General features: G+C 63.6%; 37 protein-coding genes (1 of these 37 running past the window's edge). 22 read left to right on the top strand and 15 right to left on the bottom strand.

Translation table 11 applies throughout. The features are described 5' to 3' along the window. The coding region (locus tag FFY45_RS13815) for a beta strand repeat-containing protein (RefSeq protein ID WP_369333973.1) at nt 1-2,686 on the top strand (2,686 nt) is incomplete at its 5' end. A gap of 337 nt (nt 2,687-3,023) precedes the next feature. On the opposite strand, the gene fis is transcribed toward FFY45_RS13815, so the two are convergent. The 3 genes from fis to FFY45_RS13800 all read right to left on the bottom strand — a co-directional run bounded on the left by fis (nt 3,024) and on the right by FFY45_RS13800 (nt 5,298). Beyond that, the gene (gene fis / locus FFY45_RS13810; protein ID WP_043908547.1) at nt 3,024-3,296 is read right to left on the bottom strand and encodes a DNA-binding transcriptional regulator Fis; all 273 of its coding nucleotides are present in this window, start codon (nt 3,294-3,296) and stop codon (nt 3,024-3,026) included. Nucleotides 3,297-3,413: 117 nt separating this feature from the next. After that, entirely contained in the window at nt 3,414-4,577 is a 1,164-nt protein-coding gene (locus FFY45_RS13805; RefSeq protein ID WP_176340860.1) for a DUF3426 domain-containing protein, read from the bottom strand. Between the two features lie 343 nt (nt 4,578-4,920). Continuing rightward, nucleotides 4,921-5,298, bottom strand: coding sequence for a helix-turn-helix domain-containing protein (locus FFY45_RS13800; protein WP_006451532.1), 378 nt, complete (start codon nt 5,296-5,298; stop codon nt 4,921-4,923). Nucleotides 5,299-5,441: 143 nt separating this feature from the next. Here FFY45_RS13800 and FFY45_RS13795 point away from each other — a divergent pair, with 143 nt between their 5' ends. Continuing rightward, the gene (locus FFY45_RS13795; protein WP_176340859.1) at nt 5,442-5,954 is read left to right on the top strand and encodes a hypothetical protein; all 513 of its coding nucleotides are present in this window, start codon (nt 5,442-5,444) and stop codon (nt 5,952-5,954) included. A 12-nt stretch (nt 5,955-5,966) separates the two neighbouring features. Here FFY45_RS13795 and prmA read toward each other — a convergent pair whose 3' ends face one another. Further along, nucleotides 5,967-6,887, bottom strand: coding sequence for a 50S ribosomal protein L11 methyltransferase (gene prmA / locus FFY45_RS13790; protein ID WP_176340858.1), 921 nt, complete (start codon nt 6,885-6,887; stop codon nt 5,967-5,969). A gap of 435 nt (nt 6,888-7,322) precedes the next feature. Here prmA and FFY45_RS13785 point away from each other — a divergent pair, with 435 nt between their 5' ends. Both FFY45_RS13785 and FFY45_RS13780 read left to right on the top strand, forming a co-directional pair. After that, nucleotides 7,323-8,249, top strand: a complete 927-nt coding sequence (locus FFY45_RS13785; protein WP_176340857.1) for a hypothetical protein — start codon at nt 7,323-7,325, stop codon at nt 8,247-8,249. Continuing rightward, nucleotides 8,246-8,614 (top strand): hypothetical protein, encoded by a 369-nt coding sequence (locus FFY45_RS13780; RefSeq protein WP_006451536.1) that lies wholly within the window; start codon nt 8,246-8,248, stop codon nt 8,612-8,614. The genes FFY45_RS13785 and FFY45_RS13780 overlap by 4 nt, the downstream gene beginning before the upstream one ends. 80 nt (nt 8,615-8,694) lie before the next feature. Here FFY45_RS13780 and accC read toward each other — a convergent pair whose 3' ends face one another. The 5 genes from accC to FFY45_RS13755 all read right to left on the bottom strand — a co-directional run bounded on the left by accC (nt 8,695) and on the right by FFY45_RS13755 (nt 12,754). Then, a complete protein-coding gene (gene accC / locus FFY45_RS13775) occupies nt 8,695-10,062 on the bottom strand; it encodes an acetyl-CoA carboxylase biotin carboxylase subunit (protein ID WP_006451537.1) in 1,368 nt (455 codons plus the stop codon). 42 nt (nt 10,063-10,104) lie between these two features. Continuing rightward, on the bottom strand, nt 10,105-10,434 hold the full coding sequence (locus FFY45_RS13770; protein WP_006451538.1) for a four helix bundle protein: 330 nt from the start codon (nt 10,432-10,434) through the stop codon (nt 10,105-10,107). A gap of 76 nt (nt 10,435-10,510) precedes the next feature. Beyond that, the gene (gene accB / locus FFY45_RS13765; protein ID WP_176340856.1) at nt 10,511-10,996 is read right to left on the bottom strand and encodes an acetyl-CoA carboxylase biotin carboxyl carrier protein; all 486 of its coding nucleotides are present in this window, start codon (nt 10,994-10,996) and stop codon (nt 10,511-10,513) included. A 91-nt stretch (nt 10,997-11,087) separates the two neighbouring features. Next, nucleotides 11,088-11,534: a type II 3-dehydroquinate dehydratase gene (aroQ, locus tag FFY45_RS13760; RefSeq protein WP_176340855.1), complete on the bottom strand. Its 447-nt coding sequence runs from the start codon at nt 11,532-11,534 to the stop codon at nt 11,088-11,090. 392 nt (nt 11,535-11,926) lie between these two features. Continuing rightward, the gene (locus FFY45_RS13755) at nt 11,927-12,754 is read right to left on the bottom strand and encodes a helix-turn-helix transcriptional regulator (protein WP_176340854.1); all 828 of its coding nucleotides are present in this window, start codon (nt 12,752-12,754) and stop codon (nt 11,927-11,929) included. A 101-nt stretch (nt 12,755-12,855) separates the two neighbouring features. On the opposite strand from FFY45_RS13755, the gene FFY45_RS13750 reads away from it, so the two are divergent. Continuing rightward, nucleotides 12,856-13,743, top strand: coding sequence for an SDR family oxidoreductase (locus FFY45_RS13750; protein ID WP_176340853.1), 888 nt, complete (start codon nt 12,856-12,858; stop codon nt 13,741-13,743). A 233-nt stretch (nt 13,744-13,976) separates the two neighbouring features. Here the strand turns inward: FFY45_RS13750 and FFY45_RS13745 are convergent, their stop codons facing one another. From FFY45_RS13745 to FFY45_RS13735, 3 genes are all read right to left on the bottom strand, one after another. Then, entirely contained in the window at nt 13,977-16,319 is a 2,343-nt protein-coding gene (locus FFY45_RS13745) for a protein-disulfide reductase DsbD family protein (RefSeq protein WP_176340852.1), read from the bottom strand. Between the two features lie 5 nt (nt 16,320-16,324). Continuing rightward, nucleotides 16,325-16,657, bottom strand: a complete 333-nt coding sequence (gene cutA / locus FFY45_RS13740; RefSeq protein ID WP_176340851.1) for a divalent cation tolerance protein CutA — start codon at nt 16,655-16,657, stop codon at nt 16,325-16,327. Between the two features lie 402 nt (nt 16,658-17,059). Beyond that, nucleotides 17,060-18,853, bottom strand: coding sequence for an endonuclease (locus FFY45_RS13735; RefSeq protein WP_176340850.1), 1,794 nt, complete (start codon nt 18,851-18,853; stop codon nt 17,060-17,062). Nucleotides 18,854-19,125: 272 nt separating this feature from the next. Between FFY45_RS13735 and FFY45_RS13730 the strand changes: the two genes are divergently transcribed. From FFY45_RS13730 to yghX, 8 genes are all read left to right on the top strand, one after another. Next, nucleotides 19,126-19,413, top strand: a complete 288-nt coding sequence (locus FFY45_RS13730; protein ID WP_003483210.1) for a co-chaperone GroES — start codon at nt 19,126-19,128, stop codon at nt 19,411-19,413. Between the two features lie 136 nt (nt 19,414-19,549). Then, nucleotides 19,550-21,193, top strand: a complete 1,644-nt coding sequence (gene groL / locus FFY45_RS13725; RefSeq protein ID WP_040940520.1) for a chaperonin GroEL — start codon at nt 19,550-19,552, stop codon at nt 21,191-21,193. Nucleotides 21,194-21,355: 162 nt separating this feature from the next. Further along, nucleotides 21,356-24,259: an SNF2-related protein gene (locus FFY45_RS13720; RefSeq protein ID WP_176340849.1), complete on the top strand. Its 2,904-nt coding sequence runs from the start codon at nt 21,356-21,358 to the stop codon at nt 24,257-24,259. Beyond that, the gene (locus FFY45_RS13715; RefSeq protein ID WP_255171972.1) at nt 24,256-25,569 is read left to right on the top strand and encodes an ATP-binding protein; all 1,314 of its coding nucleotides are present in this window, start codon (nt 24,256-24,258) and stop codon (nt 25,567-25,569) included. Before FFY45_RS13720 ends, FFY45_RS13715 begins: the two co-directional genes overlap by 4 nt. Before the next feature lie 5 nt (nt 25,570-25,574). Next, nucleotides 25,575-25,901, top strand: coding sequence for a DNA methyltransferase (locus FFY45_RS21970; RefSeq protein WP_217902567.1), 327 nt, complete (start codon nt 25,575-25,577; stop codon nt 25,899-25,901). Further along, nucleotides 25,902-27,353 (top strand): site-specific DNA-methyltransferase, encoded by a 1,452-nt coding sequence (locus FFY45_RS13710; RefSeq protein ID WP_217902566.1) that lies wholly within the window; start codon nt 25,902-25,904, stop codon nt 27,351-27,353. Next, the gene (locus tag FFY45_RS13705; RefSeq protein ID WP_176340848.1) at nt 27,350-30,112 is read left to right on the top strand and encodes a DEAD/DEAH box helicase; all 2,763 of its coding nucleotides are present in this window, start codon (nt 27,350-27,352) and stop codon (nt 30,110-30,112) included. Before FFY45_RS13710 ends, FFY45_RS13705 begins: the two co-directional genes overlap by 4 nt. 177 nt (nt 30,113-30,289) lie before the next feature. Beyond that, entirely contained in the window at nt 30,290-31,177 is an 888-nt protein-coding gene (gene yghX, locus FFY45_RS13700) for a YghX family hydrolase (protein WP_176340847.1), read from the top strand. A gap of 239 nt (nt 31,178-31,416) precedes the next feature. On the opposite strand, the gene xopX is transcribed toward yghX, so the two are convergent. Then, nucleotides 31,417-33,525: a XopX family type III secretion system effector gene (xopX, locus tag FFY45_RS13695; protein ID WP_176340877.1), complete on the bottom strand. Its 2,109-nt coding sequence runs from the start codon at nt 33,523-33,525 to the stop codon at nt 31,417-31,419. A gap of 432 nt (nt 33,526-33,957) precedes the next feature. Here xopX and FFY45_RS13690 point away from each other — a divergent pair, with 432 nt between their 5' ends. Then, a complete protein-coding gene (locus tag FFY45_RS13690; protein ID WP_255171971.1) occupies nt 33,958-36,846 on the top strand; it encodes a TonB-dependent receptor plug domain-containing protein in 2,889 nt (962 codons plus the stop codon). A gap of 637 nt (nt 36,847-37,483) precedes the next feature. Here the strand turns inward: FFY45_RS13690 and yjjJ are convergent. Continuing rightward, the gene (gene yjjJ / locus FFY45_RS13685) at nt 37,484-38,860 is read right to left on the bottom strand and encodes a type II toxin-antitoxin system HipA family toxin YjjJ (protein ID WP_439333535.1); all 1,377 of its coding nucleotides are present in this window, start codon (nt 38,858-38,860) and stop codon (nt 37,484-37,486) included. A gap of 448 nt (nt 38,861-39,308) precedes the next feature. Between yjjJ and FFY45_RS13680 the strand changes: the two genes are divergently transcribed. From FFY45_RS13680 to FFY45_RS13665, 4 genes are all read left to right on the top strand, one after another. Further along, nucleotides 39,309-39,518 (top strand): hypothetical protein, encoded by a 210-nt coding sequence (locus FFY45_RS13680; RefSeq protein WP_146094661.1) that lies wholly within the window; start codon nt 39,309-39,311, stop codon nt 39,516-39,518. Between the two features lie 27 nt (nt 39,519-39,545). Continuing rightward, nucleotides 39,546-40,619, top strand: coding sequence for a 3-deoxy-7-phosphoheptulonate synthase (locus tag FFY45_RS13675; protein ID WP_176340846.1), 1,074 nt, complete (start codon nt 39,546-39,548; stop codon nt 40,617-40,619). Nucleotides 40,620-41,099: 480 nt separating this feature from the next. After that, nucleotides 41,100-41,360: a type II toxin-antitoxin system Phd/YefM family antitoxin gene (locus FFY45_RS13670; protein WP_176340845.1), complete on the top strand. Its 261-nt coding sequence runs from the start codon at nt 41,100-41,102 to the stop codon at nt 41,358-41,360. Further along, nucleotides 41,360-41,785, top strand: a complete 426-nt coding sequence (locus FFY45_RS13665) for a type II toxin-antitoxin system VapC family toxin (RefSeq protein ID WP_176340844.1) — start codon at nt 41,360-41,362, stop codon at nt 41,783-41,785. Before FFY45_RS13670 ends, FFY45_RS13665 begins: the two co-directional genes overlap by 1 nt. An 862-nt stretch (nt 41,786-42,647) precedes the next feature. Here the strand turns inward: FFY45_RS13665 and scpC are convergent. Continuing rightward, nucleotides 42,648-44,162 carry a succinyl-CoA:acetate CoA-transferase ScpC gene (gene scpC / locus FFY45_RS13660; RefSeq protein WP_176340843.1) on the bottom strand — a complete coding sequence of 505 codons (1,515 nt, stop codon included), beginning with the start codon at nt 44,160-44,162 and terminating at the stop codon, nt 42,648-42,650. Between the two features lie 166 nt (nt 44,163-44,328). On the opposite strand from scpC, the gene FFY45_RS13655 reads away from it, so the two are divergent. From FFY45_RS13655 to FFY45_RS13640, 4 genes are all read left to right on the top strand, one after another. Then, nucleotides 44,329-46,506 carry a translocation/assembly module TamB domain-containing protein gene (locus FFY45_RS13655; RefSeq protein ID WP_176340842.1) on the top strand — a complete coding sequence of 726 codons (2,178 nt, stop codon included), beginning with the start codon at nt 44,329-44,331 and terminating at the stop codon, nt 46,504-46,506. Between the two features lie 205 nt (nt 46,507-46,711). Beyond that, the gene (locus tag FFY45_RS13650) at nt 46,712-49,120 is read left to right on the top strand and encodes a hypothetical protein (protein ID WP_176340841.1); all 2,409 of its coding nucleotides are present in this window, start codon (nt 46,712-46,714) and stop codon (nt 49,118-49,120) included. A 420-nt stretch (nt 49,121-49,540) separates the two neighbouring features. Then, a complete protein-coding gene (locus FFY45_RS13645; protein WP_043909174.1) occupies nt 49,541-50,050 on the top strand; it encodes a sigma-70 family RNA polymerase sigma factor in 510 nt (169 codons plus the stop codon). A gap of 9 nt (nt 50,051-50,059) precedes the next feature. Then, nucleotides 50,060-50,905: the 5' portion of a FecR domain-containing protein gene (locus FFY45_RS13640; protein ID WP_176340840.1), read on the top strand. Its footprint extends 204 nt past the window's final position; only the first 846 of its 1,050 coding nucleotides appear in the window; the start codon lies at nt 50,060-50,062; its stop codon lies off the right edge, out of view.

Genomic DNA, 50,905 nt, shown 5'->3' with positions numbered 1-50,905 from the left:
ACGCAGCGGCAGCGACCTGACAACCGGCTATGGCAGCACCTCCACGGCCGGCGCCGACAGCACCTTGGTTGCAGGCTACGGCAGCACGCAAACCGCTGGTGGCGACAGTTCGCTCACCGCCGGATATGGCAGCACGCAAACCGCACGCAAGGGCAGCGACCTCACCACTGGCTACGGCAGCACCTCCACAGCGGGTGCCGACAGCACCCTGATCGCCGGTTATGGCAGCACGCAGACCTCCGGCGGCGAAAGCTCGCTGACTGCCGGTTATGGAAGCACCCAGACGGCGCGCAGTGGTAGTGACCTGACCACCGGCTACGGCAGTACCTCCACGGCCGGCGCCGACAGTACCTTGATTGCCGGTTACGGCAGCACCCAGACATCGGGCGGCGACAGCTCGCTCACTGCGGGCTACGGCAGCACGCAAACCGCGCGCAAGGGCAGCGACCTCACCACCGGCTACGGCAGCACCTCCACGGCTGGCGCCGACAGCACCTTGATTGCAGGGTACGGAAGTACCCAGACCTCCGGCGGGGAAAGTTCGCTCACTGCAGGCTATGGCAGCACGCAAACGGCGCGCAAAGGCAGCGACCTCACCACCGGCTATGGCAGCACGTCGACCGCCGGTGCCGACAGCACGCTGATCGCCGGTTATGGCAGCACCCAGACCTCCGGGGGCGACAGCTCGCTCACTGCAGGCTACGGCAGCACGCAAACCGCACGTAAGGGCAGTGACCTCACCACCGGCTATGGCAGCACGTCGACTGCCGGTGCCGACAGCACGCTGATCGCCGGCTACGGCAGCACCCAGACCTCCGGGGGCGACAGCTCTCTCACTGCCGGCTATGGCAGTACGCAAACTGCACGTAAGGGCAGTGACCTCACCGCCGGTTACGGCAGCACCTCAACCGCGGGTTCTGACAGTTCGCTGATCGCCGGCTATGGCAGCACGCAGACGGCCGGCTTCAAAAGCATCCTGACCACCGGCTACGGCAGCACCCAGACCGCGCAAGAAGGCAGCATGCTCACTGCCGGCTATGGCAGTTCGTCCACTGCCGGCTCCGACAGCTCGCTGATCGCCGGCTACGGCAGCACCCAGACGGCGGGCTTCAAAAGCATCCTCACCGCCGGCTACGGCAGCACCCAGACCGCGCAGGAGCGCAGCACGCTCACCACCGGTTACGGCAGTACATCGACCGCCGGCCACGACAGTACGCTGATTGCCGGCTATGGCAGTACCCAGACCGCCGGTTACAAGAGCATTCTCACCACCGGCTATGGCAGCACGCAGACCGCGCAGGAAAGCAGTTCGCTAATCGCCGGCTACGGCAGTTCCTCCATGGCCGGCCCGGACAGCTCGCTGATCGCGGGTTATGGCAGCACCCAGACCGCCGGCTACGACAGCTTCCTGACGGCCGGTTACGGCAGTACCCAGACCGCGCAGAGCAGCAGCTGGCTGATCACCGGCTACGGCAGTACGTCCACCGCCAGCTTCCAGAGTTCGTTGATTGCCGGCTATGGCAGCACGCAGACGGCCGGCTACGAAAGTACCTTGACCGCTGGCTACGGCAGCACCCAGACGGCGCAGGAAATCAGTTGGCTCACCACCGGCTACGGCAGCACGCAAACGGCCGGCCATGGCAGCATCCTGACCGCCGGTTACGGCAGCAATTCCACCGCAGGTTACGAAAGCACCCTGATCGCGGGGTATGGCAGCACCCAGACCGCCGGTTACGAAAGCACCCTGACCGCCGGTTACGGCAGCACCCTGACCGCGCTGGAAAACAGCTCGCTGACCGCCGGCTACGGCAGTACCGAAATCGCCGGGTTTTCCAGCACGCTGATCGCCGGCTACGGCAGCAGCCAGACCGCCGGGGGCGACAGCACGCTGACCGCCGGCTACGGCAGCACCCTGATGGCGCTGGACAACAGCACGCTGACGGCAGGCTACGGCAGCACCGAGACCGCAGGACAGGACAGCTCGCTGATCGCCGGTTATGGCAGCACCTTGACCAGTGGCGTGCGCAGCTATCTGACCGCTGGCTATGGCAGCAACCAGATCGCAAGCTACGGAAGCTCGTTGATCGCAGGACACGAAAGTACCCAGATTGCCGGCCATCGCAGCATGTTGATCGCCGGCAAGCTGAGTTCGCAGACGGCGGGCTCGCGCAGCACGCTGATCGCCGGCAGAGGCAGCATCCAGACCGCAGGCGACCGCAGCAAGCTGATCGCCGGCGCCGACAGCACCCAGATCGCCGGCGATCGCAGCAAGTTGCTGGCCGGCAGCAACAGCTTCCTCACCGCCGGGGACCGCAGCAAACTCACCGCGGGCGACGATTGCACGCTGATGGCAGGCGACCGCAGCAAGTTGACCGCCGGCAAGAACAGCATCCTGACCGCGGGCGCCAACAGCCGATTGATCGGTAGCCTGGGCTCCACCCTCACCGGTGGCGAAGACTCGGTGCTGATCTTCCGATGCTGGGATGGCAAGCGCTATACCAACATCATTGCCAAGACCGGCGAGGAGGGCGTCGAGGCCGACACCGCCTATCAGGTCGACGACGACAAGAACGTGGTCGAAAAATTCGACGATCCGTTCGACACGATCGACACCATCGTGCTCGAGCATGGCGGCGGGCCGGCGTCTGCAGCCGATCACGCGCCTGACGCGCATGCACCCCACTGAGCAAGCAACGCACGCAGGCGATCGGTGGCGTTGATCAACGGCTGCGGCCAACTGCCCGATGAGCGGCAGTTGGCCTGATCTGCTCAAACACGCATTGCGGTGACCCAGATGACTGCCGCCCGCCCAGCGTTGCCAGTCCCTGAAGCGGGTCACCAAGAGTGAAACGCGCATGTCAGCGCTAGATCCGCATCGGCAGAGCGAGACATCCAGACGACGCTCCATGCATCAGCGGTCAGAGCGGCTTGGCTCCGCCAACCACGGCAGTGGAGCGCACTGAACAGCCAGCGACGCAGCACCGCGCTTACGATTCCCTAATCCCTAATCCCTAATCCCTACGTTAGGTCAGCCCGTACTCTTTCAGCTTCTTGCGCAACGTCGCCCGATGGATGCCCAGCATTGCCGCGGCGCGGCTCTGGTTGCCTTCGCAGTGGTTGAGCACTTCCACGAACAACGGGATCTCCATCTCGCGCAGCACGATTTCATACACATCATCGGCGTCGCTGCCGTCCAGGTCGCGCAGATAACGGCGGACGGACTGGGCCACGTGTTCGCGCAGCGGCGACTTCGGGGCGCCACGACTGGTGTCAGGACGAGCGGGGGCTGCGTTCAAAGGAGGTTTCCCAGTGTCACGAAGCCGGGATGCGTGGCCGGCGAGGGGGAGTGAGTCTAGCGCGTGACCTCATCGCTCGCCACGCCCGTGTGGCCATCGGTGGCCGGTCGCGTCCGTTCAACGGAAATCGAAACTGAAGGCGGCGGTGCTGGCGGCCGGTTCGCGCACGCGAAACGCCACCTGCACCGCCTGGCCGGGCGCGAGCGTGTCCTGCGCGCCCGGGCGTTGGCCCAGATACTCCTGCGGTGCCAGCACGCGCGTGCCGATCACCCGGCCGTCGGCATCCGACAGCGACAGCTGCAGCCACGGCCAGGCCTGCGCCCAACGCGCATCGTTGCGGAAGCTGGCCTGGATCTGCAGCACGCCGGGGTTGGCGGGCAGTGGCCGCACGTCGCGGTTGAGCAGGGTCAGCGCGGCCGGTTCGCGCCACGCCGGTAGCGTGCACCGCAGCACCTCGCAGGCCGCGCCGACCAGCGGCCGCCAGCGTGCGTCCGCGGCCAGGCGCGCGCGGTCGGCGATGACGATCTGCAGCGCTAACAAACCGACCAAGCCGATCAACAGCGCCCATTGCCGCCCGCTGGCGCGCAGACGCGGCCGGGTGAAGCCGCGGCGTGCGAAGGCGGGCGCGGGTTGGGCTGCGGCTGGGAGTGGCTGGAAGTGTGCGGCGGCGGTGCCGGCTTGGCCCGCGTCGCTGAGGGTTGCCTTGGTGGCTGGTTGCGGAGCGGTCTCGGATGCCGGGGCGGCGGCGGTGTCGGGTCTGGGATCGCGATCGACATCGAAATTGAGATGTTGCTCGGCATCGGCATCGAGATCGGTCTCCCGGCCTGCGTCCGCGATGCTGCCGACAACTGCGCCAGTCGAATGCGTGCCGGCGTAACTAGAGATCGCATCGCGGTTGTCATCAGCGCCGAGCGTTGTGTCTTCCTCGGTATCGCCGGGGACGTCGCGCGTGCTGGAGGTGTTCCACCCCAATCGATCCGGATTGGCGTTGCCTGCTGCAGTTTGGCGGTCATCGCTGCGTGGGGTGGTGGTGGCCGCGCGTGCCGTGTCGGCGCGCGGCGCTGTCACCAGCGGCGCCACCGGCGGTGGAACGACCGCGGCCTGCGGCGCGGCGGCCGGCTCTGCTAATGGCGCGGGCGGCAACTGGCGCGTCGGTACCGGCAGCGGCTGCTCGGGCGGCTCGGCAGGTGGCACGGCCGGCGTGGGAATCAGCGATGGGGCAGCCGGCGTCGCACGCAGGAACGTGGCCAGGGGGCGGCGCGGTGGCGGAGTCTCGGACATCGGCAGGCGTGCAGCGGGAAGACCCCTATTCAACCACGCGCACGTCAATGGGCGAACCCGGGTGCTTCAGCAGGTGTGCCTTGCATGAAGCGCCCGCGGCAGTGGCGTTGACTGCATTTTCGCAACACCTCTGGCTGCGGCGGACACGCGCCAAGGCGCGGCAGCAGCAGACCAGGCGGGCTCAGAGCGAGCTCCCAATGCGAATCTCGAATCGCAGCGTCAACACTCAGCGGTCCTTGTCGGCATGGCTTGCCTGGTCAAACGCAGACAAGCAAGCTCGTCCCGATTCCCGATTCCCGATTCCCGATTCCCGATTCCCAATTCCCAATTCCCAATTCCCGAATCACCGCCGCCGACGCGTCTTGGTCTCGGCCAGCAATAGATCGAGCAAGCCACTGCGCTGACGCGGTGCCAGCGTATCGAAGCGCGACAGCAGTACGCGCTGCTGGTCGTCCAGGCGACGGTATTGGGCGGGTTCTTCGGCGATCGCCGAGACCGGCGGGCCGAATGTCCGCTCGCCGCGCCCGGTGGCCAGGTATTCGAACGCCATGCCGCTGCGCTTGGCCAGGCCGATCAGATTCTCCACCGAAGGCGCGGTGCCTTCGGCCATTTCCCACTGTGCGACGGCGCTGCGGGTGACCCCCAGTTCGCCGGCCAGGGCTTCCTGGGTCAGCTTGGTGAAGCTGCGGGCTTCGCGTACTCGCTCGTACAGCTTGCTCACACGGCACCGATGAATGGCAGACAAGGCCAGGAGATATAGCTCTAGCAGCGCCGGGAGATAGTTCGTATAACTTTCATATCGCCATATGTTTGCGATACTGTCTACGTGTCGATGACGACGACATCACAGCGAACTCAAGGAAGGTGTTCATGGTCGAGCCAGCCGCTCCCAAATCCGATCCAGCGCGACGGGATTCAGCACCGTCGGCACCACCTGAGGTGGCGCCCTGGCCTGCGCATTCGCCATTGGATCCAGCTGTTGCGCACTTTCGCGGCGCGCCGTGTTACCGGATCTGGCAGCGCGGTGCGGACTGGGCGGCAGTGCGCGAAGGCGTGCATTGGTCGGCCGGACTGGCGCCGCGCGCGTGGGCGCTGCGCTACCGGCAATGGCGGTTGCTGGCGCTGGGCCTGTTACTCGTGAGCCTGGCTGGCGGCCTGGCCATGATCGGTGCACAGGCGTGGGTGTCGTCCATTGCCTGGGCGGTGGTGTTGCTGGCCGACGCATTGCTGCGCGTGCGCGTGGCCAGACACGCCGGGCGCTGGCGCAACGAAGCGCTGCAGCGCGATGGTTGGCAGACGGTGACCCGGTTGCGCGCGATCAGCGTTGCCGACGCGCTGACCACCGCGCAGATCCGCGCCGGCGGGCCCCCGCGGTAAACCCGGGATGCGTCAGGCGCGACGGATGCCGTCGATGCGCATCCAGTCTTCGTCGCGTTCGCAGCGCAGTTGCTCGAACCACGGCGCGTAGCGTTGCAGCAGCTCGTCTTCCTGGCCGTGCAGGATGCCCGACAGTGCAATCCGCCCGCCGGGTGCCACACGTGCGGCCAGGGTCTCGGCCAGGGTATCCAGCGCCGAGGCCAGGATATTGGCCACCACCACCGGGTAAGTCTGCACCGGCTCGTCCTGCGGCAGATACACCGCCAGCTGCGCCTCCACGGCATTGCGTTCGGCATTGTCGGCGGTGGCCAGTACCGCCTGCGGGTCGTAGTCCACACCCACCGCGCTGGCGGCACCCAGCTTCAGCGCGGCGACGGCGAGAATGCCCGAGCCGCAGCCGAAATCGAGCACGCGGCGGCCCTGCAGTTCGCCGCTGCCGGCCAGGCTGTCCAGCCAGCGCAGACACAGCGCGGTGGTCTGGTGCGTGCCCGAGCCGAAGGCCAGGCCCGGATCCAGCCGCACTACCGCAGCGTCGGGCGCTTGCGCGGCCTCGGGCAGATCGTGATTCCACGGCACGATGAAGGTGCGCGCGCCGAACTGCATCGGCTTGAACTGATCCATCCAGGCGCGTTCCCAATCGGTGTCTTCGACCGTGCGGAACCCGACCTGGCTCCAGTCCAGCCCGGGATCGAACGCTTCCAGTGCAGCGAGCAGCACCAGCGCATCGCTGTCGCCGTCGAACAGCGCGTTCAGCACAATCGTGTTCCACATCGGCGTTTCGCCAACGCCGGGTTCGAGAATGGCGCGCTCGTTGCTGGTATCGGCATTGGCGTCGAGCAGCGTCACCGCCAGCGCGCCGATATCGTCCAGCGCATTCTGGTAACGGGGCTGGGTGGCATCGGAGCAGGGCAGGGTCAGTTCAAGAAACGGCATCGTGGCAGTTGGGCAATTCGAAAGCGTGCATCGTAGACCATTCGTGCAGGCGGGCTCTTGCGCGAAGCTGCGGAAGGGGCGGTCTGGGCAATCGGTGCGCAATGACGATGTGGATGTTGAAGATCGATGTCGAGACGTGGCACCGGCATCGACGAGGCAGTGCATCGAGCGCCGGTGGTGCGGTGCTCGGCGCATTAGTGCATTCGGCGGCGCGTGTCCCGCTGCAGGGCGTGCTGCAGGCTTGTGTCTCAGCAACCAAATCGCCGCAGCGCGTCACTCACTTCAAACTCGCGCGCAGACCATCACTACTCCATGCATTGCCCTTCCGCAGTTTGCGCAGGCAGCGCCCGCTTGCGCACCGCGGTGTGCGAAAGGCGGGTGCTAGACTCCGCGCCGTCGCTGCGGGGCTTTCCCGCGCCAGGGTCGCTGCTGTTCATGCCGCTTGCTCGTGCCCGCCATCTTTGGTTGTTGCTCGCTCCTGCTGCGCTGGCAGCGGCAGCGTGGTGGCATGTGCGTGCGCAACCGACCGAGTCGCCCGCAGCAGCGATATCGGCCCCGGCAAGCAGCACGCAGGCAAGTTTGTTTGCGCCAGCGCTACACGCGCCTGCCGAACGCAGCACCGCCTTGCAGTTGCCCTATCGGGATACTGTGGATGCGCAAACGGATCTGTATCGCTACGCGCAGCAATTGCAGCAGCAGGTGCGTGCCGGCGATGCGCAGGCCGGTTGGCGCCTGAGCCGGGTCTACGACTACTGCGCGCCGTATGCGGCCAGCCCGGCCGGCTACGCTGCCGACAGCGACTGGATTGCCGCGCAACACACCCCAGGCGTGGTGGCGATGCACGCGGCACGCGAGCGCGTGGCGCAGCGTTGCGCAGGCTTTGCGCCCAGCGATGGCGTGAGCCCGCAGTTGGTTGCGCAGCAACGTCAGGCCGCCGCGCGCGCCGGGAATCTTGCTGCCGAGGCGGCATTGCTTGCGCTGGGCGAGCCCTTGCAGACATCGCCGACCTACAAGCGCGCGCTGGTGCAGCGCGTGCTGGCCTCGCGCGATCCGGAAGCCTATCTGGCGCTTGCCCCGGCCATGGGTGCGCGTGCCAGTGGCGACGACAGTCTGCAGGGCTATGTGGCCGGCGATCAGTTCGCCGAACTGGCCTGGCAGGTCGCTGCATGCCGGCTGGGCCTGGATTGCAGCGCCGAAAGCACCTTGGTCACCAGTTATTGCGCCAACGCGGGCATCTGCTCGCGCGATAGCGCACAGGATTTTGTGTCATTCGTATTCGACGCCGCGGTGCCGCGGCAGGGAGCAGACAGGGTGGATGAGATGGTCGATACACTGGTGTCCGAGCCGGGAGCGCAGTCATGAATTACCGTCGGTTGGCGCATGGCGCCAAGTTCTGGTTCTGGGTCGCGTTGTTCGTGGCGTATTCGGCAGCGGCCGTTGGCATCGTGATGATCGATACCGCCGATCACCGTTACCAGCCGCTGTCGGTCAAGTCGACCACGGTCACTGCCGACGAACAGCAGCGACGGCATGGCGCCAGCCAGGTGGCAGCGGTGTATCGCGCCAGCAGCGCGATGCCGTTTTCGGCATTGCCGGCCGGGGCGACCTTCCAGGTGGTGTGGCCGGATGGGTCCACCGAAACCATGACCGTGGTCGACCCGTCCTCGTCCAGCGGCATCGTGCCGGTGCCGGGTAGCCAGCAGCCGGCTGCGCCGCGGCGCGAGTGATGCGCGGTGTCTGTGCGTCAACAGCGTGAACTACGAAAAAGCCCGGTTTCCCGGGCTTTTTCGTTATCTGCGTGCGTCGATCAAACCAGCGCGATCGACTTGTTCTTGCGCTCGGCCAGACGCTTTTCCAGATAGTGGATGTTCTGCCCACCGGCCTGGAAGCCCTTGTCGCGCATGATGCGCTGCTGCAGCGGGATGTTGGTCTTGATGCCGTCCACCACCATCTCGCTCAGCGCCACGCGCATGCGCGCGATCGCGGTTTCGCGATCCGGGCCGTGCACGATCAGCTTGCCGATCATCGAGTCGTAATTCGGCGGCACCTTGTAGCCGGCGTAGATGTGCGTATCCACACGCACACCGGGGCCGCCGGGCGGATGGAACGCGGTGATCAGGCCTGGGTTGGGCATGAAGGTTTCCGGGTCCTCGGCATTGATGCGGCATTCGATCGCATGCCCGCGCAACACGATGTCGCTCTGCTTGATGGTCAGCTTCTGCCCGGCGGCAATGCGCAATTGCTCGCAGACCAGATCGATGCCGGTGATGCGCTCGGTGACCGGATGCTCCACCTGGATGCGGGTGTTCATTTCGATGAAGTAAAAACGCCCGTCTTCGAACAGGAATTCGAAGGTGCCCGCGCCGCGATAGCCGATGCGGATGCAGGCATCCACGCAGACCTTGCCGATCTCGTTGCGCAGTTCTTCGGTGATGCCCGGTGCCGGCGCTTCTTCCACCACTTTCTGGTGGCGGCGCTGCATCGAGCAATCGCGTTCGCCCAGATGGATCGCACCGCCCTGGCCATCGGCAAGCACCTGGATTTCCACGTGACGCGGATTTTCCAGGAACTTCTCCATGTAGACCTGATCGTTGCTGAAAGCGGCCTTGGCTTCGGACTTGGTGGTTTCGATGGCGGCCTTCAACGCGGCCTCCGAATGCACCACGCGCATGCCGCGCCCGCCGCCGCCGCCGGCGGCCTTGATGATCACCGGGTAGCCGATTTCGCGCGCCACCTTGGTGTTGGCGACGATGTCATCGCCCAGCGGGCCGCCCGAACCGGGCACGCATGGCACACCGGCGGCCTTCATCGCGCGGATCGCTTCCACCTTGTCGCCCATCAGGCGAATGGTGTCGGCCCTGGGGCCGATGAAGATGAAGCCGGATTCTTCCACGCGCTCGGCAAAGTCGGCGTTTTCCGAGAGGAAGCCGTAGCCGGGATGGATGGCCTGCGCATCGGTCACCTCCGCCGCGGCGATCAACGCCGGGATATTGAGGTAACTGTCGCTGGAGGCCGCCGGGCCGATACACACCGACTCGTCGGCCATGGCCACGTGCTTGAGGTTGCGGTCGACCGTGGAATGCACCGCGACCGTGCGGATGCCGAGCGTGTGGCACGCGCGCAGGATGCGCAGCGCGATTTCACCTCGGTTGGCGATGACGATTTTATCGAGCATGGGAATAGGGAGTCGAGAATGGGGAATGGGTAGAAGCGGGCATCATGGTGCGGCTCCACGTTTGCGTAAGGCATTCATCAATGCGGTTAGCTTGGCGAAGACCTGGTCGACCTGCTGGCCGAGGATGTCTTCGTCTTCGGTGTTGCTATAACCCAGTCGTACGGCGATCTGGACCTGTGTATCCAGTTCGGAGAGCGAGCCGCGCGCAATTGAGAGAAACCGCGCGTAATCGGGAGTAGAACGTCGCGCCGCACCTTCGGCAATATTCGACGGAACGCTGACGGCCGCACGGCGCAATTGCGCCGTCAGGCCGTAGCGTTCCTGCTCGGGAAAGACCTCGGTGAACCGATAGATCATTTCCACAAGCGCCATGGAATCGCGCCACGCCTCCAGGCGTTCATGAGGCCGCTTTGCCGATTCCCGATTCTCCACTCCCGATTCCCGTCAATCAGCCGATCACAAACAACGGCTGATCGAATTCCACTGGCTGGCCGGTTTCGCTGAGGATGGCCACGATGGTGCCGGAGACGTCGGCTTCGATCGGGTTGAACATCTTCATTGCCTCGATGATCGCCAGCGTTTCGCCGGCCTTGACCTGCTGGCCCACGGTGACGAAGGCCGGCTTGTCCGGGGCCGGCGAGATGTAGAACGTGCCGACCATCGGCGCGCGCAGCACGTGGCCTTCCGGCAAGGCGGGGCCCTGCTTGGCACCGCCGGTGGAGGCTTCGGTGGGCGATTGCATCGGCATGGCGGCTGCGGCCGGGGCCTGCGCGAGCGGGGCGGGTGCGTACTGCTGCACCGGCGCGCTGACCACGGTCGTGCCCTTGGGCACGCGCGCCAGACGCACGCTTTCTTCGCCTTCCTTGATCTCGATTTCGGCGAGATTGGATTCTTCGAGCAGGTCGATCAGTTTCTTGATTTTGCGGAGATCCATACGGGCCTCATGAGGTGAATCGGTGGGGAGTGCCGGCGGTTGCCGGCGGAATGGGGGCAGCGTGTCGACGCGGGCGCCAGCAATGCGGGTGTCATGCGTCGCGCTCCAGCCGCGCGATCACCGCTTCCAGTGCCAGCCGGTAACTGTCGGCGCCGAAGCCGCTGATGACGCCGTCGGCCTTGTCGCTGAGATAGCTGTGGTGCCGGAACGGCTCGCGCGCATGCGGGTTAGACAGATGGATTTCCACGAACGGCAAGCCCACGCCCAGCAGCGCATCGCGCAGCGCCACCGAGGTGTGGGTGAAGGCGGCCGGGTTGATCAGGATGTAGGCGGTGCTGTCTTCGCGCGCGGCGTGGATGCGCTCCACCAGCACGTGCTCGGCATTGGACTGCAGGCAGGCCAGTGTGTGGCCGGCCGCCTGCGCGCGGTCTACCAGGGCCGCATCGATCTGCGCCAGTGTGGTGCGCCCGTAGACCTCCGGCTCGCGGGTACCGAGCAGATTGAGGTTGGGGCCATGCAACAGCAGCAGGTGGGCCATGACATCCGGGAGAGCGGAAAGGTCGGAAGTCTGCGCGATGTGGTCGATGCTGTCCAGATAGGCGAAGTTAGGCTTGTTTTAAACGGATGATTGAAATTTCCGAGTCATGTGCCCTGGAGCGCGCACGCGGAGCCTTGTGTGGTGGCATTTTCGCGGTAGGCACTTGAACGTTGCCCGTCGACTGGTGCCGTGCGGCCGTTTGCTCAATTGTGTCGGCGCGTTTAGTTTGCCGCGCACCGTGTGGACTGGCAGCAGCGGGCAGGGAGATCAGCGACGTTGCGTGCGCGGAGCATGGCTCACCTCAGCGCCTGAGCGACGCAGTGAAACACCCAGGCGTTGGAAGCATCAGCGGCACTGTGTCTGCGCAACTGGGCTGCATGTTGTCTCGGTGCTCAGCCGCGCGCCGCAGCTCCGCTGGTCAACGCGCGGATGCTGCCGGCGTCGGCCTGGTGGACCGGATTGCATACCAGCAGGATCAGATCGGTGCGGCCCTCCACTGCGAAGGAGGAATACTCCATCTCCATCTCGCCAAGGATCGGGTGTCGCAGACGCTTGATGCCATCGCTGGGGTCGTTGACTTCGCCGGCTTCCCACAAGCGGGCGAAATCTTCGCTGCGGCTGCGCAACTCTTCCACCAGCGGGGCGATGGCCGCGTTGGCGCCGGCGCGCGCTGCATCGGCGCGGAACACGGTGACCAGTGATCTGGCCACGCCTTCCCAATCCAGATTCATCACCCGCGATGCAGGGCTCAGGAACATCAGCCGCAACACATTGCGTTCGCTCGGCGGCAACGTTGCGTAGTCGGTGAGCACCGCCGCGGCCGCCGCGTTCCAGGCGACCACGTCCCAGCTCACCGTGCGGATGAAGGCCGGGCTGGTTTCCATGGCATCGAGCACGCGTTGCAGCCGCGGGGTGACGCCGGCGGGCGGGTGATAGCGCACGTCGGGCAGGCGCCCCAGCCCGAGCAGGAACAGGTGCTCGCGTTCGGCATCGGTGAGCAGCAAGGCCTTGGCGATGCGGTTCAACACGCCCGCCGAGGGCGCACCGCCGCGGCCTTGTTCCAGCCAGCTGTACCAGGTGGCGCTGATGTTGGCGCGCTGCGCGACTTCTTCCCGGCGCAGGCCGGGCGTGCGCCGCCGGCCGCCGGGATAGCCCAGCGCGGCAGGGTCCAGGCGTTCGCGCCGCTCGCGCAGGTAGCTACTGAGAGTGGCGTCGGCCATGGTCCGATCCTGTTATTGGCTATACCGGGATAATCTCACGACTGTAAGGGTATCTCTGGCGTGGATAGCATCCTGATTCCACTGAATCGGTAGAGATCCCCATGCATGTATTCGTCACAGGTGCCACCGGCTGGGTCGGCACGGCAGTGGTCGATGAGTTGCTGCAGCACGGGCATCGCGTGCTCGGTCTGTCGCGGTCGCCCGAAAAAGCGCAGACGTTGAAGGCGAAAGGCGCCGACGTACTGCACGCAACGCTGGACGATCTGGACAGCTTGCGCGCTGCCGCCCGCGCTGCCGATGGGGTGATCCATCTGGCCTTCAATCACGATTTCTCCCGTTACACCGAGAACGCCGCGCAGGATCGCCTGGTGATCGACACGCTGGGCGACGCGTTACAAGGTAGCGACAAGCCGTTGCTGGTGACCTCCACCTTGTCGGCGTTGCGTGCGTTCGGACGGGTCGCCAGCGAGGCCGATCTGCCTGCGTCGGATCCGTCCTACCCGCGCCGTTCGGAAGAAGCCACACGCCTGCTCGGCGAGCGCGGCGTCCGCGCGGCCACCATTCGCTTGCCATCCTCGGTGCATGGTGTTGGCGAAACCCATGGCTTTGTGCCGATGCTGATCGACCTGGCGCGCGAGAAGGGCGTGTCGGCCTACATCGGCGAGGGCGCCAATCGCTGGCCGGCGGTGCATGTTGCCGATGCGGCCCGGCTGTATCGGCTGGCGCTGGAAGGTGCGACGCGTCAGGCCGCTTACCATGCCGTTGCCGACAGCGGGGTGCGATTTCGCGAGATCGCCGAGGCGATCGGGCACAAGCTGGGCATGCCGGTGGAGTCGCGCGATGCGTCGCATTTCGGTTGGTTCGCAGGCTTCGCCAGCGAGGATGTGCCCGCCTCCAGCGAGGCAACGCGGCAGCAGTTGGGGTGGCAGCCGAGCGGTCTGGGGTTGCTGGCCGATATCGCGCAACCGGCGTATTACGCGGGCCGCTGAGTCGGCACCGCAATCGCTGTGCGGCCGCAGATTGCGTGCGGCCGCACAGCGATCAGAGCTCGCAAAATCGAGCGTGCCTGGATGCGTGGGCATCCAGCACGTCTGGGTGCCAGACGCGCGTTGGTGTCTGCGCTTGCGCAGCCTCTCATCGACTCGCGCACACCGCGTCATGCGGCAGCGCGCATAAGCACTGCACACCAAACGCCGCGCTCACACAGCGCGTGGCGATGCGCTCACCGCGCTGCGCGCAGCAACGCATCCTCGGTGATCGCGTTGGTCAGCACGGTCGGCAACACCGCCGGCGGTGTGCCGGGCCCGTAGACCACGTACAACGGCACACCGACCGCCTGGTGCTGGTCGAGAAAGGCGCTGATCTTGGGGTCGACGTTGGTCCAGTCGCCCTTCATGTAGACCGCATCGACCCGGCGCAGCGCATCGCGGAATTCGGCACTGCTCAGCACATTCTTTTCGTTGGCCTTGCAGGTCACGCACCAGTCGGCGGTCATGTTGACGAACACCACGCGGTTGTCGGCGCGCAGGCGGTCGAGCAGTTGCGGCGAGAACGTCACCACGCCTTCGGCGGCGGTGGCGGCCGGCAAGCGGAGGCGGGTGACCGCCACTACCGGCACGATGGCCAGCACCAGCATCACCGCAGCCAACCCCATGCCGATGCGATGGCTCTTCCAGCGGCTGCGCTCGAAGCAGAACAGGCCCAGCGCCAACAAGGTGGCGCCGACCAGCATCAGTGCCAGCGCATCCACACCGCGCTGCTTGCCCAGCACCCACAACAACCAGATCGCGGTGAGATACATCGGGAACGCGAGCACCTGCTTGAGCGTTTCCATCCACGCACCGGGCGTGGGCAGGCGCCGCGCCAGCGAGGGAATGAAGCCGATCAGCAGGAACGGCAGCGCCAGGCCCAGGCCCAGCGCCAGGAACACCAGCATCGCCAGCAGCGCAGGTGCGGTGAACGCATAGGCCAGTGCGGTGCCCATGAACGGGGCGATGCAGGGGCTGGCGACCACGCAGGCCAGCACGCCGGTGAAGAAGTCGCCCAGCGGGCCATTGCGCGATGCCAGCGACTGGCCGATGCCGCCCAGATTGCTGCCCAGCGTAAACACGCCCGACAGGCTCAGGCCCACCGCAAACATCAGGTAGGCCAGCGCGGCGACGAACCACGGCTGCTGCAACTGGAAGCCCCAGCCTGCCGCTTGCCCGGCCGCGCGCAGGCCGATCACCAGCCCGCCGATCGCCGCGAACGACACCAGCACGCCCAGCGAATACCAGATGGCATGGCTGCGCGCGTGGCTGCGGCTCTCGCCGCTATGCGCCAGCCCCAGCACCTTCAGCGACAGGATCGGCAGCACGCACGGCATCAGGTTCAATACCAGGCCGCCGAGCAGGGCCAGCACCAGCATCGCCAGCAGGCCTTTTTCGGTATGCGGCGGCTGGGTGCGTTGCGGGTTGCCGGCCGAGGCGTCGGCAGCGGGCGCGGCACTGGTGGCAGGCGTGGCGGCAGGCGCCGGTTCGCTGGGCGTCTGCCCGGCGGCCAGCGGCGAAATCATCAGCGGTGCGGTCTGCGCCTGGTTTTGCGGCGACACCGTGCCGGGCGGCAACTCCAGCGCGACGCGGCGGGTCATCGGCGGGTAGCAGATGCCGTCGGTCTGGCAGCCCTGGAAGGTCGCCACCAACGTCACCTTTGCCGGATCTGCGTGGTCGCGCAGCAGCGGCAGGGTGACTTCGGCCTGGTCGAAATACACCACCACATCGCCGAAATGCTCGTCGCGGTGCGCTTTGCCCTGCGGCCAGCGCGGCAGCCCGGTCCGCACGCCGCCGGCGCCTTCCAGTGCCAGTGAGGTGCGGTCGCGGTAGATGTAATAGCCAGGCGCCGGGGTGAAGCGCAGCAACAGGCTGTTGCCGTCGCCGACGATGGCTTCGAAGGTGAAGGCCTGCTCGGCCGGCAGCGGCAGTGCGTCCACGCCGGCTGCCTGGCCGGGGCTGCCGAACAGGCGCGGGGCGGCGGCCGGTGCACGCGGCACCAGCGAGCCCAGGTTTTCGCGCTGCGCGGCGGGCGCAGCGGCGGGGGACGAGGCCGAGACAGCCGAGGCCTCGGGCAGGCTCACGCGCAGTTCGCGACGCTGCGGCGGGTAGCACACGCCGGCATCGGCGCAGCCCTGGTATTGCACCTGCAACACGGCGGTCTGCAGTGAAGGCTCGGCCTTGCCGGCCAGCTTGGCCTGCAGCTGTTTGCGGTAGGTCTGCACCTGGCCGAAGAACTCGTCGTGCTTGCTCTGCCCTTCCGGCAGCGCCAGCTCGCCGGCGGCAAAGCCTTGCCCGGATTTGACGCTGATGCGGTGGCGATACAGGTAATAGCCCGGCGCGATCTTCCAGCTCAGCGCGATGCTGTCGCGGCTATCGGCCGTGGCGTTCAGCGTGAATGCCTGATCCACCGGCAGCAGGTCGGCCTCGGTGACTGCGGCCTGCGCGGGCAATGGCGCCACCAGCGCCAGCGGGGCTGCGAACAACGGTACGGCCAGCAATGCGCAGCGGGCGATCCAGCGGGACAGAGACTTCATGGACGTCAGGATTCCTTGCGGGTTTCGGCCCGGACCCAATCGAGATATGCCGGTAGCCCGGCGCTGGCTTGGACCGCAACCGCCTCCGGCAGTTCATACGGATGCAGCGCCTGCAGCCGCGCAATGGCGTCGGGCAGGCGGTCTTCCCAGGTCTTGATCAACAACTGCACTTCCTGGCTACGCGTGATCGCCCCATTCCAGCGATACAGCGACTGCACACCGGGCACCTGGGTGACGCAGGCGGCCAGGCGTTCGTCCAGTAGCGCGTGCGCAATGCGATCGGCGCTGTCGGCATCCGGGCAGGTACTGAACAACAGATGGAGGGAAGAGGCGCTCACGTAGCTGGGCAGTGTAATCCTCCGCTTACGCGGGATCGACCGCACGTTCCGGAACGCGGCGTTGACTTCGCCACATCCACCCTTCAGCAATCGATGCATCTGGCGCATCGGTGCCTGCGTCGTGGAGGCCGTGCTGTCGATGCACCGGGAGCGCGTGTTTTGCCGCGACCGCGGGCGTGCCGCGAGTGTTGGCACAGGGCAACCGCGCGCTGGCCGAGCTGGCGCTGAAGCAGCTGGCGCGCGTCTGCGCGGGTGTCACCCAACGCACGACCCAAGCAATGGGTCGGCGCCTTGCGGGTGCTGACGTCGCACGATGACAGCACGGCCCGGCGCGCGCTGATCGCCGCCGCAAGCCCGCCACCGCAAACCGGCCCGACGCCTCAAGCGCCGGGCCGGGATGGATCAATTGGCCAGTTGGCAGTTGGCCGGCTTGGCCGAGGTGAACAGGCTCGATGTCGCCCATTCGGGGTGATCCACGAACGGATTGCGGTTGCCCTGGAAGCTGAAGACCACCTGGTTGCGCGCACGTTCGGCATCGTCCGGCGGGTCGGCCTGGTGCCAGGCCAGCAGCGTGGACAACAGCCCCATGTAGGCTGGGGAGGCCGAGGTCTGCACGATCTTGCTGCGGTCGTCGGTGAGCTCCAGGTCCGGCTCGGATTGCCCGGTGGCCGCATCAAGGCCGCCTTCGTAGCGGATCGCCATGTACATCACCGCGCGTGCCATGTCGCCCTTGCGCTTGTCCCACACTTCGAAGGTGCCACCGTTGCCGTCGGGCGTGCGCACCCAGTTGGAATTACCCGGATAGCGCCCGCTGCCGCCGCCACTGCCGTCGTTGACCTCGGTCACCCGCTCGCCGCAGCTGCTGGTGCAGGTGGCGTAGGGCTTGTTGCCGCGGTCGGCGTTGAAGCCGGTGTCGGTCAGATACAGCATGTGGGTGTCGGTGTAGGGCGCATACGGCAACCCCTTGTCGCCGCTGGCGCTGCCGAAGCCCAGCGAGTTGGGCCAGGTGTGCTCGCGGTTGTAGGTCAGCCCGCTACCGGTGCCGGCGCGGTCACTGCCCTTGGCGTAGCTGCGGTTGCGGTAGGCGTCCAGGATCCGGCCGCTGTTGTTGGGGTCCTCGTCGGCCATTTCCAGGATGGTCCAGGTGCTGGTGCCCGAGCCGCTATATGGGTAGACCGTGTGGCCCTTGATTACGGTGTGCAGCGAGCAACGCAGCTGGCTGGCATTGGCGGTGTTCACCCGCGAGTAGTAGCCGGTGCCGCCGCCGCTGGCCGTGGCCACGGTGAAGGCGATGGACTGGTTGGCGGCCGGGCTCAGCCCGCTGGCGTCGCGGATGGCGCTGGCGGTGATCGCCAGGGTGCAGCGCTCGCCGCCCACCAGGGCAGTGTTGGTGGACAGGCTGAAGCGGGTACCGCTGGTCGGGTAGCTCAGCGCCACCGTGCCGGAGCTGGCGCAGCTCAGCGCGAAGGCGCCGCTGCTCAGCGTCACCGCCTCGCTGAAGCCCACGCTCAGATCGCCGGCCGCCGGGAAGTTGGTGGCGCCCTGGGTCGGGGTGGTGCTGGTGATCGAAGGCGCAGCGCCGGTTTCGCCGCCACCGCCGCTGCCGTTGAAGGTCTGGCCGCGGTTGCACGCGCCAAACGTCTGCGCCGAGGAGCCGGCCCAGCTGAAGTTGGCCGCGCTGCTGCCGGTACCGGTGAGTTGCAGCGAACTGCCGACCGCGCTGCTGTTGCTCTCGCTGACCGGCAGGTTCTGGCTGGTGACGCCTGCGGCGGGCCCGCCGCTGGCGGTGATGGCGCCTTCGTAACTGAGAAACTGCACCAGCTGGCCGCTGGGGTCGACCAGCGCCACGCCGTCGTTGGGCCCGTTCTGCACGCCGTTGCTGGTGTAGCCGACCGTAGCCACGCGCACCTGGCTGCCGCAGCTGACCAGACTGCCGGCCGGCACCGCCGTGTTGGCATAGACCGTGGCCGCGCTCGGGGCGCTGCCGTTGTACAGATAGATGCGGTAGCCGCTCAGCGATTCGCCGGCGGTCGCCACCACTTCCACGGCTTCGTCGCTGTCGCCGGAGGCGCCTGCGTCGTCGTAATGCAGTTCGTTGATGAACACCGCGGCGTGGGCGGTGGGGACGGCCAGTGCGAACGCACAGGCCAGGGGAAGCACGCAGCTCAGGGACACAGCACGGGACGGCAACCTCATCGACAGCTCCTTGTGATCGGGGAATGCGTTACCGACTGTAAAACGTGCGCATGACAATCGGTGGAACCTGGTTCCAATTCGGCCCCTGTATTCGAGAGGGCGTCGAAATTTTTTTGCCCCTAGCCCTTGAAAGCCGCCCGCGCAGCACAATCTCTGGCCCGCACCCGCTCTGTCGGGTTTTTTCCGCGCGCTGTGCTGGCAGTCGTCACATACGAGTGCTAACATCGCCGATAATTTCCAGACCAATCAATCACTTAAGAGGGTCTTTCTCTATGAGCATCAAGCCGCTTCACGACCGCGTTGTAGTCAAGCCGATCGAAGCCGACGAAGTTTCCGCCGGCGGGATCGTGATTCCGGATTCGGCCAAGGAAAAGTCCACCAAGGGTGAAGTCGTCGCCATTGGCGCCGGCAAGCCCCTGGACAACGGCAGCCTGCGCGCGCCGGTGGTCAAGGTCGGCGACAAGGTCATCTACGGCCAGTACGCCGGCAGCAGCTACAAGTCCGAAGGCGTCGAGTACAAGGTGCTGCGCGAAGACGACATCCTGGCGGTCATCGGCTGATAGCCGTTGCCGGCGGGATTCGGGAGTGGGGATTCGGGATTGGCCACTGCGCTTGGCGCAGCTGATCCCGCATCTCCCCCGAACCCCGCTCTAGCCAATCCCCAATCCCCAATCTCAAATTCCGGAGTTACAACAAATGGCTGCTAAAGACATTCGTTTCGGTGAAGACGCACGTACCCGTATGGTCCGTGGCGTCAACGTTCTCGCCAATGCCGTCAAGGCAACCCTGGGCCCGAAGGGCCGCAACGTCGTGCTCGAAAAGAGCTTCGGCGCGCCGACCATCACCAAGGACGGCGTCTCCGTCGCCAAGGAAATCGAACTGGCTGACAAGTTCGAGAACATGGGCGCGCAGATGGTCAAGGAAGTCGCTTCCAAGACCAACGACAACGCCGGCGACGGCACCACCACCGCCACCGTGCTGGCCCAGGCCCTGATCCGCGAAGGCGCCAAGGCTGTGGCCGCCGGCATGAACCCGATGGACCTCAAGCGCGGTATCGACCAGGCCGTCAAGGCCGCCGTCATCGAGCTGAAGAACATCTCCAAGCCCACCACCGACGACAAGGCGATTGCCCAGGTCGGCACCATCTCGGCCAACTCGGACGAATCGATCGGCAACATCATTGCCGAAGCGATGCAGAAGGTCGGCAAGGAAGGCGTGATCACCGTTGAAGAAGGCTCGGGCCTGGAAAACGAGCTGGACGTGGTCGAGGGCATGCAGTTCGATCGCGGTTACCTCTCCCCGTACTTCATTAACAACCAGCAGAGCCAGTCGGCCGATCTGGACGACCCGTTCATCCTGCTGCACGACAAGAAGATCTCCAACGTGCGCGACCTGCTGCCCGTGCTGGAAGGCGTGGCCAAGGCCGGCAAGCCGCTGCTGATCGTGGCTGAAGAAGTCGAAGGCGAAGCGCTGGCGACCCTGGTGGTCAACACCATCCGTGGCATCGTCAAGGTCGTGGCCGTCAAGGCACCGGGCTTCGGCGACCGTCGCAAGGCGATGCTGGAAGACATGGCCGTGCTGACCGGCGGCACCGTGATTTCCGAGGAAGTGGGTCTGGCGCTGGAGAAGGCCACCATCAAGGACCTGGGCCGTGCGAAGAAGGTGCAGGTCTCCAAGGAGAACACCACCATCATCGACGGCGCCGGCGACTCGGCCACGATCGAAGCCCGCGTTGGCCAGATCAAGACCCAGATCGAAGACACCTCGTCCGATTACGACCGTGAGAAGCTGCAGGAACGCGTGGCCAAGCTGGCCGGCGGCGTTGCCGTGATCAAGGTCGGCGCATCGACCGAAATCGAAATGAAGGAAAAGAAGGCACGCGTCGAAGACGCCCTGCACGCCACCCGTGCAGCCGTCGAAGAAGGCGTGGTCCCGGGCGGCGGTGTGGCCCTGGTGCGTGCGCTGGTGGCCGTCGGCAACCTGACCGGTGCCAACGAAGACCAGACCCACGGCATCCAGATCGCCCTGCGCGCCATGGAAGCCCCGCTGCGCGAAATCGTGGCCAATGCCGGTGAAGAGCCGTCCGTGATCCTGAACAAGGTCAAGGAAGGCACCGGCAACTACGGTTACAACGCGGCCAACGGCGAGTTCGGCGACATGGTCGAGTTCGGCATCCTGGACCCGACCAAGGTCACCCGTTCGGCGCTGCAGAACGCAGCTTCGATCGCCGGCCTGATGATCACCACCGAAGCCATGGTGGCCGATGCCCCGAAGAAGGACGAGCCGGCAATGCCCGGCGGCGGTGGCGGCATGGGCGGCATGGGCGGTATGGATTTCTGATCCAGCCCCATCGGTTGTTGCATCAAAAAAGGACCCCGCCGAAAGGCGGGGTTTTTTGTCACAACACGTTTGCGTAGATGTGCGCGCGCGTGTTGGCGAAGTTTTGCTTCACTCGGCATACTCTGACGAGAGTTTCGACGTATTTTCATAAAGGCATTCTCCATGTCCACTCTGCCAGCGCCATCGAGCGGCGGTGTCTATCCCAGTGGTCAGCCTGGGTCGCATCGGTACTCACATCACCAGGGCAAGTTCTTCGCTCATTGGTTGACGTTGCGTAGTCGTGACGAATCGGCAGTTGCACGTGCCCTGTCTGCTGCGCGCGTCGATATGAACCCGCATCAGGTGGATGCCGCTTTATTCGCGCTCAAATCGCCTGTGGAGGCGGGCGTGTTGCTTGCCGACGAGGTTGGACTCGGCAAGACCATCGAGGCCGGCCTGGTGCTGGCCCAGCATTGGGCACAACGTCGCCGCCGTCTGCTGTTGATCGTCCCTGCAACGCTGCGCAAGCAGTGGACACAGGAGCTCGAAGAGAAATTTCAACTACCGTCCGTCATTCTCGAGAGCAAATCGTTCAATGCTTTTCGTCAGCTCGACGTAAGCAATCCTTTTCAGATCGAAGACGCGATCATCGTGACGTCCTATGAGTTTGCCGCAAGCAAGCAAAAAGAGCTCGCTGCGGTCAGCTGGGATCTGGTCGTGCTGGATGAGGCACACAAGCTGCGCAACTTGTACAAGGGCAAGAGTGCGTCAAAGCGTGCTGTCGCCTTGAACGAAGCGCTGCGTGGCAGGCGAAAGGTCCTGCTGACCGCCACGCCGTTCCAGAATTCGTTGATGGAGTTGTATGGGCTGGTGTCCTTCATCAGCGACGAGTTCTTTGGTAGTCAGAAGGCGTTTCAGATGCAGTACGCCTCAGGTCGGAGCTCCGAAGCTCGTCTTAACGACCTGAGGCATCGGCTCAAGCCGATTTGCCACCGTACCTTGCGTCGTCAGGTTCAGGCCGAAGGTGGCATTAATTTCACCAAGCGCTTTTCCATCACTCAGGACTTCACGCCTTCCGACGAGGAGCTTGAGCTCTACGACAAGGTTTCGGCTTACCTGCAGGATCCGTCCATCCTTGCCATCAAGCCGACAGCCCGGCATCTGGTGACATTGGTGGTGCGCAAGATTCTCGCCTCCTCGACGTTCGCCATCGCCGATACGCTCGAGACGATCATCGGTCGACTCGAGTCCAACCAGGCGCTCACTGCCAAGCAGATCGAAGATTTCGAGACCGTCGACGAACTCAGTGATGAGCTGGATTCCGATGGAATGGAAAGGCAGGGCGATGCGCCGGATAGCGATGCCTTGCAGGCAGAGCTGTTCTGCCGCGCGCAGGAAATCGATCGTCTGCGCGGTTACCGTGACTTGGCCAAGCAGATTCAAAGCAATCGCAAGGGCGACGCGCTATTACTGGTCCTCGGGCGAGCGCTTGCGATGGCCGAAAAGCTCGGCGGGCAACGTAAGGCAGTGATCTTTACCGAGTCGCGGCGCACACAGGAGTACTTGCGTGTCCTGCTCGAAGAACATGGCTATGCCGGACGAACCGTCCTGCTCAATGGAAGCAACGACGACGTCGATTCCAGGCAGCTGTATGCCGACTGGCTGGAGCGTCACGCCGGCTCTGCGCTTGTTTCAGGTTCCAGGACGGCAGACATGAAGGCCGCAGTGGTCGAAGCTTTTCGCGATCATCGTGATGTTCTCATCACAACCGAAGCAGGCGGCGAGGGCATCAACCTGCAATTTTGCTCGTTGTTGGTCAACTACGATCTGCCCTGGAATCCGCAGCGTGTGGAGCAGCGGATCGGGCGTATCCATCGCTATGGTCAGAAGAGCGATGTGGTCGTGGTGAATTTCGTCAATCGCAAGAATCGTGCGGATCAATTGGTGTTTGAGCTCCTGGAAAAGAAGTTCAAATTGTTTGACGGTGTATTTGGTGCCAGCGACGACATATTAGGTGCGATCGAATCTGGTGTGGACATTGAGCAGCGGATCCTGCGCATCTATCAGAACTGTCGCGACGCCGCGCAGATCGAGTCGGAGTTCGCTACCTTGCAGGCTGAGCTGGACGAGAGCATCGGCCGGCGCGAGGAAAGTGCGCGGCGCATGCTGCTGGAGCATTTTGACGAGGATGTCGTACGCAACTTGCGCTCACGTCGCGCAGGCATGCTGCACAAGATCAATCAGTATGAAAGTCAGTTTCTACACCTGATCGCTGCCGAACGTCCTAAAGCGCGCATCAGCGACAAGCTGGTTAAATTGGAGGAAGGCGATTACGCCGTCAGCTGGCCGCCGGCCGAAGAAGCCAACGCCGGGCTGTTGAGGCCGGACAAGGGGTTGGGGGAAAGGCTTTGCCGCCAGGCCAAAGAACGTCCGACTCTACCTGGCACGCTTCATTTCGATTACGCCGCTGTGGATGCGCAGCGTGCCGATGTGCGCCAGTGGCTGGGAAGCAGAGGGCAGCTGCGTGTAGCGTTGGTCACCATCCAGACCGCAGAGGAAGTGCTGGAAGAGCTGGTGTGCAGTGCGCTGTGCAGTGATGGGCGTGTCGTGCCCGACGAGACCGCTGCGCGTCTGATGGAAATTCCTGCCCGCTTTGTACCACGGCACCGCGTCGCCGAAGATCGTGCGCTTCCCGCTTTTGAAGCGGCAGTTGAGCGCGTGCTGGCAGAGGCAAACAAGCGTAACGAGAGTTGGTTTTTGCAGGAGTCCGAGCGCCTTGATCGTTGGGGCGAGGATCAAAGACTATTGCTGCAGCAGAGTATCGACGAATTCGACCTGCACGTGCGCGATGCCAAACGCACCTTGCGTCAGCTCGAGACCCTGGAGCAGAAAGCCCAGCTCAAACGCGAGATCAAGCGGATCGAGCAGCAGCGTGATGATGCCATGCTGGATTTTTTTGAAGGTAGAAAGCGCATCGAGCGTAGCCAGGACGTGATGCTGGAGCGGGTCGAAAATGCGTTGCGCACGCAGCACACCGTACAGGTGCTGTTCGATGTGGAGTGGACCTTGGAGCATCCCGAACCATGAGCAATTCACGTGAATTGGGGGATTTGCTCGAGCAGATTCGGCTGGGCGAAGACTCGCAGCTGGAATTCAAGCGCGTCGTGTTCGAGAACGATAAAATCAAAGGCCCGAACGGGGATAGCCTCAGCCAGGAAATCGCGGCATTCGCTAATGCCATCGGTGGGCGCCTGATCCTGGGTGTGGACGACAAGACCCGCGACGTGGTCGGGATTCCATTGGATCGATTGGACGCGGTCAGCATCTGGGTCGAGAACTGCGTGCATGACCGCATCAAGCCCGAGCCCACCATCTATTTGCGGCGCAGGCTGGTCCCTGATCGCTCCGGTACCGAGCATGCCGTTTTGGTGATCGACATACCGCGTTCGCTCTATGTCCATCTCGCCCCAGGTGGTTATTTCCGCCGTCAGGGCAGTTCCAAGCACGAACTGCCGCCAAACGAATTGTTGCGTCTCATGCAGTCGCGGCAGCGCGCCGGAACTCTGGGTTTCGATGAGATGCCCGTGCTGGGCTGTACGCAGGCGAACTTTGATGCTGCGCTGTACGGTCGCTTTCTCGGTACAACCGATGAACCTGAGGAACTGCGCCTGCGCAAGCTGAAGCTGCTGGTTCCGGGAGAGCCTGGCGAGGAGTGGGCCAGCGTCGCAGGTGTCTTGATGGCGACGGCCACGCCAAGCGATTGGCTGCCGCAGGCCTATGTGCAGTGCGTGCACTATGCCGGTACCGAGAAGACTGCCCAGGAGCAACTGAATGCGCAGGATATCCAGGGGCCGCTGGATCAGCAGATTCGTCAGGCTGCCGCCTTCGTACTGCGAGGCATGCGCACTGCGGCACGCAAGAATTTGGGCCGGATCGACGTGCCCCAGTTCGATCCAGAGGCTGTATTCGAGGCCATCGCCAACGCCGGTGCGCATCGCGACTACTCGATCAGCGGAGCGCCTGTGCAGGTGCATCTGTTCACCGACCGGCTGGAGATCACCTCGCCCGGCGCGTTGCCTAACTCCCAATCGGTGGAGTCGATCGCCCTGCGCACCGCCACCCGCAATGAACTGTTGACCAACCTGCTGGCGCGTTGTCCGGTCGAGATGGAAGGCGTCGGCAGGAGTCGCGTGATGGAGAAACGTGGCGAGGGCGTGCCGCAGATCCTCAACCGTAGCGAGCGCCTGTCCGGGCGCAGGCCGCATTTCGAGTTGCTGGGAGAAAATGCCGTGCGTGTGACCCTCTATGCCGCCGATCCGGAGACGAGTCCGCTGACTCGCGGCGTTCTCGATGGACTCGACTACCCGCCTCCGCAACGTATTCGAAACGAAGACTGATCACGATGAGCCGTAAGCAAAAATTGGAGCTGACCTGGGTTGGCAAGGATGAGCGCCCGCGACTGGAGCCACGCATCCTGCTGGAGGATCCGGGGCTGTCTTACCACGCTGCACATCGTGTAGACGAAGCCGATCGCTTTGAGAACCTGTTGATCCAGGGCGACAACCTACTAGCGCTGAAGGCGCTGGAGCAGGAGTTTCGTGGGCAGGTGAAATGCATCTATATCGATCCGCCCTTCAATACTGGAGAAGATTTCGATAATTATAACGATGGGATGGAGCATTCATCCTGGCTCTCCATGATGAGAGATCGGATCGTTTTGCTTAATTAATTGCTTTGCGAAGATGGCGCGATTTTCATCCATATAGATGACAATGAGCTTGGCTACCTGATTGTTCTGCTTGACGAAGTATTCGGGCGAAACAATCGGGTAGCGGTTGTTTCATTCAAGCAAGGCTCGGCTACTGGGCATAAGTCAATTAACCCTGGTGTTGTAAATACCACGAACTTTGTTTTAATTTACGCTAAAAACAAATCGATTTGGAAGCCTTGCCGTGTCTTCACTGCTCGAGCTGCTCGTGACAAGAGATATAATCAATTCATAGATAATTACGAGTCTGGAATCAGTGGTTGGCGTTTCGTCAGTTTGTTGTCTGCATTCTCGGCAGCTGTTGGCATTCAACAAAAGAGCCTAAAGAAAGAGCTTGGTGATGATTTTGAAGAGAAATTATACGAATTCATCTCAAAAAACTCGGCGCGCGTAGTGCGTCTAGCAAGGCCTGACTATAAAGCGGTAAGTGCAGAGGCAAGAAGATTAATCGATGAATCAAAAAGTCGTCGTGGAGAGATCCTGCTTCTTGAGCGCGAATCGCACTCGGATATGTTTTTTCTGAATGGCGAAAGAGTTATTTTTTATTCGGACAAATTAAAATTAATTGACGGAAACAATGTGGCGGGAGAGCCCCTGACCAGCCTTTGGGACGATATTTTGTCCAATAATCTGCACAACGAAGGAGGGGTCGAGTTTCCTAAGGGCAAAAAGCCGGAGGCGTTGATTAAGCGTTGCCTCGAGATGGCGACTGTCCCCGGTGACCTCGTCTTGGACTCCTTCGCCGGTTCCGGCACCACCGGTGCGGTCGCGCACAAGATGGGGCGGCGCTGGATCATGGTTGAACTGGGGGAGCATTGCCATACCCATATCGTGCCGCGCCTGCGCAAGGTGATCGATGGCGACGATCCGGGGGGCGTCACCTCAGCCACCGGCTGGAAGGGCGGCGGCGGTTTCCGCTACTACCGGCTCGCCCCGTCGCTATTGAGCGAAGACGCCTTCGGTAACCGAATCATCAATCCCGAGTATCGCCCGGAGATGCTCGCCGAGGCGGTGTGCAAGCTGATGGGCTACACCTATGCGCCCAGCGAGCAGCATTATTGGCTGCACGGCCGGGCGTCGGAATACGACTTCCTCTACGTTACCACTGCCGCGCTCGGCCATGCGCAGTTGCGCACGCTCAGCGAAGAAGTGGGGCCCGAGCGCACCCTGCTGGTTTGTTGCAAGGCTTTCCGCGCCAACGCCGATGCGTTCGACAACCTGACCATCCAGAAGATCCCGAAGACTGTGCTGGACCGCTGCGAATGGGGCCGCGACGACTATTCCTTGCGCATCGCCGAGCTGCCATCCCTACCGGAGCAAGAGGTACCGCCGCCGCCGCGTGCGCGTAGCACACGTGGTGCATCGTCCACTGCAGTTGGTACATCTGATCTCTTTGGCGAGGACAACGCATGACGCGCGACGTCCGCCAACTCTGCGCCCGCATGAGCCTGCGCCAGCCGCAGGCGCGTTCGCTGGAAATCCTGGCCGAGGTGTTGGAGCGGGTCCAGTTGCGCAAGGATGCCGATCTTGCAGATCAGCTTGGCGCGATCCAGGCAGCATTCCCGCACGTAGAGGATTTCGAGCGCGAGTTCGCCTCGCTGTGCTTTGCGCTGGCGACCGGTGTCGGCAAGACCCGGCTGATGGGCGCCTTCATCGCCTACCTGTACCTCACCGGGCGCAGCCGTCACTTTTTCGTGCTAGCCCCAAACCTAACGATCTACGAAAAGCTGAAGGCAGATTTCGATCCGACAAGCCAGAAGTACGTGTTCAAGGGCGTGCAGCAGTTGGCGTTGCATCCGCCGCTGCTGATTACCGGGGAAAACTACGAAACCGGCATTGGCGTGCGTGCGGAAAGCCTTGCGCCGCAGACCGCGACGCCGCAACTGTTCGGCGCGTCCACTTCGTTGCAGATCAATATTTTCAACATCTCCAAGATCAATGCCGACGTGAGGGGAGCCGATCGCAGCGGTAAGCCGCCACGCATCAAGCGTCTGCAGGAATACATCGGCGAGAGCTATTTTGCCTACTTGGCCGGACTGGATGATCTGGTGATGCTAATGGACGAGGCGCATCGTTATCGGGGCAGTGCCGGTGCACGCGCAATTGGCGAGCTGCGGCCACTGCTTGGACTAGAGCTGACCGCAACGCCCAAAACCATTGGCGCACGCCCTCAACCATTCCGTAACGTGATCTACCACTATGGTCTGGGCGAGGCGTTGGCTGATGGTCTGGTGAAGGAGCCAGCGGTTGCGACGCGTAAGGATTTCGACCCGGCCTCAGTGTCTGGCGATGAATTGGAGCGGATCAAGCTGGAAGACAGCATCCGCTATCATGAGTACGTCAAGGTGGAGTTAGAAACGTACGCCCTCCAAACCGGCGTGGCGCGGGTCAAGCCATTCATCTTGGTAGTCGCTCAAGATACTGCACATGCTTCACGCGTCAGGGAGTTGATGGAGTCTGCTGGCTTCTTCGAGGGCCGCTATCGCGGTCGAGTCATCGAGGTGCATTCAGCGTTGAGGGGCGAGGAATCGGATGAGGCGACCCAGCGTTTGCTAGCGGTTGAGAGCGATGAGACGACCGAGGTTGTCGTCCACGTCAATAAGCTGAAAGAGGGTTGGGACGTCAGTAATCTTTATACCATCGTGCCGTTGCGCGCATCGGCGTCTGAAATTTTGACAGAGCAGACACTTGGTCGCGGTTTACGTCTGCCTTATGGGAAGCGCATCGGCGTTCCGGCTGTGGATCGGTTGACAATTATTGCGCACGATCGGTTCCGAGAAATCATCAGTCGTGCCGGTGCGGAAGATGCAGTGATCCGCAAACATGTCTATATCGGTAATGGTGGCGATGTGCCGGAGCAGGCGCCCCAAACAGCGCAAGCGCAGCCGTTAAGCCATAGCGCATTGACTGGGGATGCATCGCGGCTCGGAGCCAGTACCTTTAACTCAAAAATCGCAGAAGAGGCGGCTGAGTACACAGTCGTCTCGCCAGCAGATCAAGAAATTGCCCGCGAGACACTTCGTATAATTCAACGCTATGAGCGATTGCCGTCGCTTGCGCAATTGAATTCGGGTGAGATAAGGGCGAAAGTGTCTGCCGAGGTGGCGGCCATACTACAGCCGCGTCAAGCGCCTTTGCTAATCGAATCCGATAGCGAACGCTTTGACGACCGGGTGGCACGCGTCGTTGAGCGCGTCACTAGAACTTTGGTCGATCTCACCATCGAAATCCCTAATGTGGTACTGATACCGACCCGTGAAGTGTCGTTTGGATTCCACGATTTCGTTCTGGAAAATTTATCTCGAATCGCGTACCCGATTGTTTCCGAAGAGTTAGTGGTGCAGCAGTTGCGCGATCACGCACGTGAGTTGATTGGATGGAGTAAGATTGAGGGTAAGGAGCGCCGGCTTGAAGACTACATCGTTGCTAAGCTGATAGAGCGCGATGAAATTGATTACGACGCACACGCAAGATTGCTTTACACACTTTCTGAGCAGTTAGTTGCTCATCTGCGTAGCTATCTTCCCGATGAAGCAGCGGCCGAGAATGTGCTGATCTATTACAGGCACGAATTGGCCGAGTTCGTTTGGGCGCAGATGCAGCAGCATCTTTGGGAAACGCCTACCGAATACATTCCCCGAATTACCCGTGGTTTCACCCTCTTGCGCCCAATCGCTTTTAGCCTCGCTGCTGGACAATTGCCCAGACCATTTCGTCAGCCGGTGCTCCGTGGCGAGAATATTCGTTCGCTAGTATTTACGGGCTTCCAGAAATGTTGCTACGACTTGCAGCGGTTTCAGTCAGCCGAAGGTGAGCAACGGTTAGCAATTGTGCTGGAAGATGATGGCGAAGTGCATCGTTGGATGAAGCCCGGTCCAGGCCAGTTCCAGATCGAATGGAAAAGCGGGCGTTCCTATGAGCCTGATTTCGTAGTTGAAACTGAAACGGAAAAATTGATTATGGAACCTAAGGCGCGCAATGAAATGCGTGATCCAGATGTTCAGGAAAAAGCGCGTGCAGCAGTTGAGTGGTGTCGACATGCAAGTGAACATGCTCGGGCGAACGGAGGAAAATCTTGGCGGTACGCACTGATCCCGCATGATGCGATGGAAGGCGGTGCTACCGCGACCGGGCTTGCCAATCGTCATCAGGTAGCGCAAGAGATCCACTGACTCAATTTGTTGGATAAAAAATCAGGAGCTGATCAATTCCTGGGCATTGAACGGCAGTGCCCAGTGTTGAATCTGGCTGGCCAGTAGGGCATCAAGATGTGTAATTTTCCGCTTGGAAAATTGCTGGCCCCCTCACTCGTCATTCCAACTCACACTGCAATTCCCAGGAGAACGCCGATGCGCCGTCTGACCGCTCAGGATTTCCACCCCGATCTGCTCGCGCTGTACGACGGCTATGTGCACGGCAAACTCAGTCGGCGCGATTTTCTCGACCGCGCCGCCGCGTTCGCGGTGGCCGGGTTGAGTGCGGCGGCGATCCTGGAATCGCTGAGCCCCGACTACGCGCTCGCCACGCAAGTGGAGTTCACCGACCCGGACATCGTGGCCGAGTACATCACCTATCCCTCGCCCAACGGCCATGGCCAGGTGCGCGGCTATCTGGTGCGGCCGGCCAAGGTCACCGGCGCGGTGCCGGGCGTGGTGGTGGCGCACGAAAACCGCGGTCTCAATCCGTATATCGAAGATGTCGCGCGCCGCGTGGCCAAGGCCGGCTTTGTCGCGCTGGCACCGGATGGCCTGAGTTCGGTGGGCGGGTATCCCGGCAACGACGAAAAGGGCCGCGCGCTGCAGGCGCAGGTCGACCCGACCAAGCTGATGAACGACTTCTTCGCCGCGGTGGAGTTTTTGATGAGCCGCGAGCGCACCACCGGCAAGGTGGGCATTACCGGCTTCTGCTATGGCGGCGGTGTGGCCAATGCAGCGGCGGTGGCGTATCCCGAGCTGGCCGCGGCGGTGCCATTCTATGGACGTCAGCCCACCGACGCCGAGGTCGCCCGCATCCGTGCGCCGCTGCTGCTGCATTACGCCGCAGAGGACGAGCGCGTCAATGCCGGCTGGCCGGCGTACGAGGCCGCGCTCAAGGCGCAGCGCAAGGTCTATCAGGCCTACGTGTATGCGGGGACCAACCACGGTTTCCATAACGATTCCACGCCGCGTTACGACAAGGCGGCCGCAACCCTGGCCTGGGATCGCACCATCGCGTGGTTCCGGCGATACTTGGTGTGAGTGGGTCGGTGCGGTCGTTGTAGTGTCGCCGATTACGCGCCGTTGGCGAGCGCGCCTCAGTGCGCCCTGACGCTAGCGCTGGCCGGGGTTCGGAGCGGGTCGGGGGTGATCGCGCGTGGCGAAGCCCTGGTGTTGGCTGTTGCATCACACACAAGACCCCGCCGAAAGGCGGGGTCTTGTGTGTGCGCTCCACTACAGCGCAGGTGCGTGCTGGCAGCCCATTGCGGTCGGTTGCAATGTCAGGGCGAGCCCGCTGTGCGCAGTGTTGCGTCATGGCTGAGTGGGTGCGGTTGCGCAATCGCTTCCGGTTCCGGGGAGGCGGTCTGTACCGCGACCTCGGCAGCCTCGTCCATCTCGGTGATTTCGGAGATTTCGGTGATCGTGACGCTGTTGCCGGGCCTGGTTTCCGCACCCGCGCCCTCGATCACTTGCAGGGCGCTATCTCCAACCATCTGCGCGTAATGCTGCGCCTGTTCCGGCGACAGACTTGCCACATAATTCGCCGTGTCTTGTACGGTCTGGATCAGCTCTTCGGGCGAGGACGGCATGCGGGTTGCGAGCGGGGTGCCATCGGGCCCCTTGAACACCCGCATGACCTGACGCCCGCCCCAGTTCATCGCCAGTTCCGCGCCACGCGCCATTGGGCCAGGCATCGTCATCGACATCAGCGACATGATCGCGCCAGCGTAGTAGGGCGATGCCGACGATGCTTCGATCAGACTCTTGTCTGCGAACGTCTTGGACAGTTTTTCCACACCCAGCGCCAGTGCCATGACCATGCTGCCGGAGCACATGGCCTTGAAGCGCTCCATCGTGTCCTGGCGGGTCGCGTGCTTGTTCAACGCCGACTGCATCATCACGGTCGTCACCACGGCCGAGTCGGCCAGCAGGTCCACCGTGCCGATCCGATCCGGCTGGATCAGGTAGACGGTCAGCCCGGTCACGCCGGCACCCAACAATGCCAATGCCAATTTGGAAGAGAAATCCTGGTTGGTCAGTTGGCGCGGGATGGTGACTGGCTGGTCCTGGTCGACTTGCAGCGCAGTGCTCAGGCGCTTGCTGCACTGATCGAGCGTCTCCAGCAGATGCGTGCATTGAGCATTGAGCGTGCGGGTGAGTTCGTGCCCTGTGCCGGGTTCGGTAAAGTTGCGGCGCGCTTGTTGAAAAGCGTCGCGGCCGTGCTCCAGAGCGGCGCAGATCTCGTTGAGTTGCGTGCGCAGTTGCTGGCTGATCTGTCCGGGCGTCAGGCGCGCACGCAACCGCTGAGCCTGCGTCTGGAGGCCGGCACGGTCCGCGATACCCGCGCCCAGGTGGGAGACACCATGCTGCATTCGATTGCCGAGCGCGTTGAGGCTGTTCCAGAGAAAGGGCGTCAGCACCATCGCTGTGCAGGCCGTGGATGCGGCCGCGGCAAATCCCAGGTTGTTTTCCACCGCTTCGGCCTGCTGTCGCATGGACGGGTTGCCGAATTTCTTTGGCAGTTCGGTGGTGAGAAACAATCCGTTGAGCAGGATTGCGTAGAAATGCATTTCGTTGGCTTCGCGCCCCAGCTGCCCGCCCATCAGCGGGAACGGAAGCCCATCGGCGGTGGGGCGCAGCGCCGATGCCGATAGACTCATCACGCCCTTGGTTGCTGCGGCAATGGAATAGGCGAAAGTCTTGGCTTGGTTGGCAAGCAGCGGACTGGGTACCACCAGGGGCCAGAGATTGACCAGATTGGCCAGCGACTTCAGCGCCCTCCCTGCTGCAGGTGTCCCATGCTCCAGCGGCTGCAGCGCATCTTCCACGGCTTTGACGTCGCTGAGCAATTGCTGACAAAAGCGTGTTTCCAGACCGGTTGCAGATTCGATGGCGCCGCGTAGCTGCGTGATCTGCTGGCGGCACGCGGCCAGGCTGTGCGGCGCGACCTGTTCCGGATCGGTGTGGCGCACCATTTGCAGAAATGCGGGATCGTCTGCATGCATCTGCAGCATGGTGCGCAGATCCGCCAGCGACCAGAGATCAGAAGCGGCCTTGGACACTGCAGCGGATGCATGCTGGACGCCGCTTGCCAACGCGGAGTTCGCGCGCGCGGTAAGCGTTTTTGCAGTGGATAGAGCAGTCGTCCGTGCCGAGTGTGACGCCTGCGGTGCGGGCGAGGATGGCTCCACGGGCGACGTCGGCGCGGAACTGGCAGACGAAGTGCGTGAGCGGCTGCGCGGGACAAGTGCCGATAGCGCGGGGTTGACCGGGGACTCTGTCGGCGATGCGGCAGGTTGTAGTTCCACGATACCTTCATCGTGCTTGCGTGCGTTCTGCAACTCGGCTGGCGAGGACGGGCCTGCCAACTGCGCTTTCTTGATCTCCATCGGATATCTCCGTTCGGTGGGGACACCAAATCGCGGTGTTTGGTGTTCTTTCATGATCTGCGCGCGAGCACCAGGCTCAACCAGATATGCGAACTGGCGCGCTGCCACCGGAAGTGCCCAACCAGGCGGTGACAACGGTAGCGAGGCTCCAACGTAGTGATTCCAGTGCCGCCAGCTGCGCATGGATGGGCACGCTGTGATCCGATCCCACACCTGCAGCACAGCATCGAATGGGCTGTTTTGAGCTGCCTATCACATATTCATGTCAGCGTGTTGACACCGATGTCATCACAGCCCTAGCGTCGCTGGGCAGGCGCTTGCGCCGAACGGTCGGGGGGCCATCGGACAGGGGGCGGCGATGCGGTGCATCGCTCGCAGGCGTCGTTGCAGTGGAACGCCACGCCGGCCATGCCGGCCTCTCCCGGGGATCTTATGAACTGCCGCAGTCATCGCCTTGCCTTGTCGATTTCCTTGTCGCTTGCCCTGTCCACCGCCGCGCAGTCGGCCACTGCCCAGCAGACCGAGCCGGATCAACCACGCGCCACCTCCACCCTGGATGCAGTTAGCGTCACCGGCTCGCGCATCAAGCGCGCGCAGGTCGAAGGCGCGCAGCCGGTGGTCACCATCTCCGCGCAACAGATCCAGCAGGAAGGCTTCGCCACCGTCTACGACGTGCTCAACAGCATGAACCAGCAGGGCTCGGTGGAAGCCGATACGCAATGGGGCTCGCACACGCCCAACGCCTCGCCGATCAATCTGCGCGACCTGGGACCGGGCCGCACCTTGCTGCTGGTCAACGGGCACCGTGTGGCCGATTACCCGCTGCCCTACGGCGGCGAGAGCAACTTCTCCAACTACAGCAATATTCCCTCCGCTGCGGTGGAGCGCATCGACATCCTGACCGGCGGCGCATCGGCGATCTACGGCTCGGACGCAGTGGCCGGCGTCATCAATGTGATCCTCAGGCGCGATTACCAGGGCGATCAGGTGCGGCTGCGCGGCGGTACTGCGACAGAAGGTGGGCGCGACAGTTTCGATGTGTCCTGGGCAGGTGGGCGCACCGGCGAAAACTGGAGCCTGACCTACGCGCTGCAGGCCACCCGGCGCGATCCATTGAGTGGGCGCGATCGCCCCGAGATGGACGACTCCGATGACATGTCCTACTCCAACTGGACCGGCCAGAACCGCCTGTACGGCTTCAACCCATTCACTGGTTTGAGCCTGGTCGATGCCAACAACAGCGAACGCCTGGCGCCACCGGCCGGCACCTGTGCACGCTTTGGCGGCGAGTTCATCGACGGGCAACGGCTGAGCTACGACCAGAACACCGGCGCGCTCACCAATGCCGGCGATTACTGCGGCGTGGCGCGCGATTACGGCGACTGGGGGCTGGTGACCAGTAGCGAGGACTATTCGGCCTATCTCTACGGCACCTGGAAGTTCGGCGAGCACACCGAAGCCTGGGCCACGCTATCGGCCAACCGCAGCATCGGCCGCTGGACCTACGACCCGCCGTACGTGTATCTGGGCCCGTTCCAGGACGCCGACACCGGCCGCTCGCTGTATGCGATCCGCCAGCTCACCCGGCGCGAAGCCGGCGGTTGGGATCGGCTGGCCAACTACAACAAGGAGCAGTCCTGGGACTTGAGCGCCGGCTTGCGCGGCGTGTGGGCCGATCGCTTCGATTGGGAGCTGAGCGTGGGCCGCTCGCGTTACACCGTGGACGAATACGTGCGCACCATGGATACCGCACGCGCCACCGATTACTTCCTCGGCAGCCCCACCGGCACCGCTGCCGATGGCACGCCGATCTATGCGATTAACCAGGCGCGCTTGTATGCGCCGCTGTCGTCGAACCAGTACGACGACCTGGTCGCTAAATCGCATAACTCCGCCTATTCGTGGGTGAATCAAGCCAGTTTCAGCTTGAGCGGCGACCTGGTGCAGGGCTGGGCCGGCCCGATCCGCTTTGCCACCGTGGCCGAAGTGGCCAAGCAGGGCTATCAACTGTCGCCGGACCCGTGCGCCAACGAGTGCTACCCGGTGGACGTGGTCGATAGCGGCGGCGGCGAACGCCTGCGCAGCTCGGCCGGGGTGGAATTCCAGATCCCGTTGCTGTCCACGTTGAGCGCGAATGTCGCCGGCCGCTACGACCGCTACGGCAACTATCGTTCCTCGGCCGCGATTCCGACCGGTGTCGGCACGCAGAGCGACACCACCTGGAGCGCCGGCCTGGAATGGCGCCCGGTCGAGAGCCTGTTGTTGCGCAGCACGCTGGCCACCAGCTTCCGCGCGCCGGACATGCATTACGTGCTCGGCGAACCCAGCTCCACCAACCAGACCGTGATCGATCAATACCGCTGTATTTCCTCGGGCGCGTCTCTCACTGGCGGCTGCAATGACGAGAACAGCAACATCTTCTACACCGTGGATGTGAATCGCCGCGGCACCCCGGATCTACGCTCGGAAACAGGCCGCTCGTTTACCGGCGGGGTGGTGTGGGACATCGCGCAAGGTCTGTCGCTGAGCGTGGATTACTACCGCATCCAGCTGGAGGAAATGATCAAGGATCTGGACCGCGACGAGATCCTCTCGGCCGAAGCCGGCTGCCGCACCGGCACCACCATCAGCGGCGGCGCCTGGAACAATCCTGGCGGCGCCGGCTATTGCGACACCATCAGCTCGCGGGTGGTGCGCAATGCCGACGGCACCATCGCCAGCATCGAGCGCGGCCCGATCAATCTGGCGCAGATGGAAACCTCGGGCATCGACGCCTCGCTGAAATATCGCCTTGCCACCGCCGGTTGGGGCAACTTTCAGTTGTCGCTGGACTACAACACGCTGATCGCCTATCGCGAACAGATCTACCGCACCGACAGCGACGAAAACCGCCGCGACGAACGCGTGCGCAGCCGTGTGCGCGGCAGCGTGCATTGGGACAACGGTGGCGCCTGGGACTGGACGCTGTACTTCCGCCGGCTCGGCTCCATGCGTGCGGTCAACTGGGGCACTTGCGCGCGCTTCGACGATGGCTATCAGCCCAGTGCCTCCGATGGGTGTCTGGTGACCGACACCGCCAACGTGCACCTGGGCGAAAGCAGCAAGCGTTACTTCGGCCGCGTGGGACCTGCGATCTACTGGAACCTGAGCACCGGTTACAAGATCACCGACCATGCCAAGGTCAACCTCTACGTCAACAACGTGTTCAACGAAGTGGGTTACGAGAACAAGGAGCGCTTCTACGGCTACGGCTTCTACAACACCACCTTGTTCAACCCGATCGGCCGCGAAGTGGCGGCGGAATATGTGTTTACGTTTTGATTGAATGTGGCTGCCGCACCACACGCCACGGCACAGCGCCGTGGCGTGTGGTGCAGTGCAGGCTGATTTTGTGACGAAAGCTGGTTGGGCTGGAAAGCGTTATTGGCTGGCGCCTTGATTTTGTGCGTGGGAGCGGCGCCGCAGACCACTCTTCGAAATTGCGGCATTGGCGGAACGGAAAGCGCGGCCTCCGGCGAAACACATGCTCCTCTGCAAGCGTCATTCATTGCGTCGGGGCATGAAGTAAGGCCTGCTCGCTCTATCAAAAAGCTGCGAGAGAAAAGCCTGTGTGCTCTTCAAATACTCACAAGTGATCAGGTAAGGACGACGTGCTCGGGACCTTAGTGGATGAGTCATAAATGCAGAGTCCGAACAATGGCTGCGCTGCCGTTTCAGTCGCTCAAAGTCATGGCAACGACGTACCGAGGCGGTAGCGTGGCTGGGGATTGGCGGAGAGCGGCAAAGGGATGTGCCGCGGCGGCGAGTCAGACAGGATGTCTGACCGAGCCGAATAGCCGATCCCCGGCCGCGCTGCCGCCGCTTGCCGAAGCCAGTAACTGACAGGCGGGTTGCACGCGGAGAAACCGTACCCTCACCCCAACCCCTCTCCCGGCGGGAGAGCCTTTAGGCGTCGGCGTCAGGCAAGACGTGACGCCGTTCGATGCAGGCTGGCCAACGCGCGCGTGGCGATGCCGCGCATCTGTTCGCTCAGCTTGTCGTTGTCCATGGCTTGCTGCCAGAACTGCTCGGCCATCCCGGCAGCGCGCCGCCATTGCGCGAACTGATCAACGCTAGGCGGTGGAATCTCGATATCCCGCTGCACGACTTCGCCACTGGATGCCGGCCGCAGTGCCATCGGCAGCATGTCGTACACCGGGGCAAGTTGCAGGGGCAGGGTGTCGGCAAGCACCAATGCCGCATTGCCCAGGTGCATGTCGGTGTTGCCGATAAGCGTGCCGAACCAACTGATCACTTCCAGGCGCTCGGCGTCTTCCGGGCTTAGCCAGCCATCGCGCTTGAGCAGTGGAGCAAGGGTCCGCCAGCTGCTGGTGTTCGCGTCGCCGTAAAAGGCAGCGAACAGCGACATCAGTGAGACGAACCCGCGCCGGCCCAATGCAGCAGTCCGATCGAAGCGTGTCGATTCGAGGAAGACGCGCCCGCCCGCCTGCAGCACCTGCGTTGCCGCAGCAGGGATGCCGCCGGCAATCAGAATCTGGCTGGCCAACCACTCCATGTGTAAAAGATCCGCCCAACGCCGGCCTGTTGGCTGATCGGTCTGGTCGGAGAACTTGACGATCACGGGGCGATACGCGCCATCTTCTCCCAGCACTGCAGTGAACTTCGGCTGCTCGCCAGCGGCAGATGAGCCAACGGCCTCGCCGCGCAATGCAGCTTCGGCGCGGCTGAGATATTCATCGGGGCGCGCCTGCATGGCGATGCACTCAGGCTGTTCGATCGCCTCCAAAGCCAGAGCCAGCGCCCGCTCGCCGATCAGCAGGTCGCCAAGCTGGTCGTGACCATCCGACAGCATGGCCACCAGGTTGTCCCTGGGCGACCACAGCGCCAGGTTGTCCGGTAGGCGCAACTGCCCGGCGACACGGTGCGCCAGATTGCGCCCGAGAAATCCCTGGGGCCGTTGGTCGTCGATAAACCACGGCAGCGACGCGAACACGCCTGTGTCCAACGGCGGATGCAATAGAACGGGGTTGTCCTGCAAAAGGTCGACAAAGAAATGGTCGTTATGCAGCACCAACAGGTGGCCCAGTGGTACAACGCGGGCATCGTGATCGATTCGATAGAGCGGCCACATACGCTCGCCCCGCAACTCACCGTTGGCCGCGTAGCCGGTAGCGCGCGCCTTGCCATAACGCAGCACTGCAGGACCGGCACTTGCGACCAGGCGAGACAGGGTAGGTCGGCTCACGCCCAGGCGCGCCGCCAGATCGGCCCCACGCATGGGGCCGTTGATTCGTAGCGCGCTGATCAGTCGTTCGACTGCGTCGGGAGAGGGCATGGAGCGCAGCTTCTGAAACGATATGTGAAACGATAGTAAGCCAATAGTGACTACCTAATCAATTGATATAAAAGAAATTTTATTTCAGAAATAAACGTCATTGACGTCGGTAGGTGAAACAATACCCCGGTGTGCCCGACTATCTTCGTGGTTACCACTGAGGATGGACACACACGCAATGGACCGAACATCAATCCGCACCGATATCGTGCCGGCACGTCGCAGCATCCATCGCGGTCGGGCTCAGCAAGACGGTTACCAAGCCGTGTGTCTGAGTTGCATCCAGCGTGCGTGCGTGAGAGCCGTGGGACGTGGCAGCACTGCCGCACGGCGCATGCGGAACTGGGCGTGGCGCGCGATGCGCTCAACGTCAGTGCGACGCGGTTGTGGGCGAGACACGTACTGCTTGCAGGCGCATCGCGACCGCCGCTGCAACGTTCCGTTGCCGATGAAACAGTGGCAACGACGAAATGTGCGTGGTATCAATGCATCCCATGAACGCACCCCGCAGCCAGTTTTATTTTTGGTACTACGGTTTTCCGATGCCGCTGGCGGAGGACGGATTGCGCTCACCCTGAAGAAATCTTCAGCAGCATTCCCGAAAAGCCGCCAGCGCACACTGGCGGCTTTTTTGTTGCCGCCTCGCCTGGCTCCCTGATGCAACACCGCCCACCGAGACACTGTTATGCCGCCTGTGACCGATGACCTGCGTATCCGCAAGATCGAAGCCCTCGCCCCGCCTTCGCAGCTGCTGTCGCTGTTGCCTTGCGACGACCGCGCCTCCGAGACCGTGACCAATTCGCGCGCTGCCCTGCACGAGATCCTGCATGGCCGCGACGACCGCCTGGCAGTGGTGATCGGGCCCTGCTCGATCCATGACCCGGTTGCGGCGATGGACTACGCGCACCGCCTGCGGCCGCTGCGCGAGCAGTTTGGCGACGCGCTGGAGATCGTGATGCGGGTGTACTTCGAAAAGCCGCGTACCACCATCGGCTGGAAGGGTCTGATCAACGACCCGGATCTGGATGGCAGCTTCCAGATCAACAAGGGCCTGCGGGTGGCGCGCGGTCTGCTGCGCGACATCAACAATCTCGGCCTGCCGGCGGGCGTGGAATTCCTCGACATCATCTCGCCGCAGTACATCGCCGACCTGGTGTCCTGGGGCGCGATTGGCGCGCGCACCACCGAAAGCCAGGTGCATCGCGAAATGGCCTCGGGCTTGTCGTGCCCGGTGGGCTTCAAGAACGGTACCGGTGGCGACGTCAAGATTGCGGTGGACGCGGTGGGAGCGGCCTCGCATCCGCACCATTTCCTGGCCGTGACCAAGGATGGTCACACCGCAGTGGCAGCGACGGCCGGCAACCCGGATTGCCATGTGATTTTGCGCGGTGGCAAGCAGCCCAACTTCGACGCGGCCAATGTGGAAGCGGCCAGCCAGGTGCTCACTAAATCCGGTTTGCCGGCGCGCCTGATGATCGACGCCAGCCACGCCAACAGCGGTAAGAATCCCGAGAACCAGCCCAAGGTCATCGACGACATCGCCAGGCAACTGGAAGGTGGCGAGACGCGCATCGTCGGCGTCATGGTAGAGAGTCATCTGGTCGGTGGACGTCAGGACCTGGTACCGGGCTGCGCACTGACCTACGGCCAGAGCATCACCGACGGCTGCCTGGATTGGGACGCCTCGGTGCAGGTGCTGGAGCGCTTGGCGACGGCGGTGCGTGCACGTCGTGCGAGGCGGGTTGCTGAAGCTGCGTGATTGGTGAGAGCCCCTCTCCCGCCGGGAGAGGGATGAGGGTACGGTGCGAAGCCATACTTGGAATGAGATGCCATGAGGCTTCGCCCGTACCCTCATCCGGCGCTTCGCGCCACCTTCTCCCGACGGGAAAAGGGGTCAAAGCCCCTGTTCCCTCGGGGGTAAGCTAGTCACTTGTAGCGAGACCAGACTCTAAATACGACGAAATTCCCCGGGCACAAGCCGGGGTCTATCGTTCTGACCTCCCTCAGTGGCAGGGCTAGTCATGAGGGATGCTCTCTTTGTATCAGCTGCTCCAGGACGGCACCTGCTACTTTCTCGTTGTTGATTTTCAACGAGGTGGAATGGCGCGACGATGCTCACGCCTTCCTCCAGTCCTGTGACGAACGTCAATTATTAGGGTGTCGGTGTCTTGCGCGGCTGCTGTCTTCATGGGTTTTTTGTAGTAACGTTACTACATTTGGATGATTTCGGAGCCATGCTATGACCATCACAACCCTATCCAGTCGCGAGCTGAACCAGGACGTGACGCGAGCAAAGAAGGCCACGAAGGCCGGTCCGGTGTTCATCACGGATCGCGGCAAGCCTGCGCACGTACTGTTGAGCTTCGAGGACTATCAGCGGCTGACGAAGCAGCGGCGCAACATTGCCGATGCGCTGGCGATGCCGCGCGCTGCGGAGATCGAGTTCGAGTTCGAGCCACCACGCGTGACGATTGGAGCCCAGCCGGCTGAGCTGGAATGATGTACGTGCTCGATACCAACGTGTTGTCGGAGCTGCGTAAAGTAAGCCTCGGCAAGGTCGATACGAATGTGGCGGCGTGGGCGGAACGTGTTGATGCCGCCGACCTCTTCGTGTCAGTCATCACCATCATGGAGTTGGAGCTTGGCGTTCTGTCGATTGAACGGAAGGACGCCCCCCAGGGGGCCATATTGCGCTCCTGGCTTGAGCAGCATGTATTACCCGAATTCTCCGGGCGAACATTGCCTATAGATACTGCTGTGGCGCAACGCTGCGCCCGGTTGCATGTACCAGACAAGCGCGGCGAGCGCGATGCGCTTATCGCAGCGACTGCACTAGTACACGGCATGGCGGTGGTCACGCGCAATGCGGCCGATTTCAAACCGACGGGAGTGACCATCGTCAACCCGTGGGAGCCTTTGCCATGAACGACTGCAGGTTCAAGATTGTTTCCGATAGTGGTACTCGAGCGGGACAGAGTTGAGTATTGCCTGCCCCACGACTACAAGGAAGAAAATTGGCTCGACAGGTACCATGAGTTCAGGCTGCCTGCAGCGGCAGTGCGATTAGTCAATCTCGATTACTACCGCGATGGCGCAGGCTAGTAAGCGATCGTCAACCGAGCGGTGCTCATTCGCCTGTCCCTTGCGAACGAATCAGACTTTCCTCTCGGAGAGGCCAAGCGGAACTAGTTGCCATGAGCGGTTGACAAAAACGTATCAAGCTGCCTGGCAATGAGCGCTATAGCGTTAATCAATGGCGGTTTAAAACAAGAACGCCGTGCCGGCGCAGGGAGCCGGCCCGACGGATTCGACACCACCCAGTGATGACCCGTCGCGCCCAGCGGCAGGAGGGGGAGAGAGCCGTCCTGCCGCCGAATGCGAGCGGGCAGGAACGTTATCCGCTATGTCCGTGACGATGCGATGTCGCCGCATGTCGGCGGCAGCAATGAAGTTCGAGTTGCGTTAATGGCGACCATTTCGCATGACGCGAGGCACTGAGCGTTCGAGCGCGCATTACGTGCGAGGAAACACTTGGCACGCTCGTCATTGCATAAGCGCATAGCGGCCGGTGCACGTGTGCAGTCGCGCGATAAGGTGCTGCCATCGGACGTGTTGAGCATGGCGCTATCGCTAAACCGCTATTCCGCCAGAACACGCGTGCCTGCGGGCGGCGCGATCGGTGTCCCGCTGCGACCCGACGTACATCCGCTAAATGCTGCGCACGCTGCCCGGCACGACGATCAGGTGCACAGAGCGCTGCATGATCGGGCAGCTGCAACGCGCGCGATCACCCCAACATATCCCCCGTCTCCAACCAACGCTGATGCCACGACAGCGCTTCGGTCAACAGATGCGGGGTGTGCTTGCCGTAGCTGTCGCGATTGGCGCGCGCTACATAATCTTCCAGTGCATCGCGATAACGCGGATGCACGCAATGATCGAGCAACTGGCGCGCACGTTGTTTGGGCGTGAGCCCGCGCAGATCGGCCAGGCCTTGTTCGGTGACGATCACCGAGACGTCGTGTTCGGTGTGATCGACATGGCTGACCATCGGCACGATCGACGAAATGCTGCCGGCCTTGGCGATGCTGGGGCTCAAAAAAATGGACAGGAATCCATTGCGCGCAAAATCGCCGGAGCCACCGATGCCGTTCATGATGCGGCTGCCCATCACATGGGTGGAATTGACGTTGCCATACAGGTCGGCCTCGATCATGCCGTTCATGCCGATGCAGCCCAGCCGGCGCACAAGTTCCGGATGGTTGGAGATCTCCTGCGTGCGCATGACGATGCGTTGCCGATAGAAATCGATATTGCGCTTGAACTCCTCGTTGCCTTCTGGGCTGAGCGCAAACCCGGTGCACGAGGCATAACGCAGCACGCCATCGCGCAGCAGCGCGAGCATGCCGTCCTGGATCACTTCGGTGAACGCTTCCAACTCACGAAAGCCGCTGCGTGCAAGCCCCGCCAGCACCGCATTGGGAATATTGCCCACGCCCGATTGCAGCGGCAGCAGATTGGCCGGCAGCCGGCCCTTGCTCACTTCATGGCGCAGGAACTCGATCAGGTGTTCGGCGATGCGTTCGCTGCTTGCATCGGCAGCGGCGAACGGGCTGTTGCGGTCCGGGCCATGCGTGCGCACCACCGCCACGATCTTGTCCGGATCGCAGCGCAGGCTGGGCTCGCCGATGCGGTCGTCGCCATGCAGCAGCGGGATCGGTTTGCGATGCGGCGGTAGCGCGGTGCCGTAATAAACGTCGTGCATGCCATTCAGGCCGGCCGGCTGCCAATCGTTGACCTCGATGATCACTTTCTTGGCCAGGTCGAGCCAGGTCTTGTTGTTGCCGATCGAGGTCGACGGCACCAGGCTGCCATCGGCGCGGATCGCCGAGACTTCCACCACCGCGGTATCGATCTGCCCGTAGAAACCGAACCACACGTGCTGGGCGACATGGCTGAGATGGATGTCGATGTAGTCCAGGGTGCCGGCGTTGATGCGTTGGCGCGCATCCGGGTCGGACTGGAACGGCATGCGCATGGCGATGCCCTCGGCCTTGGCCAGCGCGCCATCGAGTTCCGGTGCGGTGGAGGCGCCGGTCATCAACTTGATCTGGAACGGTTGGCCTTGCAGATGCGCCGCTTCGATGCGCTGTGCCAGCGCCATCGGCACCGCCTTGGGGTAACCGGAGCCGGTGAAGCCGCTCATCGCCACGGTCTCGCCGGGCTGGATCAAGGCGGCAGCGGCCTCGGCAGAAACCAGGCGTTCGCGCAGCGGCGCGTGCAGGATGCGTTCGTCGGACATGGGCAGCACAGCGGAAACGGGAGAAGCGCAATTATCGCCGTTGCACACCTCGATCGGGGCGCGACCTTGGTGGAATGAGCGAGCGCGACATCGGCCATGCGCATGTTCACGCCTCGCCGCCAGCGCAACCGCGATAGTGACGGCAGACTCATCACTGCCTGCGCCCATGCCCACACTTCGCGATCGCTTCCAGCGCTGGCCCCGGCCGTGGCGCATTGCAGTGGTCGTGCTGCTGGCGCTGTATGCGCTTTATCTGCTGGCCGGCAACCTGTTTCTCAACACGCCGCTGTTCGATGCCGTCACCAACCGGCAGCCGCATAAATTCACCATGCAGACCGGCCCCGCGCTCACTGTGTTTCCGGGCCAGGTGATGGCCTGGAACGTGCGCATGCGCGGGCAGGCCAACCGCACCGTGTACGTGTTGCATGCCGATCGCGCCAACGCGCGCGTCGCCTTGCTGCCGCTGTTCCGGCGCGAGGTGCGCCTGCCGTGGTTGCATGCCACCGGCCTGAGCGCGGAAGTTGAAACCTCCGATACACCCATTCCGCCACCGCCACGTGGCGATCAGGGCTGGACGCTGCGCTTCGATGCGATCACCAGCAACAGCATCCGCAGTGCGCGTCTGGGCAAGTTGCTGATTGCCGGGCAAGGCCACGCCACTGTCGGCTTTCTCAAGCAGCTCAAAGGCGGGCCGTCGGAGCTGTTTGCTTCCGAGGCAAGTTTTACCGATGCGGTGGTCAGCTATGACGGGGTGCAGGTGTTCAATGGCGCGCAGCTGGACACGCAATTCCAGTTTCCACGCCATTACCGCGATGAGGCGCCGGGCCTGCGCAAGCTCGGCATCACCCACGCGCGCCTGCAGCTGAAGGCCAGCACGGTGGCGTTGAAGATCGACACCGGCGCGCCGCACGTGGACATCCGCAGCGGGCCCTCGGCGGCGCGGGTGGAGGCCGACATCACGCTGGATCGAGGCGCCCTGCAGCCGGGCAGCCATGCGGTCTGGCGCCTACCGTTGCTGGCGGGCGTCGGCGCGACCGACCGCGGCATGCTGGCGTTGCAACTGGATGTGGCGCGCGATATCCGCGTGCAGGCGCGGCTGCCGCGCGATGAAAAGACCGGCAGCGAGTTGCATGCCGACCTGCGCATTGCCGGGCGCAGCATTCCCTTCCAGGATCCGGCGCAGGTGTTGCCGAGTTTGTCCGGTCAGGTACGTGGGCGTTGGAAGTTCGAATCCCTGAACTGGATTGCCGAGTTGTTCGTGCGCAAGCCGTGGTTTCAGCTCGAAGGCGGTGGCCTGGTCGAGGCCGATCTGCGGCTGGCGCAAGGACGGCTCGCCAGTGGCAGCAGCCTGGAAATTCCGCGGGTGGAAGCCGTGGCGCAGGTGTTCGATACACGCCTGGCCGGTGTCGCCACCGCACACGGACGCATCGACGATGCCGCCACGCCGCAGGCGCATCTGGAGGTGAGCATTCCCACGTTCAAGGCCGCGCCGCGCGATGCGCCCAAACAGATCCTGCTGGACGGCCGCGATCTGCAGCTGGCAATGCATGGCGACGCCGAACTGGCGCGCCTGCGCGACACGCTCAAGGCGCAGCTGCGTTTCAGCGATGCGCGCGTGCCCGATCTCACCGTCTATAACCGCTATCTGCCGGGCAACAACGTGCGCCTGCTCGGCGGTAGTGGCAGCCTGACCGGCGATGTAGCGCTCAATGCCTCCGGCGAGGTCGGTAGCGGTCACGCGAATCTGCGCGGGCAGGGCGCACACCTTGCACTGGCCGGCGTGCAGATGCGCGGCGATGCCGAGTTGCAGGCGCAGCTGCAGCGCGCCGATTTCAAGAACAAGTTCTTCGACCTCAGCGGCACGCGCGTGCGCTTGCGCAATATGCGCGTAGGCGACGACAGCACGGATGCCAACTGGTGGGGCGAGATGCAGGTCGGCGCCGGCACCATCCAGGCCAGTGCGCCGTTCCAGGTGGATGCCGAAGCGGCGATTCGCATGCGCGATGTTGCGCCGCTGCTGTCGGTGTTTGCACAACGCGCCGATTACCCGCGTTGGGTCTTGGGCTTGCTGGATTCGGGCGAGCTAGATGCCACCGGCCGGGTGCGTTGGCGCAAGCAGCAGGTGCTGATCGACGACCTGCATGCGGAGAACGCGCGCCTGTCGCTGCGTGCGCGCTTGGCCTTGAACGAGGAACAGCGGCGCGGCGATCTGTATCTGCGCTGGGGCGTGCTGGGCGCCGGGATCGAACTCGATGGCAAGCAGCGCCAGTGGCATCTGGCCGGCGCACGCGAGTGGTACGACGCGCAGCCGGGGCTGTTGCCGGCGGTGTCGAAGGCGAAGTAAGCGGTACGTTGTTTCAGGTCTTGCGTCATGCGGCCAGCTTCGCCGTCGTCGCAGAGGCAGTGCGCGCACTGCCGCGCGTGTAGGACATCGAATGCGCACGGGCAGCCTGCTGGTGCCAGCCGCGATCGGCCGCTGCGCGCCGCACTCACGGCCTGCTTGGCACACTGCGCCACGCCGCGTGCGCGGTCTTCAGGAGCCTGCCGTCATGACGATGCCTGTTCGCGCCCGCTGGCGTGGGTTGCCCCGCGCGGTGCGTTGGCCTGTGCTGGCGCTGGTTGCGCTGTATGCAAGCTATTTGCTGTTAGGCAATCTGTTGCTCAACACACCGCTTGGGCCGGCAGCGCTCAACCGCAAGCCGGACAAATTCAGCATGCACTGGGGCCCTGCAGTGACCTGGTGGCCGGGGCGTCTGGTGCTGTGGAATGTGGACCTGCAAGGCCGCTCGACACGTAATAGCTGGAACGTCAGCGCGCAGCGCATGAGCGGGCAGGTGCAGCTGTTGCCGTTATTGCATCGGCAGCTGCTGGTGCCGGAGTTGCATGCATCCGGCGTGCGCGGTGGGATGCAGGCGGCTGCGCCGACGCCCGGTGCTGCAGCGACGCAAGCGCCGGCGACAGCGCCGAGCACGCAGGTTGCCGCTGCTCCGGTGACTGGCGCAGTCGGCACGCCAGCGCAAGACAAGACATCTACATCAACGAGCAACGCAAAGGTCTCAGCCGGCACGCAGCTGCCCACGCAGATGACTGGCGCGCGCACCAGCACGCCGCAATCCGCCCAGGTCGCCCAGGTCTCTGAACCCCCGGCCAGCACCCTGCCGACTGCTCCGGCCTGGACCCTGCAGTTCGACCGCATCGTCGCCGATCAAGTGCAGGCCTTGACGCTGCGCCAGCTGCACATCGAAGGCGATGGCCAACTGCAGCTGGGCGTGTTCAAACAATTGCGCGGCGGTCCGATGGAACTGTTTCCCTCGCGTGCGACCTTCGACAATGCGCGGATGCGCTGGGATAACAGCGAAGTGCTGCGCAACGGCCAGCTGCGCATCGAAGCCAGCATCGCGCGGCATGCGCCCGAGCAAGCGCGTGGGCTTGCGCTGCTGCAACTCACCGACGCGCTGGTGGCGGTACATGGCGACACTGCCGCACTGGATGTGACGCGCAATGCGCAGGGCCGCCACACGGTCGCCACGCGTGCCGGCAAAGGCCGCGCAGATGGCGAGTTGCGCTGGACGCGGGGCGCCTTGCAACCCGGCAGCCAGCTGCAATGGCGCGCGCCGTTGCACGACAGCACGCGCACGCCGGCTGCCTTGCTTGGCGAACTGACAGCGCAACTGCAAGTCGATCAGGACATGCGCTTGCAAGTGCGCATGCCCGAGCCGGCCGATGCCGGGCTGACGCTGGATGCGGATCTGCGCGTGCAAGGCCGGCAGCTGCCGCTGCAATCCATGCGCAGCCTGTTGCCGCGTACCTCCGGACATGCGCGGGTGCATTGGCAACTGGCTTCGCTGAGCTGGATTCCGGCACTGTTTCCGGATGTGGACTGGCTGACGCTGGAGGACGACGGCCTGGTGGATGCCGATCTGCGGATCGATCGCGGCCAACTCGGCGCCGGCAGTCGTCTGCAGGTACCGCACGTGCGTGCGCATGTCGGCGTGATGGGGCATGCGATCGATGGGCAGGCCAGTGCCGATCTGCGTGTGGACGCCGATGCCAATGGGCAGTTGCTGCCTGCACTCGTATTACAGATGCAGCAGTTCTCGATTGCGCACAGCGATGCGCCCACGCGCCCGTTCGTGCAGGGCCGCGATCTGCGTCTGGATCTGCAAACGCGTGCCGATGCACGCAATCTGGCGACGTTGCGCGATGCCACACGCGCGCATCTTGTGTTCGCCAATGCGCGCGTGCCGGATCTGCGTGCCTACAACCGCTATCTGCCGCAGCAGCAACTGCGTTTCGATGGCGGCAACGGTGTGCTCAGTGGCGATCTGCAGATCGAACCGGGTGGGCGTATCGGCAAGGGCGGGCTGCGCATCGGTGCGCGTGCGGCGCGGCTGCAGTTTGCCGGCCTCGCACTGCGTGGCGATGTGGATGCAGATCTGCGTCTGCAGCGCGGCGATCTGCGTGCAGAGAATTTCCGCCTCGATGCCAGCACCATCCAGTTGCGCAATATCGGATTCACCGGCCCGGATGGACAACGTCGCGATGGGTGGTGGGCGCGCATCGTACTGGAAGACACGCATATGCAATGGCGCAAGCCGATCGGTGTGGATGGGCGCGTGCGCATCCAGGTGCGCGATCTGGCATTCCTGATGTCGCTGTACGCGCGCGATCGCTCGATTCCGAACTGGATGCTGCGGCTGGTGGATGCGGGGCAGGCGCAAGTGACCGGTCGCGTGCATTGGCAGGACGACACCGTCATCGTCGATCGGCTGCAGGCACGCAACGAACGCTTTCAGGTGGATGCACGACTGCGTTTGCAGGGCACCCAACGCAGCGGCAGCCTGCTTGCCCGCTGGGGGATGCTGAGCGCGGCGGTTGGCCTGCGCGGCAACACGCCGGAATGGCATCTGCTGCGCGCACCTGAGTGGTATCAGGCCCAGCCCGATCTGCTGCGCTGAGGTCTTCGCGCGGCAAGGTGATGTGAAGGAAAAGCGCCAGTTCTGTACTGCCAAGTATTGTTTTGCAGTGCAGCGTGCAAGTGGCGTTCGGGGCGCGCACTATGATCCTGCATCCCGACGTGGGGGAGGGAGCAAAGCCCGCTGGCAGTTCGCTGCAAGCGGGCTTTTTTATTGCCTGAGGTTTGGCGAGTCAAGTCACCGCCACCTCCGCTCAGCGGGAAAAACGCCTGAAGTCAGCCAGCTGGCCCAGGTCAGCCGTGCCTCGTAATGGGGCAGCATCGACCCGCAACCGGAAGCCAGCGAGAAAGGCCGGCCCGGAGCGCGCGCCTGCACGCGCCGCCGGCATCCGATAGAATGAGATCAATTCTCATTTATCGCCGGATGCCTCGCGGTCCGGGCTCAGCCGTTCAGGAGGTCATCGTGTCGGTCACGCAAGGCGCGCTTCATCAACAGGTGGAGCGCCTGTACACCGACCACCATGGCTGGCTGCAGGGCTGGCTGCGGCGCAAGCTGGGCGATGCGTTCGTGGCCGCCGACCTGGCGCAGGACACCTTCATCAGCGTGATCAATGCCGGTGCGGCCGCCGAGATCCGCGAGCCACGGCCGTTCCTGGCCACCATCGCGCGCCGGTTGATGGCGCACCGGCAGCGCCGCAAGCTGCTGGAAACCAGTTACCTGGAAATGCTGGCCGCGCTGCCGGAAGAAGTGGCGCCGTCGCCGGAGCTGCAACTGCTGGCGCTGGAAGCGGTGCAGCAGCTGGACCAGGCGCTGGACGGCCTGCCGCCCAAGGTGAAAGAGGCCTTTTTGCTGGCCCATCTGCAGGAGCTGAGCTACGCGCAGATCGCGCAGCGGCTGGGGGTGTCCAGCAGCTCGGTCAAGCAATACCTCACGCGTGCCAACCGGCATTGCCTGTTCGCGCTCTCGGCGTGAGTCGCACAGATGGGTGATGCCGCGTCCCGCAGCCCGCAGTCCCTTGGCGCCCAGCGGCTACTGCTGGCCGGCGGGCAACCGATCAGTGCGCAGGTCGCCGATGCGGCAGCCGAGTGGCTGACGCTGCTGATGTCCGGCAGTGCCAGCCACGCGCAGCTGCAGCAATGGCAGCAGTGGCGCGATGCGCATCCGGATCATGCGCGGGCGTGGGCGCATATCGAATCGGTGACCGGGCGGCTGAAGACGCTGACGCCGCAGGCGGCGTATCGCAGTCTGTCGCCGTATGCCGGCAACAACGGCCAGGCATCGCCGGGGCGGCGCAAGGCGCTGAATCTGCTGCTGTGGGGCGGGGTGGCCGGGGCCACCGGCGTGCTGGTCTCGCGCACCGAACCCTGGCAGCGCGCCACCGCCGATTACGCCACCGCAACGGGGCAGCGCCGCGACCTGCAGCTGCAGGACGGCAGCCGCATCACGCTCAACACGCGCAGCGCCATCGATGTGCGTTTCGATGCGCACCAGCGGCTGCTGCAGTTGCTGGCCGGCGAAATCCTGGTGACGACCGCGCATGCGCTGGGCGCCGGTCACGATCCGCGGCCGTTCGTGGTGCGCACCGCCCAAGGCGATATCCGTGCGCTGGGCACGCGCTTTTGCGTGCGTCAGGACGAGGGCGACACGCAGGTGAGCGTGCTGGAAAGTGCGGTGGAGGTGCGGCCGCATGCGGCGGGAAACGCTGCTGGGCGCGTACATGCGGGAGAGCAGTGTCGCTTCACCACCGAGGCGCTAGGCGCCATCGCTCCAGTCGATGCGCAGGCGGCAGCCTGGGTACGCGGTCAGTTGATCGCCGACGAATTGCGG

The organism is Xanthomonas hortorum, assembly GCF_011305375.1.
Classification (GTDB): Bacteria; Pseudomonadota; Gammaproteobacteria; order Xanthomonadales; family Xanthomonadaceae; genus Xanthomonas; species Xanthomonas hortorum_E.
This window is presented reverse-complemented; position numbering and strand designations above follow the sequence as displayed.

Coding starts and splice junctions, on each gene's coding strand:
- yjjJ (WP_439333535.1), bottom strand. CDS start 38,860: ATGCCCTCTCCCGACGCAGTCGAACGACTGATCAGCGCGCTACGAATC.
- FFY45_RS13675 (WP_176340846.1), top strand. CDS start 39,546: ATGCCGCCTGTGACCGATGACCTGCGTATCCGCAAGATCGAAGCCCTC.
- FFY45_RS13730 (WP_003483210.1), top strand. CDS start 19,126: ATGAGCATCAAGCCGCTTCACGACCGCGTTGTAGTCAAGCCGATCGAA.
- FFY45_RS13665 (WP_176340844.1), top strand. CDS start 41,360: ATGTACGTGCTCGATACCAACGTGTTGTCGGAGCTGCGTAAAGTAAGC.
- aroQ (WP_176340855.1), bottom strand. CDS start 11,534: ATGGCCCACCTGCTGCTGTTGCATGGCCCCAACCTCAATCTGCTCGGT.
- FFY45_RS13745 (WP_176340852.1), bottom strand. CDS start 16,319: ATGAAGTCTCTGTCCCGCTGGATCGCCCGCTGCGCATTGCTGGCCGTA.
- FFY45_RS13755 (WP_176340854.1), bottom strand. CDS start 12,754: ATGGCCGACGCCACTCTCAGTAGCTACCTGCGCGAGCGGCGCGAACGC.
- FFY45_RS13785 (WP_176340857.1), top strand. CDS start 7,323: ATGCCGCTTGCTCGTGCCCGCCATCTTTGGTTGTTGCTCGCTCCTGCT.
- FFY45_RS13650 (WP_176340841.1), top strand. CDS start 46,712: ATGACGATGCCTGTTCGCGCCCGCTGGCGTGGGTTGCCCCGCGCGGTG.
- groL (WP_040940520.1), top strand. CDS start 19,550: ATGGCTGCTAAAGACATTCGTTTCGGTGAAGACGCACGTACCCGTATG.
- FFY45_RS13750 (WP_176340853.1), top strand. CDS start 12,856: ATGCATGTATTCGTCACAGGTGCCACCGGCTGGGTCGGCACGGCAGTG.
- FFY45_RS13735 (WP_176340850.1), bottom strand. CDS start 18,853: ATGAGGTTGCCGTCCCGTGCTGTGTCCCTGAGCTGCGTGCTTCCCCTG.
- FFY45_RS13720 (WP_176340849.1), top strand. CDS start 21,356: ATGTCCACTCTGCCAGCGCCATCGAGCGGCGGTGTCTATCCCAGTGGT.
- FFY45_RS13805 (WP_176340860.1), bottom strand. CDS start 4,577: ATGTCCGAGACTCCGCCACCGCGCCGCCCCCTGGCCACGTTCCTGCGT.
- yghX (WP_176340847.1), top strand. CDS start 30,290: ATGCGCCGTCTGACCGCTCAGGATTTCCACCCCGATCTGCTCGCGCTG.
- FFY45_RS21970 (WP_217902567.1), top strand. CDS start 25,575: ATGAGCCGTAAGCAAAAATTGGAGCTGACCTGGGTTGGCAAGGATGAG.
- FFY45_RS13690 (WP_255171971.1), top strand. CDS start 33,958: ATGAACTGCCGCAGTCATCGCCTTGCCTTGTCGATTTCCTTGTCGCTT.
- accB (WP_176340856.1), bottom strand. CDS start 10,996: ATGGATCTCCGCAAAATCAAGAAACTGATCGACCTGCTCGAAGAATCC.
- FFY45_RS13715 (WP_255171972.1), top strand. CDS start 24,256: ATGAGCAATTCACGTGAATTGGGGGATTTGCTCGAGCAGATTCGGCTG.
- prmA (WP_176340858.1), bottom strand. CDS start 6,887: ATGCCGTTTCTTGAACTGACCCTGCCCTGCTCCGATGCCACCCAGCCC.
- FFY45_RS13680 (WP_146094661.1), top strand. CDS start 39,309: ATGAAACAGTGGCAACGACGAAATGTGCGTGGTATCAATGCATCCCAT.
- scpC (WP_176340843.1), bottom strand. CDS start 44,162: ATGTCCGACGAACGCATCCTGCACGCGCCGCTGCGCGAACGCCTGGTT.
- accC (WP_006451537.1), bottom strand. CDS start 10,062: ATGCTCGATAAAATCGTCATCGCCAACCGAGGTGAAATCGCGCTGCGC.
- FFY45_RS13770 (WP_006451538.1), bottom strand. CDS start 10,434: ATGGCGCTTGTGGAAATGATCTATCGGTTCACCGAGGTCTTTCCCGAG.
- FFY45_RS13670 (WP_176340845.1), top strand. CDS start 41,100: ATGACCATCACAACCCTATCCAGTCGCGAGCTGAACCAGGACGTGACG.
- FFY45_RS13705 (WP_176340848.1), top strand. CDS start 27,350: ATGACGCGCGACGTCCGCCAACTCTGCGCCCGCATGAGCCTGCGCCAG.
- FFY45_RS13780 (WP_006451536.1), top strand. CDS start 8,246: ATGAATTACCGTCGGTTGGCGCATGGCGCCAAGTTCTGGTTCTGGGTC.
- FFY45_RS13655 (WP_176340842.1), top strand. CDS start 44,329: ATGCCCACACTTCGCGATCGCTTCCAGCGCTGGCCCCGGCCGTGGCGC.
- xopX (WP_176340877.1), bottom strand. CDS start 33,525: ATGGAGATCAAGAAAGCGCAGTTGGCAGGCCCGTCCTCGCCAGCCGAG.